General features: G+C 65.6%; 51 protein-coding genes (1 of these 51 only partly in view). 31 read left to right on the top strand and 20 right to left on the bottom strand.

Going from position 1 to position 56332, the window contains the following annotated elements; translation table 11 throughout:
• Together corA and ACREYQ_RS14280 are read right to left on the bottom strand one after the other, a co-directional pair.
• Positions 1-414, bottom strand: partial view of a magnesium/cobalt transporter CorA gene (gene corA / locus ACREYQ_RS14285; protein WP_078197850.1) — the start only. It extends 549 nt beyond the left edge of the window; 414 of the gene's 963 nt are visible here — the first part of the coding sequence; the start codon lies at positions 412-414; its stop codon lies off the left edge, out of view.
• 579 nt (positions 415-993) lie between these two features.
• A complete protein-coding gene (locus tag ACREYQ_RS14280) occupies positions 994-1893 on the bottom strand; it encodes a DMT family transporter (RefSeq protein WP_432258227.1) in 900 nt (299 codons plus the stop codon).
• A 187-nt stretch (positions 1894-2080) separates the two neighbouring features.
• On the opposite strand from ACREYQ_RS14280, the gene pyrF reads away from it, so the two are divergent.
• Positions 2081-2899, top strand: a complete 819-nt coding sequence (gene pyrF, locus ACREYQ_RS14275) for an orotidine-5'-phosphate decarboxylase (protein ID WP_432258226.1) — start codon at positions 2081-2083, stop codon at positions 2897-2899.
• Between the two features lie 178 nt (positions 2900-3077).
• A protein-coding gene (locus tag ACREYQ_RS14270; RefSeq protein ID WP_432258225.1) for an IS3 family transposase occupies positions 3078-4600 on the top strand; the annotation gives its coding sequence in 2 pieces (ribosomal slippage) (positions 3078-3564 and positions 3564-4600; 1524 coding nt in all).
• Positions 4601-5508: 908 nt separating this feature from the next.
• Here the strand turns inward: ACREYQ_RS14270 and ACREYQ_RS14265 are convergent.
• The 4 genes from ACREYQ_RS14265 to thiL form a co-directional block, all read right to left on the bottom strand.
• Positions 5509-6534, bottom strand: coding sequence for an IS110 family transposase (locus ACREYQ_RS14265; RefSeq protein WP_432257737.1), 1026 nt, complete (start codon positions 6532-6534; stop codon positions 5509-5511).
• A gap of 315 nt (positions 6535-6849) precedes the next feature.
• Entirely contained in the window at positions 6850-7347 is a 498-nt protein-coding gene (locus ACREYQ_RS14260; protein ID WP_432258224.1) for a CinA family protein, read from the bottom strand.
• Between the two features lie 65 nt (positions 7348-7412).
• Positions 7413-7979, bottom strand: a complete 567-nt coding sequence (locus ACREYQ_RS14255; RefSeq protein ID WP_432258223.1) for a phosphatidylglycerophosphatase A family protein — start codon at positions 7977-7979, stop codon at positions 7413-7415.
• A gap of 125 nt (positions 7980-8104) precedes the next feature.
• Entirely contained in the window at positions 8105-9085 is a 981-nt protein-coding gene (thiL, locus tag ACREYQ_RS14250; RefSeq protein WP_432258222.1) for a thiamine-phosphate kinase, read from the bottom strand.
• A gap of 397 nt (positions 9086-9482) precedes the next feature.
• On the opposite strand from thiL, the gene ACREYQ_RS14245 reads away from it, so the two are divergent.
• The 7 genes from ACREYQ_RS14245 to ACREYQ_RS14215 all read left to right on the top strand — a co-directional run bounded on the left by ACREYQ_RS14245 (position 9483) and on the right by ACREYQ_RS14215 (position 16007).
• Positions 9483-11807: an NADP-dependent malic enzyme gene (locus ACREYQ_RS14245; protein WP_432258221.1), complete on the top strand. Its 2325-nt coding sequence runs from the start codon at positions 9483-9485 to the stop codon at positions 11805-11807.
• Between the two features lie 377 nt (positions 11808-12184).
• A complete protein-coding gene (locus ACREYQ_RS14240) occupies positions 12185-12556 on the top strand; it encodes a ribonuclease domain-containing protein (RefSeq protein ID WP_432258220.1) in 372 nt (123 codons plus the stop codon).
• Positions 12553-13170, top strand: coding sequence for a barstar family protein (locus ACREYQ_RS14235; RefSeq protein WP_018006331.1), 618 nt, complete (start codon positions 12553-12555; stop codon positions 13168-13170). The genes ACREYQ_RS14240 and ACREYQ_RS14235 overlap by 4 nt, the downstream gene beginning before the upstream one ends.
• Before the next feature lie 356 nt (positions 13171-13526).
• Positions 13527-14489 carry a hypothetical protein gene (locus tag ACREYQ_RS14230; protein WP_432258219.1) on the top strand — a complete coding sequence of 321 codons (963 nt, stop codon included), beginning with the start codon at positions 13527-13529 and terminating at the stop codon, positions 14487-14489.
• A complete protein-coding gene (gene gmtX, locus ACREYQ_RS14225) occupies positions 14486-15145 on the top strand; it encodes a gamma-mobile-trio protein GmtX (protein ID WP_432258218.1) in 660 nt (219 codons plus the stop codon). The genes ACREYQ_RS14230 and gmtX overlap by 4 nt, the downstream gene beginning before the upstream one ends.
• Positions 15146-15156: 11 nt before the next feature.
• Positions 15157-15390 carry a hypothetical protein gene (locus tag ACREYQ_RS14220; RefSeq protein WP_432258217.1) on the top strand — a complete coding sequence of 78 codons (234 nt, stop codon included), beginning with the start codon at positions 15157-15159 and terminating at the stop codon, positions 15388-15390.
• A gap of 32 nt (positions 15391-15422) precedes the next feature.
• The gene (locus tag ACREYQ_RS14215) at positions 15423-16007 is read left to right on the top strand and encodes a hypothetical protein (RefSeq protein ID WP_432258216.1); all 585 of its coding nucleotides are present in this window, start codon (positions 15423-15425) and stop codon (positions 16005-16007) included.
• A 365-nt stretch (positions 16008-16372) separates the two neighbouring features.
• Here the strand turns inward: ACREYQ_RS14215 and ACREYQ_RS14210 are convergent, their stop codons facing one another.
• Genes ACREYQ_RS14210 through ACREYQ_RS14200 form a run of 3 tightly spaced genes read right to left on the bottom strand, consistent with a single transcriptional unit; the run spans position 16373 to position 18225 of the window.
• Positions 16373-16990: a YidB family protein gene (locus ACREYQ_RS14210; protein WP_432258215.1), complete on the bottom strand. Its 618-nt coding sequence runs from the start codon at positions 16988-16990 to the stop codon at positions 16373-16375.
• Between the two features lie 57 nt (positions 16991-17047).
• Complete coding sequence (locus tag ACREYQ_RS14205; protein ID WP_432258214.1) at positions 17048-17809, bottom strand: 16S rRNA (uracil(1498)-N(3))-methyltransferase; 762 nt, start codon at positions 17807-17809, stop codon at positions 17048-17050.
• Positions 17809-18225 carry a VOC family protein gene (locus ACREYQ_RS14200; RefSeq protein WP_432258213.1) on the bottom strand — a complete coding sequence of 139 codons (417 nt, stop codon included), beginning with the start codon at positions 18223-18225 and terminating at the stop codon, positions 17809-17811. Before ACREYQ_RS14200 ends, ACREYQ_RS14205 begins: the two co-directional genes overlap by 1 nt.
• A gap of 304 nt (positions 18226-18529) precedes the next feature.
• Here ACREYQ_RS14200 and tkt point away from each other — a divergent pair, with 304 nt between their 5' ends.
• The 3 genes from tkt to ACREYQ_RS14185 all read left to right on the top strand — a co-directional run bounded on the left by tkt (position 18530) and on the right by ACREYQ_RS14185 (position 23195).
• Complete coding sequence (gene tkt / locus ACREYQ_RS14195; protein WP_432258212.1) at positions 18530-20563, top strand: transketolase; 2034 nt, start codon at positions 18530-18532, stop codon at positions 20561-20563.
• Positions 20564-20647: 84 nt separating this feature from the next.
• Complete coding sequence (gene gap / locus ACREYQ_RS14190) at positions 20648-21646, top strand: type I glyceraldehyde-3-phosphate dehydrogenase (RefSeq protein WP_432258211.1); 999 nt, start codon at positions 20648-20650, stop codon at positions 21644-21646.
• Between the two features lie 553 nt (positions 21647-22199).
• A complete protein-coding gene (locus ACREYQ_RS14185; protein WP_432258210.1) occupies positions 22200-23195 on the top strand; it encodes a LysR family transcriptional regulator in 996 nt (331 codons plus the stop codon).
• A gap of 245 nt (positions 23196-23440) precedes the next feature.
• On the opposite strand, the gene fur is transcribed toward ACREYQ_RS14185, so the two are convergent.
• Positions 23441-23872, bottom strand: a complete 432-nt coding sequence (gene fur, locus ACREYQ_RS14180) for a ferric iron uptake transcriptional regulator (RefSeq protein ID WP_012353845.1) — start codon at positions 23870-23872, stop codon at positions 23441-23443.
• A 244-nt stretch (positions 23873-24116) separates the two neighbouring features.
• Between fur and ACREYQ_RS14175 the strand changes: the two genes are divergently transcribed.
• From ACREYQ_RS14175 to ACREYQ_RS14135, 9 genes are all read left to right on the top strand, one after another.
• Positions 24117-24755: an outer membrane protein assembly factor BamE gene (locus tag ACREYQ_RS14175; protein ID WP_432258209.1), complete on the top strand. Its 639-nt coding sequence runs from the start codon at positions 24117-24119 to the stop codon at positions 24753-24755.
• Between the two features lie 111 nt (positions 24756-24866).
• Positions 24867-25664, top strand: coding sequence for a 4-hydroxy-tetrahydrodipicolinate reductase (gene dapB / locus ACREYQ_RS14170; RefSeq protein ID WP_432258208.1), 798 nt, complete (start codon positions 24867-24869; stop codon positions 25662-25664).
• Between the two features lie 180 nt (positions 25665-25844).
• Positions 25845-28466: a leucine--tRNA ligase gene (leuS, locus tag ACREYQ_RS14165; RefSeq protein ID WP_432258207.1), complete on the top strand. Its 2622-nt coding sequence runs from the start codon at positions 25845-25847 to the stop codon at positions 28464-28466.
• A 34-nt stretch (positions 28467-28500) separates the two neighbouring features.
• On the top strand, positions 28501-29016 hold the full coding sequence (gene lptE, locus ACREYQ_RS14160) for an LPS assembly lipoprotein LptE (RefSeq protein ID WP_432258206.1): 516 nt from the start codon (positions 28501-28503) through the stop codon (positions 29014-29016).
• A 7-nt stretch (positions 29017-29023) separates the two neighbouring features.
• Positions 29024-30082 carry a DNA polymerase III subunit delta gene (gene holA / locus ACREYQ_RS14155; RefSeq protein ID WP_432258205.1) on the top strand — a complete coding sequence of 353 codons (1059 nt, stop codon included), beginning with the start codon at positions 29024-29026 and terminating at the stop codon, positions 30080-30082.
• 167 nt (positions 30083-30249) lie between these two features.
• Positions 30250-31530: a glutamate-5-semialdehyde dehydrogenase gene (locus tag ACREYQ_RS14150; RefSeq protein ID WP_432258204.1), complete on the top strand. Its 1281-nt coding sequence runs from the start codon at positions 30250-30252 to the stop codon at positions 31528-31530.
• Positions 31531-31667: 137 nt separating this feature from the next.
• Entirely contained in the window at positions 31668-32090 is a 423-nt protein-coding gene (locus ACREYQ_RS14145; protein WP_013957963.1) for a CopD family protein, read from the top strand.
• Positions 32091-32135: 45 nt separating this feature from the next.
• The gene (locus tag ACREYQ_RS14140; protein ID WP_432258203.1) at positions 32136-32741 is read left to right on the top strand and encodes a 2-hydroxychromene-2-carboxylate isomerase; all 606 of its coding nucleotides are present in this window, start codon (positions 32136-32138) and stop codon (positions 32739-32741) included.
• 65 nt (positions 32742-32806) lie between these two features.
• Positions 32807-34060 carry a THUMP domain-containing class I SAM-dependent RNA methyltransferase gene (locus ACREYQ_RS14135; RefSeq protein ID WP_432258202.1) on the top strand — a complete coding sequence of 418 codons (1254 nt, stop codon included), beginning with the start codon at positions 32807-32809 and terminating at the stop codon, positions 34058-34060.
• 18 nt (positions 34061-34078) lie between these two features.
• On the opposite strand, the gene ACREYQ_RS14130 is transcribed toward ACREYQ_RS14135, so the two are convergent.
• The 4 genes from ACREYQ_RS14130 to ACREYQ_RS14115 form a co-directional block, all read right to left on the bottom strand.
• Entirely contained in the window at positions 34079-35125 is a 1047-nt protein-coding gene (locus tag ACREYQ_RS14130; RefSeq protein ID WP_432258201.1) for a response regulator, read from the bottom strand.
• Positions 35126-35363: 238 nt separating this feature from the next.
• Positions 35364-36839, bottom strand: a complete 1476-nt coding sequence (locus tag ACREYQ_RS14125) for an NAD(P)(+) transhydrogenase (Re/Si-specific) subunit beta (protein ID WP_432258200.1) — start codon at positions 36837-36839, stop codon at positions 35364-35366.
• Complete coding sequence (locus ACREYQ_RS14120) at positions 36839-37180, bottom strand: NAD(P) transhydrogenase subunit alpha (protein WP_013957959.1); 342 nt, start codon at positions 37178-37180, stop codon at positions 36839-36841. Before ACREYQ_RS14120 ends, ACREYQ_RS14125 begins: the two co-directional genes overlap by 1 nt.
• A gap of 170 nt (positions 37181-37350) precedes the next feature.
• Complete coding sequence (locus ACREYQ_RS14115) at positions 37351-38472, bottom strand: Re/Si-specific NAD(P)(+) transhydrogenase subunit alpha (RefSeq protein WP_432258199.1); 1122 nt, start codon at positions 38470-38472, stop codon at positions 37351-37353.
• A gap of 259 nt (positions 38473-38731) precedes the next feature.
• Between ACREYQ_RS14115 and ACREYQ_RS14110 the strand changes: the two genes are divergently transcribed.
• Together ACREYQ_RS14110 and mnmA are read left to right on the top strand one after the other, a co-directional pair.
• Positions 38732-39223 (top strand): NUDIX hydrolase, encoded by a 492-nt coding sequence (locus ACREYQ_RS14110; RefSeq protein WP_432258198.1) that lies wholly within the window; start codon positions 38732-38734, stop codon positions 39221-39223.
• Positions 39220-40305: a tRNA 2-thiouridine(34) synthase MnmA gene (gene mnmA / locus ACREYQ_RS14105; protein WP_432258197.1), complete on the top strand. Its 1086-nt coding sequence runs from the start codon at positions 39220-39222 to the stop codon at positions 40303-40305. The genes ACREYQ_RS14110 and mnmA overlap by 4 nt, the downstream gene beginning before the upstream one ends.
• A gap of 215 nt (positions 40306-40520) precedes the next feature.
• Here the strand turns inward: mnmA and ACREYQ_RS14100 are convergent, their stop codons facing one another.
• Entirely contained in the window at positions 40521-41135 is a 615-nt protein-coding gene (locus ACREYQ_RS14100; protein WP_432258196.1) for a glutathione S-transferase N-terminal domain-containing protein, read from the bottom strand.
• Positions 41136-41517: 382 nt separating this feature from the next.
• On the opposite strand from ACREYQ_RS14100, the gene purB reads away from it, so the two are divergent.
• The 8 genes from purB to ACREYQ_RS14060 all read left to right on the top strand — a co-directional run bounded on the left by purB (position 41518) and on the right by ACREYQ_RS14060 (position 50301).
• The gene (gene purB, locus ACREYQ_RS14095) at positions 41518-42894 is read left to right on the top strand and encodes an adenylosuccinate lyase (protein WP_432258195.1); all 1377 of its coding nucleotides are present in this window, start codon (positions 41518-41520) and stop codon (positions 42892-42894) included.
• A gap of 315 nt (positions 42895-43209) precedes the next feature.
• Complete coding sequence (locus ACREYQ_RS14090) at positions 43210-43764, top strand: cytochrome b (protein ID WP_432258194.1); 555 nt, start codon at positions 43210-43212, stop codon at positions 43762-43764.
• Between the two features lie 68 nt (positions 43765-43832).
• A complete protein-coding gene (locus ACREYQ_RS14085) occupies positions 43833-44402 on the top strand; it encodes a YceI family protein (RefSeq protein ID WP_432258193.1) in 570 nt (189 codons plus the stop codon).
• Between the two features lie 72 nt (positions 44403-44474).
• Positions 44475-45065: a YceI family protein gene (locus ACREYQ_RS14080; RefSeq protein ID WP_078197818.1), complete on the top strand. Its 591-nt coding sequence runs from the start codon at positions 44475-44477 to the stop codon at positions 45063-45065.
• 346 nt (positions 45066-45411) lie between these two features.
• Positions 45412-46803: a class I SAM-dependent methyltransferase gene (locus tag ACREYQ_RS14075; RefSeq protein WP_432258192.1), complete on the top strand. Its 1392-nt coding sequence runs from the start codon at positions 45412-45414 to the stop codon at positions 46801-46803.
• A gap of 22 nt (positions 46804-46825) precedes the next feature.
• Positions 46826-48157: a sensor histidine kinase gene (locus tag ACREYQ_RS14070; protein WP_432258191.1), complete on the top strand. Its 1332-nt coding sequence runs from the start codon at positions 46826-46828 to the stop codon at positions 48155-48157.
• 6 nt (positions 48158-48163) lie between these two features.
• Entirely contained in the window at positions 48164-49297 is a 1134-nt protein-coding gene (locus ACREYQ_RS14065; RefSeq protein ID WP_432258190.1) for an ATP-binding protein, read from the top strand.
• A complete protein-coding gene (locus tag ACREYQ_RS14060; protein ID WP_432258189.1) occupies positions 49294-50301 on the top strand; it encodes a response regulator in 1008 nt (335 codons plus the stop codon). The genes ACREYQ_RS14065 and ACREYQ_RS14060 overlap by 4 nt, the downstream gene beginning before the upstream one ends.
• An 88-nt stretch (positions 50302-50389) precedes the next feature.
• On the opposite strand, the gene secF is transcribed toward ACREYQ_RS14060, so the two are convergent.
• From secF to queA, 5 genes are all read right to left on the bottom strand, one after another.
• Positions 50390-51361 carry a protein translocase subunit SecF gene (secF, locus tag ACREYQ_RS14055; RefSeq protein WP_432258188.1) on the bottom strand — a complete coding sequence of 324 codons (972 nt, stop codon included), beginning with the start codon at positions 51359-51361 and terminating at the stop codon, positions 50390-50392.
• Positions 51362-51402: 41 nt separating this feature from the next.
• On the bottom strand, positions 51403-53274 hold the full coding sequence (gene secD / locus ACREYQ_RS14050; RefSeq protein WP_432258187.1) for a protein translocase subunit SecD: 1872 nt from the start codon (positions 53272-53274) through the stop codon (positions 51403-51405).
• A 219-nt stretch (positions 53275-53493) separates the two neighbouring features.
• Entirely contained in the window at positions 53494-53820 is a 327-nt protein-coding gene (gene yajC / locus ACREYQ_RS14045) for a preprotein translocase subunit YajC (RefSeq protein ID WP_078197811.1), read from the bottom strand.
• A gap of 214 nt (positions 53821-54034) precedes the next feature.
• Positions 54035-55165, bottom strand: coding sequence for a tRNA guanosine(34) transglycosylase Tgt (tgt, locus tag ACREYQ_RS14040; protein WP_432258186.1), 1131 nt, complete (start codon positions 55163-55165; stop codon positions 54035-54037).
• A 16-nt stretch (positions 55166-55181) separates the two neighbouring features.
• Positions 55182-56252: a tRNA preQ1(34) S-adenosylmethionine ribosyltransferase-isomerase QueA gene (gene queA / locus ACREYQ_RS14035; RefSeq protein ID WP_432258185.1), complete on the bottom strand. Its 1071-nt coding sequence runs from the start codon at positions 56250-56252 to the stop codon at positions 55182-55184.
• Positions 56253-56332 lie beyond the last annotated feature (80 nt).

The following is a 56332-nucleotide window of genomic DNA, read 5'->3' as shown; positions in this document are numbered from 1 at the left end:
CAGGTCCATCAGCACGTCCTTGGCATTGCGCACCGAGCCCGGGCGCATGCGCGCGCGCAGCCGCACCAGCCGGAACACCGGCAGGTCTTCGTCGTGGATGGAGAACAGCACGTCGCGCGTCAGCACAAAGGCCACGCGCACGTTGCGCGACACCTCTTCCTCGTCGAGCAGGAAGTCGGTGCGGATATGGATATTCTCGTCCTCGCCCTCGAAATATCGCGCGGACGCTTCCAGGTCGCCCAGGTCTTCCAGTTCAGGAAGGGCGACGCCATAGGCTTCCTTGATCCAGTTCAGTTCCTCGTCGTCGGGATTGACGACATCGATCCAGATCGGCTTGTGCTGCAGCAGCTCATTGCGCTCGTCGACCTGCTCCTGGGCAAGCCGGCCTTTTTGCAGGACGAACAGGTTGATCATCCCCGGGATTCCTTATTGCTGATTGCGACGAATAACAAAGACAAGCGCGAAGACAAGCGCAGGCGGCTCGCCGCATTCCCAGGTAGTCCGTCATGCCCTGCATGGCCGAGCGGCACGCCGGCAGGCGATCCGCAATGGCCGGGCCACGGGCAAGCGTGATCGCGCTGTACCGCGGCTGCCGGCGCAACGGCGCGGCGGGCGGTACAAGACGATGGCGTTTGCCTGGGTTGGCTGGCTAGCCGGGAGAGGGAAGATCCGCAGCGGTGCGGCGCGCATGGATGGCGCCGCCGGTGGCACGGAAAGACACTCGCCCGCAGTTCTGCTGCGGGCGAGGCCGACGAGGCGCGGAGCCGGGTGCTCCGGGCGGGTCGTCGTTACGCAGCCCGCAGTGACATGGCATTCGCAGAGGTCGCAGTGCTGCTGCGGCAACTCGAACACCCAATGCTACTGCCCACGTAATTTCTCCGGGATTGTGATGGCCGCGAGTGTAGCCCAACGGAGGGTGGCTTGTTAAGTGAAATCTCCGCGCAAGCGGCCGTCTGTTGCCCGCTCACGACCGGGGCGTGCCCACCCCGGGGATCAGCCTGGCACGCCCCGCAGCCGGCGCCACAGCAGCGGCGCCAGCATTACCGACGACAGCGCCAGGAACATCAGCACGATGGCCGCGTAGTCCTGCCAGTGCGGCTGCTCGCCCAGCAGCCACATGCCCGAGAACACCCCGACCACCGGGATGAACATGATCGACAGACTCGACACCACCGGCGGCAGGCTGCGCGCCAGCCCGAACCAGACCAGGTGGCAGAAGGCGAAGACCACCACCGCGTTGTAGGCGATGGCGGCCCATTCGATCGCCGTGGGCATGCGCCAGCCGTTTTCCAGCAGCAGCGTGCCCACCGCCAGGAAGGGCAGCGTCACGGCCAGCATCCAGAAGGTCATTGCGCCGATGGGCACGTCGGTCTGGGTGCGCTTCATCAGCTGCGTGCCGAAGCCCCAGCCGGCCGCGGCCAGCAGCATCAGCAGCGTGCCGGCGGGGCTGCCGGTCAGCGCGGCGAGCTCGCCCGACAGCAGCAGCACGGTGCCGGCCAGCGCGCAGCCGATGCCGATCCAGGCCCAGGCACCGATGCGCTCGCGGAAGAACACCAGCCCCCAGACCACCGCCCAGATCGGCATGGTGTAGCCCAGGATGGCGGCGCGGCCCGAGGACAGCATCTTGACCGCGCAGATCGCGAACAGGTGCCAGATCACCATGTTGGGAATGGCCAGCCGGACCACCGTGCCCCATTCGCGCCGCGGCACGGCCAGCGAATCGCCGCGCAGCCGCAGCGCCAGCCCCAGCGCCACCAGCCCGCCGCCCATGCACAGCAGGCGGAAGCCCAGCGCCGGAAAGTGCGCTACGCCCACCTTCATGATGGGCCAGTTGATGCCCCAGGCGAGGGTGAGCACGACAAGCAGGAAGATACCGCGGCGATCGAGAGACATGACGGGACGCGGCTGTGCGCGATGCCGCGCTTTGTTTTTGAGAGGAAGCGCAAAACGATAGCACGCAGCGGGTAAAATTGCCGAAAGCGACATATGCTGCAGGCATGAGAGGTTTTCACGCCGCTGCGGCCAACCGCGCCGGCCGGTCCAGTGAGGCGCCGGCGCCACCAGGATATTCCGAGTACCCATGACTTTCACCGAGCAGCTTGCTGCCGCCTGGCAGCGCAACGATTCCCTCCTGTGCGTCGGGCTCGATCCTGACCCGCAGAAGCTGCCGCTGTCCCTGACCGGGACGGGCGGCGCCATCTTCTCGTTCTGCCGCGAGATCGTCGACGCCACCGCCGACCTGGTCTGCGCCTTCAAGCCGCAGATCGCCTACTTCCATTCGCAGCGCGCCGAAGACCAGCTCGAGCAGCTGATCCACTACATCCACGACGCCCACCCCGGCATCCCGGTGATCCTGGACGCCAAGCGCGGCGACATCGGCTCGACCGCCGAGCACTACGCGCTGGAAGCCTTCGAGCGCTACCACGCCGACGCGGTCACGGTCAGCCCGTACATGGGCTTCGATTCGATGCAGCCTTACCTGGCCTACCCGGACCGCGGCGTGATCGTGCTGTGCCGCACCTCCAACCCGGGCGGCTCGGACGTGCAGTTCCTGCAGGTCGACGGCAAGCCGCTGTACCAGCTGGTGGCCGAGGCCGCGCGCGAGCGCTGGAACACCACCGGGCAGATGGGGCTGGTGGTCGGCGCGACCTTCCCCAACGAGATCGCGCGGGTGCGCCAGATCGTCGGCGACATGCCGCTGCTGATCCCGGGCATCGGCGCCCAGGGTGGCGATATCGAAGCCACGGTCAAGGCGGGGCGCACCGCGGACGGCACCGGGATGATGATCAATTCGTCACGGGCTATTCTCTATGCCAGCCGGGAGAAGGATTTTGCTACAGCGGCGCGGAATGTTGCGTTGCAGACGCGGGAGACGATTAATCGGTATCGGCATGGGTGAGGGGGGGCTTCTGCTTGTTGGCTTGGTTATGTCGGTCGGGTTCGATGCTGTCGTAGGTTTTACCGCCTGGTTCCGCCCTGCTGGGCGGGTCACTTTTTGTCCGAGCCCTCCATGTCAGGATAGTTGTCGCCTCGCCGCCTTTCGATGAAGGACAATGGAGGGCGGTAACGGTTGGAAGATGAAGCGTTATCCGGCGGAGTACAAGGAATGGGTGGTTGAGCAGATGATGCCGCCCTTGAATCGGTCGGTTGTGGAGTTGGCCAAGGAGACGGGTGTCACGACGGTGAGCCTGCGTACGTGGCGCAACGAAGCCCGAGAGCAAGGACAGGTTGTGCCAGGCAACGGCAAGCAGAGTGACAAGTGGTCAAGTGCGGACAAGTTCCGGGTGGTGCTGGAGACAGCGCCCCTGAGCGAGGCGGAGCTGTCCGAATACTGCCGCAGGAAGGGCATTCAGCCGGAACAGATCCGGCAGTGGCGCGCCGCCTGTGAGCAGGCTAACGCGAAGACGCTGGCCAAGCCCGGCCTGGCGCAGCGCCGCGAGGAAGAGACTGCCCAGAAACGGATCCGCGATCTGGAGCGCGAACTCAAGCGCAAGAATGCGGCGCTGGCGGAGACAGCGGCGCTGCTGGTGCTGCGAAAAAAAGCCGAGGCGATCTGGGGAAGGGACGAGGAGGACTGATCAACGTCTCGGATCGCCGCGAAGCCATCATGTTGATCGATGAAGCGGTAAAGAGCGGTGCGCGTCAAGCCAGCGCCTGCAGGGAGTTGGGCCTGAACGAGCGCACCTTGCAGCGCTGGCGTCATGTGCCTGCGGATGGCCGCCCGGGCGCGCAGCGCCCAGTGCCGGCCAATAAGCTCAGCGAGGCGGAGCGGCAGGCCGTGCTGGCCGCGGCCAACCAGCGCGGCTACGAGAGCCTGACGCCGCACCAGATCGTGCCGAAGCTGGCCGACGAAGGCCGCTATGTGGCCTCGGAGTCGACGTTCTACCGCGTGCTCAAGGCCGAAGGCCAGGCGCGCCGGCGCGGGCGCAGCCACAATGCCAAGTCCTCGCGCCCGCTGACTACACACCGCGCCGACGGACCGAACCAGGTGTGGTGCTGGGACATCACGTGGATGCCCACGACGGTGAAAGGTCGCTTCTTTTACTGGTACATGATGCAGGACATCTACAGCCGCAAGCTGGTAGTCAACGAGGTGCACGAGAGCGAATCGGCTGAACATGCCAGCCAACTGCTGTCGCTAGGCTGCCTGCGCGAGCAGACCGCCGGGCGGCCGCTGGTGCTGCATTCGGACAATGGCAGCGTCATGAAAGGAGGGACGATGCTGGCGACGATGGGTTACCTGGGCGTGCAGCCCTCATACAGTCGCCCGCGCGTGAGCAATGACAACGCTTACGCAGAAGCGCTGTTCCGCACAGCCAAGTATTGCCCGCTGTGGCCGGATCGGCCATTCGATACGCTGCAGCAAGCGCGCGATTGGGTCCATCGGTTCGTGCACTGGTACAACGAGGAGCACCGCCACAGTGGCCTGAAGTACGTCACGCCGAACCAGCGGCACCGCGAGGAAGCGGTGCCCCTGCTGGCGCGACGCACGATGCTGTATCAGGCAGCCCGCACCCGACATCCGCAGCGCTGGTCGCGGGGAATCCGGAATTGGAAGCTGGAGCCAGTGGTCTACCTGAACCCCGAGCGAGCTGAATAGGAACCCAAGGAATACCGGAAAGCTGCATGACGGCGAACGCGACAACTACCTTGACACACACCGGAGCGCCAAAAAGTAACCAAAAAACGCGTCGCCTCAGGCGGCTGGCCACCCATTCCACGGTGTGGGTGGTTCGGGCGGTGGTGATTTCCGTTCGGTGGGGTTGGTGGTTCAACCCTGCTACGCTCCCGGGATGTGCCTTGCGTCCAGGGACTATTGGACGAACCCGACTTTAGGCTGTTGGCAGCCTTCTAACGACGTTATCGGTAGGACGCCTACGGCTGCGCTTCGCGCACTCAGTATCGTAGGTCGGGTGCTCGGGCACGGAGTGCGTCGCTGCGCTCGCACGGCGTTGTCGCGGATGATGCCGGGCCAAAGGAAAAAATCAGGATGTGGCCACTGGTTCTGCCCCCTTAGGGCGTGCGCGCAGCGCAGCCGAAGGCGTCCGACCGACGCCGTATTCAGCAGGCTGCCAATAGCCTAAAGTCGGGTTCGTCCAATAGTCCGTTGATGTGGGCACAGACAGGGTGCGTAGCAGGGTCGAACCACCAACCCCACCGAACGGAAATCACCGCCGCCCGAACCACCCGCACCGAGGAATTGGTGGCCAGCCGCCTGAGGCGACGCGTTTTTTGGTTACTTATATGAACGCGCCCCGGTTTGCAAGGTAAAGCCAACATCAGGCTTGGACAGGATTGGCTGCAGACTTATATCCGGCCTTGCGGTGCAGGCCTGGCCTGCAGGCCCTGATGGATTTCGCCGGGAGTGTCCCTATCTTTTGGCCGTGCTTTGAGCACCAGTAACCAATTGGGCTTGCACTCCCGCGGTCCAACCTGTTTTGCCATCACGTGGACATTACCCTCGCAACCTGTGGACGGGTTCCTTGCTTGCTAGCTCAGGCCTGCCCGCTAGGCAGGCCTGACCGAGACGTAGTCTCGGTCATAGGTGCGGTCGTGGACCAACAGGGCCCAGATGGTACGCACCGTCTTGTTAGCCAGGGCAACAGCCGCGACGTTTTTCGGCCGTCGCTGGGCGAGCATCAGGCTCCAGCCGGGCTGGTTCTTTCTGCGCAGATGACTCAGCACGACCCGAGCGCCGTGAATCAGCAAGGTGCGCAGATAGGGGTCGCCGCGTTTGCTGATGCCGCTCAGCCAGACCTTGCCGCCGGTGCCGGTCTGTTTGGGCACTAGGCCAAGATAAGCCGCCAGTTGGCGCCCGGACTTGAAGGTGTGCGCGTCGCCAATGGTGGCAACCATGGCCGTGGCGGTAAGCATGCCGATGCCGGGAATGGCCAAAATCGTTTTGCAGGCCTGACTTTGCCGACCCCAGGTATCAATGCGTTGATCCAGGCGAGCTATCTCTTGATCGAGCCGTTCGATGCTTTGCAATTGTTCGCGCACGAACTCGAACAGCAAGGGCGGCACGTCCTGTTCGATTTCGTCCATTCGTTGCACGATTTCCTGCAGGCCAATCCGTAGCCCGGGACGGATCCGGATTCCGAACTCAAACAACGTGCCGCGCAATTGGTTGACCAGCATGGTGCGCATCTTCACGCGCAGCTGGCGCATGGCGTGCAGGCTGAGCACGCACTGTTGCGGCTCGGTCTTCGGGGCCACGAACGGCATCCCGGGCTGCTGCGCCGCGGTCCAGATAGCCTTGGCATCGGCCGCATCGGTTTTGTTCGTCTGCACGAACGGTCGCACGTACCTGGCGTGCAGCAGCACTGGCTCATGACCCAAGGCTTGCAGTTGGCGGGCCCACCAGTGCGCGCTGCCACATGCTTCGAGCGCGATACGTCCGGGCTCGCGATTCGCGAGAAACTCCAGCAGCTTGGGCCGGCTGAAGCGGCGGTTGGAACACTTGCCGGAAGGCTCGACCCAATAGAGCTGGAAGACAGTCTTTGCAATATCCAGGCCGTAAGTCGTAGTATTCATCTCGGGTCCCTCCATCCTCGCGTGGTTGGTGACACTCCCACTCTGGCACATCGATGCCGTTTCGTGATGGGGGACCCGCCTATCCTGTCACGTTTCCCCGGATGCACAACTGAACTACCGGCGCCTTTGATCGGAGGGCCGGGGCGCGTTCATTCCATCTTTTGTCGCTCGGCCAAAAAGTGACCCGCCCAGCAGGGCGGAACCAGGCCGTCAATCCTACGACAACATCGAACCCGACCGACATAACCAAGCTAACGAGCAAGAAGCCCCACCGGCTACGCCGGCGAAACAGCCACGCCGGTCAAGCGCGACCCCCTACGCCTCATTCCGAACCAACTCCAACAACCCCCGCATCGCATGCTCTGCCGCCTGCCGCCGAATCTGCCCCCGGTCGCCGCGAAAGCGCTGGGTTTCCGTCAGGGTGGTGATGCGGTTGCTCCAGCCGAAGCAGACCATGCCCACCGGCTTTTCCGGGGTGCCGCCATTGGGGCCGGCCACGCCGGTGACCGACAGCGCCACCTGGGCGCGGCTGTTGAGCAGCGCCCCCTCGGCCATGGCGCGCGCCACTTCCTCGCTGACCGCGCCGTGGTCGCGGATCAGCTTGGCGGGCACGCCCAGCATGGTGGACTTGGCCTCGTTGGAATAGGTGACGAAGCCGCGCTCGAACCAGCCGGATGAGCCCGACACATCGGTAATGGCGGCGGCCACCAGCCCGCCGGTGCAGGATTCGGCGGTGGCGAGCATCAGGGATTTGTCGGCTAGGGCGACGCCGGCCTGGATGGCGAGCTGGTCGAGCAGTCGGCTGACGGACATGATGGATATGGGGTGGTGATTGGGAAATCCGCTTCAAACGGCCGGCATTGCGCGGCGATGGTGGCTCAGAACGAGCGCCACAGCGCGAACACCAGCAGCGTGTAAAACGCCGCGAAGATGTCGTCGAACATCACGCCGAAGCCGCCGCGCAGGCCCGGGCCCTTGAGCGTGCGGTCATAGTGGCCAATCGGTGCCGGCTTGGCGATATCGAACAGCCGGAACCACAGGAAGGCAGCGAACTGCCCCCAGAAGCCGGTCGGCATGACAAAGGCCAGCACCAGCCAGAAGGCGACGATCTCGTCCCAGACCATGCTGCCGTGGTCGTGCACGCCCATGTCGCGGGCGGTGCGGGCGCACGCCCACAGGCCCACCAGGAAGCCGCCGGCGATGATCCACAGCCAGGTGGCGGGTTCGATCCACCGCGAGAGCACCACGTACGACAGCCAGGCGAAGAGGGTGCCGGCCGTGCCCGGCCCGACCGGGGACAGGCCCGAGCCGAAGCCGAAGGCGATCAGGTGCGCCGGGTGGGCCAGCATGAAGCGCGCGCTCGGGTGCGTGACCTTGACGGTCTGGCCGGCTTCCAGGGTCAGGGCGGGGTCGCGCGGCGCGGCCCCGGGAGGGAAGGTGGACATCAAAGTTGGCTCGTGTGATGCAGTGGCTGCTTATGGTTATGGCCGGTTCGCGCTGCAATGCTCGCGGGACTCCCGTGCCCGCGCAGGCGCCGATGCCGGCATCATGACATGCCTGTGACCCGGTGTCAGGGGGCAGCAAAGTGGTCGAAGCTGGTGCCTTCGTAGTGGGTCGGATTGCCGGCACAGTCGACCAGCCGCAGGCCGGGCTCCGGCGTGATCGCCCCGATACGCGTCAGCGGCAGCTCCAGGCGCTCGCTGATCGCGGCAATGGCGTCGCGGTTGCCGGCGGGCGCGGTGAAACACAGTTCGTAGTCGTCGCCCCCGGCCAGCACGCATTCGCGCTGGATGGCGTCCGGCTGGCTGGCCAGCACCGCCGAGCGCGGCAGCGCATCGACGTCGACCAGTGCGCCCACCTGCGAGCGCTCCAGGATATGGCCAAGGTCGCCGACCAGGCCGTCGGAAATGTCAAGTGCGGCATGCGCCACGCCGCGCAGCGCCATGCCCAGGGCCACGCGCGGCGTGGGCGTGTCCATGCGGGGCCGGACCTGGCTGAACTCGGGTTCCGGCAGCAGCCATTCGCCGCGGCAGTCGCCCAGCGCCAGGCGGGCGTCGCCGAGGGTGCCGGAGATCCAGATGTCGTCGCCGGGGCGGGCGGCGTCGCGGCGCAGCGCGGCGCGTAGCGGCACGTCGCCGAACACCGTCAGCGACAGTGTCAGCGGACCGCGCGTGGTATCGCCGCCGATCAGTTCGCAGCCGTGGGCGTCGGCCAGCGCCAGCATGCCACCGGCAAGTTCGGCCAGCCAGGCGGGCTCGGCCTCGGGCAGCGCCAGCGCCAGCGTGAAGGCGCGCGGCTCGGCGCCCATGGCGGCCAGGTCGGACAGGTTCACGGCCAGCGCCTTGTGGCCGAGCGCGCGCGGCGCCACATCGGGGAAGAAATGCCGGCCGCTGACCAGCATGTCGGTGCTGATGGCCAGGTGGTGGCCGGGGCGGCCTTCGATCAGCGCGCAGTCATCACCCACGCCGAGCGCGGCCTTGCGCACCGGCCGCGTGAAATAGCGGCGGATCAGGTCGAACTCGGAAAGCTGGGCAGGCTGGGCGTGGGGCATCGTGGTAGGAGAGCTGCAGCGGAAGGGCGCGATCGAGATGGCTGCGCGTTGCGGGAAGATGCGTGGCGATTGCAGAACAATCCCGCGGCGTCCGCGCGGCGCATCAGGATGGGGCGCGCCCGGCATTTCAGCAAGATACTGCCGTGCACGACAGCCATGACCGCGCGGCGGTGCGCCGCTTCTGCCGGCAGGCGCTACGCTTGCTGGTGTTGCCCCGGGGGATGGGGCATATTGTACCGAATCGCAAAGGTGCCCCAAGCAAAACGCTTATTGTGAAATAGTATTTCACTATATAAAATGCTGGGTTCCAAAGGAAGAGAAGGGCGGACACGTGGAGCCGGTCCGCCGATCGTCCCCGCCTCGTCAATGACGGCTCCACCGATTGGAAGATGCGCCGATGACCAGCCCTCAGCAGCCCCCGTCCCAAGACGATCTGAAACAGCAGCAGCGTGAGGCGCTGCGCAAAGCGGCGCTCGAGTACCACGAGTTTCCCACCCCCGGCAAGATCTCGGTCACGCCGACCAAGCCGCTGTCGAACCAGCGCGACCTGGCCCTGGCCTATTCGCCGGGCGTGGCTGCCGCTTGTGAAGAGATCGTTTCCGATCCGGCCAATTCCTTCCGCTACACCGCCCGCGGCAACCTGGTCGCGGTGATCACCAATGGCACCGCCGTGCTGGGCCTGGGCGACATTGGCGCCGCGGCTTCCAAGCCGGTGATGGAAGGCAAGGCTGGCCTGTTCAAGAAGTTTGCCGGCATCGACGTGTTCGATATCGAGGTCGACGAGAAGGACCCGGAGAAGCTGGTCCAGATCATCGCCGCGCTCGAGCCCACCTTCGGCGGCATCAACCTGGAAGACATCAAGGCACCGGAGTGTTTCTACGTCGAGCGCAAGCTGCGCGAGAAGATGAAGATCCCGGTCTTCCACGATGACCAGCACGGCACCGCGATCGTGGTGGCCGCGGCCATCATCAATGGCCTGAAGGTGGTCGGCAAGGACATCAAGCAGGTCAAGCTGGTGGCCTCCGGCGCCGGCGCGGCCGCGCTGGCCTGCCTGGACCTGCTGGTCGACATCGGCCTGCCCATCGAAAACATCTGGGTGACCGACCTGGCCGGCGTGGTCTACGAGGGCCGTACCGAGCTGATGGACCCGGAAAAGGCGCGCTTCTGCCAGAAGACCGACAAGCGCAAGCTGGGCGAAGTCATCGACGGCGCCGACATTTTCCTGGGCCTGTCCGCCGCCGGCGTGCTCAAGCAGGACATGGTCCAGCGCATGGCCGACAAGCCGCTGGTGCTGGCCCTGGCCAACCCGAACCCGGAAATCGCGCCGGAGCTGGTCAAGGAAGTGCGCCCGGACGCCGTGATGGCCACCGGCCGTACCGACTACCCCAACCAGGTCAACAACGTCCTGTGTTTTCCGTTCATCTTCCGCGGTGCGCTGGACTGCGGCGCCACCACCATCACGCGTGAGATGGAAATCGCCGCGGCCAATGCCCTGGCCGAGCTGGCACGCCAGGAGCAGAGCGACATTGTCGCCACTGCCTATGGCATCCAGGACCTGTCGTTCGGTCCCGAATACCTGATCCCGAAGCCGTTCGACCCGCGCCTGATCGTCAAGGTGGCCCCGGCCGTGGCCGAAGCCGCGATGAAGTCCGGCGTGGCCGCCCGTCCGATCGAGGACATGGACGCCTACCGCCTGCAGCTGCAGCAATTCGTGTACCACTCGGGCACGGTGATGAAGCCGATCTACGCCGCTGCGCGCAAGGTCGAGATGGAGAAGAAGCGCATCGTCTTCGCCGAGGGCGAGGAAGAGCGCGTGCTGCGCGCGGTGCAGGTGATCGTCGATGAAAAGCTGGCCAACCCCATCCTGATCGGCCGTCCGGCCGTGCTGCAGCACCGCATCGAGCGCTTCGGCCTGCGCCTGCGCGCCGGCGTGGACTTCACCGTGGTCAACCCGGAACACGACGAGCGCTTCCGCGACTATTCCGACGCCTACTACCGCATGATGGCCCGCGAGGGCATCACGCCGCAGTACGCCAAGCTGGAAATGCGCCGCCGTACCACCCTGATCGGCGCCATGCTGGTGAAACGGGGCGAAGCTGACGGCATGATCTGCGGCACCGTCAGCAACACTGCCGCGCACCTGCGCTATATCGACCAGGTGCTGGGCGGGACCAGCAAGGTCTACGCGGCAATGAACGGCCTGGTGCTGCCGGGCCGCCAGATCTTCCTGGTGGACACGCACGTCAACGTCGACCCGACCGCCGACGAGCTGGCCCAGATCACGCTCATGGCAGCGGAAGAGCTGAAGCGCTTCGGCATCGAGCCCAAGGTCGCACTGCTGTCGCATTCGAACTTCGGCTCGTCCGAAGCGCCTTCGGCCCGCAAGATGCGCGAAACCCTCGCCATCCTGCGCGATCGTGCCCCGGAACTGGAGATCGACGGCGAAATGCACGGCGACAGCGCGCTCGACCAGAAGCTGCGCGACCAGCTGGTGCCGGACGGCTCGCTCAAGGGCGAAGCCAACCTGCTGGTGTGCCCGAACATCGATGCGGCCAATATCTCGTACAACCTGCTCAAGGTTGCCGCGGGCAACAACGTCGCGATCGGGCCGATCCTGCTGGGCGTGAAGGCGGCGGTGCATATCCTGACGCCGTCGGCCACGGTGCGCCGCATCGTCAACATGACTGCGCTGGTCGTGGCGGACGCCGCTGCCAAGCGTTAAGCCGCTTGCATGGCCGGCAGACAGGCCAATGTGATGAAAAGCCGGGTTCGCCCGGCTTTTTTTACGCCCGCATGTGCATGGTTAGTATGCGCACACATACGCTTAACATATTGAAACAATTGAAGAAATAGCGGTGCAACCGGGCTGGGATTGATTAATTGCGAGCATGCGCGTAACCTTACGCCTTTGATACAGGCGCTCGCCATGAGCGCCCCGGTGCGGCCGGCATCCATCGCGCTCCTCTACGGGTGGCGCAGGGCGCTGGCCAGGGTGGCCCGGACAGATCGTCTACCCAACCAGCGGCAGGCTCGATTTCCGGTTCAACCAAGACAAGCAACGTGGGTTTCCAAGTTCCTCTGATGCGGCACGCAACGCGCATGCTGGCCCGGTCCATGACCGGCGCGGCGCTGGTGCTGGCCCTGGCGCAGCCGGCGCTGGCACGCCAGGCGCAAACCGAAGAGGTGGGAACCATTGCAGTGCAGCAGTTGCCCAACGATGCACGGCAGACCCTGGAGCGCATCGAAGCCGGCGGCCCGTTCCCGTATGACAAGGACGGATCGAGATTCGGCAACTACGAACGCACCCTGCCGCAACGTGAACGCGGGTACTACCGCGAATACACGGTCAAGAGCGCCAGGAGCCGGAACCGGGGAGCCAGGCGGATCGTCTGCGGCGGGGAGCAACGCGCTGCCAACGATTGTTACTACACGGAAGATCACTACAACAGCTTCAAACGGATACTCAAATGATGACTGACATTTTCGGATTGGGCGACGCCCTTGCCGCCCGCGAAGAGCGCGGCGCCGGAGATGGCTGGCAGCGGGCTCAGCAGCAGGCCCAGAACCTATACGACAACGTGCTGATGATGCCGAGCCAGGAGCTCATGCAAAAACTCCCGCCCGCGACCGCACCCGTGGCCATGCCCGCCGGTCCTGGTTGGAATGACGGCACCAGCGAGGGGGCCATGAACCTGTTCAAGACGGTGCGTCCGAACATCGTCCAGTCGATCCGCGCTTTCCGCGTGCCTGAGCTGGCCCAGGCGGCCGCCGATCTCGGGCAGCATTTCCTCTATGCCAATTGCGCCCATTGCGCGAGCAAGGCGGAGATCCTGGAAACCATCGCCACGTCGTTCACCTTCCCGAAGCATTTCGGCAAGAATTTCGACGCACTGGCCGACTGCCTGACCGACATGATCTACAAGGCCGGCCCGCAGCCGGGCTTTGTGATCGTGCTGGAGGGCCTGCCGATCGCGCAGAAATTCGACAAGGAAGCGCGCGAGGTGCTGCTTGACGTGTTCCGCGACGCCGCCGAGTTCTGGGGCGAGCGCAAGGTGCAGTTCCGGGTGTTCTATTCGTTCGCCTGATCCGTTATAGACATTCGACGTGAAAAAGCCCGCATCTGTTATTCCTCCTAGCTGACATACATATTTGAGGGTCAGAAGGTGGCCTTACCTCAAAACACCCCTTGTCGAAGGGGTGTTTTTTTGTCTCTGCAGACAAGAAGCTATACCGTCTTCAAGCATCGTATGTATAATGCGCGGCTTTTCGATGTACGGTAGCAACAGCTTGCAGCACAGAACATTCGATGTGGTCCTCGCCGTGGACTTTCAGCACAGCCTCAGCTCCTTTGGAGCTTTTGGGACCACGGTGACAAGGGCTCTCCAGTGTTTGTGACTGTCAAGGCCCGCGTCTACACAGACGCTACGGGCGTTGCAACAGCGTGCCCAGCCTCGCCGCCGCCATTCCGCAGCATCCGGCCGCGCGCAACCCGGCGGGCTGGATGCCGATGCACCATGGCTTGTGTCTCGTTGGCGGCAACACCAGCGAGGTCGAGGGTAATGGTGCTGTGGGTGGTTGCTACAACGGAGGGCCGAACATAAGCTCACCCGCCACCCCCAGGTATGCGCCTGTTCCAGGCGGGAGTCGCAACTGCGTGCGCTGCCGCTGGTTCGTGACCGAGCCGCACCACCTGTCCGCTCTGGCCGCCCACTTCAACACGCTCGCCTATCACTTCGATGAGGCGCGCAACGCTTGTCTCATTCGGGAAAACGCGCTGCAGGACCTTAAGAAGCAAAAGGCGGATGCGGAAGACGCGGGGCAGCCTTTCGCACGCTTGGACGCCTACCGGCAGGCTGAGCGGGTGTGGGAGAGTGCCATGAAGCGTTTCAGCGACCTGGCCGAGGACCTAGTAGCCTGCTGGCGCCTCATCGAACGCTGCAAGGTGGCGCTCGAAGCCTCGCAAGGCGATGGCACGCAGTTGGTGGCTGCTGGCACGCTGGGCGACGTGCATATTGCCTTTGAAGAAACGGAGTCAGAATTGCTCCAGCTCGCCGGCGTGTGCGAAAACGTCGAGGTCTACCCCGACCTCGGACCGGGTAAGGCGGTGTTCCGACGCAGCCAGTTGCTCGACGCTGTGCTCTATCGCGACGACCTACCGCCTGTGTTCATGCTGTTGAGCGAACAGGAGCAACTGCTCGCAGGAAACGCCTTCATGCGTCGCCTGTCCCAGCAGATGAACTCGGCGAATCCCGCGCTCGGCCACCGCCAGGTGATTCGCCTTATGGATGCTGGATTGAGCCTCAGCCAGCACTTCGACATAGACCTTTCCTCACTGCTGCCCACGCCGAATCACGCCCGGCAGCCTCTTACCGAGCGCCCGGTCCTCGCGGGAGATGAAGCATGAATGGGAAAACGGACATCCATCCCGACGCGGTCCTGGAGTCGCTCCTCGCCAAGGGAGCACGCTCAAACCGGCGCGCAGGCTTGGCAAAGATGCAAGAGCTTTGCCGCCGGCAGCATGAGAATGGCTGGCGCGACTTCTCGCTGCCCGCCATCGGCCGCCTGGTCGAAGCCGAAGGCATCATGAAGGGCCGCGTGCTCTACAACGCCCAGTCCGCTGACTATCGAACACTCATCGAAGCCTGGGCGGCCTACGCCGGGCCGCCTGCGCCCAAGCCGAAGAAGACGCTAGCGAGCCACCAATACCTGATGCGCATTGAGGACCCGGCCATTCGCTCCATCATGCAGGCCATCATCGCCGAGCGTGACAAACTCAAGGCGCAACTCAACGTCCTGAAGGCCAACACCCAGGTGACCGTGGATCGGCGTCCACTGGGCGCAACCATCGCAGCCGCGCCTGGAACGCAGCCGGTGACTGTGCTCGCCCCGTCCGCGCAACTCACGCCGTCTGAGCGCGAAGCCTTACAGAATGCGGTGTCGGCCGAATATCTCGAAAACCAGGGCCTCCGCGAAGGCAGCCACGGTGAAATCGTCAACGAGCGTGGCCGGACAGTGTTTGAGGTGGGGTTCGCGCGGGCGATTCGAAAAGTGCTTGCGTAGGCGAAGCAAAAATGAAAAAACGAGAGGACAACATGAATGTGGCTTATTACCTTGCCTGCTTTGAATCCGGGCGCTATGTGTGGGTAGGGGCATTAGGTCCGGGCTGCCAAGCTATGTCCGAAGGCCAAGCCGGCGCAATATCGCGATTTGCGCTGGCCCATCGTGGCAAGCCGCTGGTTGTGGTGAGTGATACCCATCCGATCCTTGATGATGGAGAGGAGTGGGAGGCATCGCCCGAGGCGTAAGATTTAGAAAGTTGGACTTGGTCGGACAGACGATGTCAGATCGTCGGTCTCAGTTCGGCCAGAAGGAGACATTCGACAACCTGGGCAAAGTTGCTGACAATTGGACCAATTACGAGCGAGGGGTGCAGATGACGACGGAAATCGTGGTGCACAGGTCCAAATGGAGTGTGATCAAAGTGATCATAGGTGGCGCTGCGGTAGCGGCGATGTTGATCCTCGTGGCTTTCGTCATTCCCCTGCCTCCCGTCTTCCGAGTGTCGGCATGGATGTTCGGCACAATCCTTGGCCTCATGTCCTGCACACTAGTTCTCAATCTGACGAGTGAGCTTCCTGCCTGCATCATTCGTGACGAGGGGATTCTGGTGCGACCTTTTGGCATCTCGCGACAGTTATCTCTGATACCTTGGACCACAGTGCGAAATGCCGTTCTAGTCGATCTCGCTCCAGCGAGCGCGCCGATTGGCCACAAAGGCGCTTTCGGTAATCCAGCGATCAGGTTGACTTTGGCCGAGCGCTTCTTTCTCAGTCGCAATTACCTGCTGTTGGTCGGGGGAGCAAATCTCACTCCTGACGAAATCTACTCGTGCATTTTGGCAAGAAAGGCAGGCCACTCGTAGCATGACCGCAGTCGACCATTAAAGCCGTTCTGACAGGTCAAGTCGAACGGCAGAGATGGGTCGGCTGCGGTCCTTCCCTTACCCGTTTCGGTGAATAGAGCGCGCTGAAATGAAGAGGCCGGTGTTTCCACCGGCCTGCTGAGTTTGTATGTATTGCGATGTATCGATACATACATTGCCAGTGTACCTAAGTCCCTTTGCTGGCAAGGCGGCCAGCAGACCTTCCGCTTAACTATGCATGGTTAAGGTATAAGTCCCTCGGCGGGCTTTTTTGACTATAACTGGCCTCTTCAATGCTGGCGGTTTGCTCCCCTCCCGCTTGCGGGAGAGGGAGCAACCAGAGCGCCCATTCGGATGTCTGCGGCTTATTCCTGCGCCGGCAGGTGCCCATGCGGCGTAAGCCGGTCGATCAACTCCGGCAGGCCTTCGCTCAGGTGCGCGGCCACATCGTCCTGCGACATGCCCGTCGACTGTGCCAGCGATTCGAGCGCGCCGGTGTCGCCCAGTGCATTGCTCAGCGCCGACGGCGTGACCGGCTGGTTGGCGCCGCTGCCGATCCACGAATTCACCTGTTCGCCCAGGCCGGCCTGCGCCAGGATCTGCTGCAGCGCGCCGATGCCGCCCGCGGCCGCGCCCATTGCCTGGCTGTTGGCCGGTGCGCCGCCCTGGCCGCCCAGCAGGCCGCCGAGCAGCGAGCCCAGGTCGAGGCCGCCGGTGGCAGCGCCGGGCGCCGCGCCGGCACCGCCGCCGCCGAGCATGCCGCCCAGCAGCCCGCCGAGGCTGCCCAGCCCGCCCAGGCCATCATCGGCCTGCGCTGCTTCGCCCGCGGCGCCTGCCTGCCCGCGACCGCGCATGGCCAGCGTCGCCAGCAGGCCGAGCGCCATCATCAGCTTGGGGTCGAGCCCGCCGGCACCGCCGGTCTCGCCGCGCGCGCCGCCGAGTTGTCCGAGCACGCCGCCCAGCACGCTATCGAGTAGTCCCATGGTCGACTCCTTTCAGTCGAGGTTGCAAGATGAGGCGGGGCCGGGATGGCGCCGCTGTCAGAATCCGCCCAGCAAGGCGTTAAGGGTTGCCAGGCATGCCAGCCCGGCGGTTTCGGTACGCAGGATGCGCGGGCCAAGCGACACGCCGGTGAATCCCGCATGCCGCGCGGCCTGTTCTTCCTCGGGCGCCAGGCCGCCTTCCGGGCCGATCAGCAGCGTCACGCCATCGGCCAGCAAGGCCTCGCGCCGCTCGGCGACGAACCCTGGCAAAGACTGGTCGGCGCGCGGCGATACCAGCAGCCTGGTGCCGCCAGTGCCGGTCTGCGCGGACTGCGCCAGCCACGTCTCAAAGTTAGCGACCGGAGCGATCGCCGGCAAACGGTTTCGGCCACATTGCTCGCAGGCCGCCTGCACCAGCGCCTGCCAGTGCGCCTGGCGCTTCTGTGCACGCTCGCCTGACAGGCGCACCACCGAGCGGCTTGCCTGCAGCGGCTGGATCGCGGCGACGCCCAGCTCCACCGCCTTCTCGATCAGCCAGTCCATCTTGTCGCCGCCGGCCAGGCCCTGCGCCAGCGTGACGCGGAAGGGCGGCTCAGCCTCGGCCGCATCATGCGCGCCGATGCGCGCCAGCGCGTGGCGCTTGCCCAGCTCGACCAGCGTCGCGGCATGGCTGCCGCCGCGGCCGTCGAACAGGGTGATGGCGTCGCCCGGCGCCAGGCGCAGCACCTGCGCGTGGCGCACCACCGGTTCGGGCAACGGGAAATCGGACTCGGCGGCCAGCACGGTGTCTGCGCCGCCAACGAAGAAACGTGGTGCCATCAGCTTGCCTGCTCCAGCGGCTTGCCGAAACCCCAGCGGTAGCCGTCAGGGTCCTCGACCATGCAGTAGCGGTCGCCCCAGAACTGGTCGGCCGGCGCCATCAGGCTGACCGCGCCGGCGTCGACCGCGCGCTGGTGCATGGCGTCGACATCGTCGCAATAGACATAGAAGGTCTGCGGGCATTCCACGCCCAGCGAGCGCGGCGTGCGCGCGGTGCTGCCCCAGGCGCCTTCGGGCGCGAACATTACCACCAGCTGGCCCTGGTAGTGCATCTCGGCATGGGTCGGCACGCCGTTTTCGTCGACCACGTTGCCGGCGGCAAAGCCGAACGCGCGGCTGTAGAAGTCCAGCGCGGCACGCCCGTTGGCGACGGTCAGGTAGGGGGTGAGCCAAGGGGTGTTGGCCGGTCTGGTCATGATCGTCTCCTGATTGCGGGAAACCCGGCGCGGCTGGCGGGCCGCGCGGTGCGAGAGTGCATCTTACGCGTGCCGCGCTACGCTGTCGAAGTGCGGCGCGCCGGCGGCGGGGGTGTCGCCGGGGTGAAGCATCAGGCATGTCGAGGCCCGGATAGTTCCGATGCCGGGGGCGTGGACGCGCCAGGCGACCCGCAGTGATCGCCCGGACTCTGCCGCGGGGGCGGTCCGGGAGTCCGGAAAACCCCATAGCTTCTGCTAAAATTGCGGTTTTCCTGCCGCCAAGGCTCACGCCGAATCCGCCCGCATGTCCGCCCTTGCCCATCCCGCCACTAGTCCTTTTGCTTCCCAGCCCGCCAAGCTGATGGCCGACGCCATCCGCGTGCTTGCCATGGACGCCGTCCAGCAGGCCAATTCCGGCCACCCCGGTGCGCCGATGGGCATGGCAGACATCGCCGTGGCGCTGTGGGGCCGGCACCTGAAGCACAACCCGGGCAACCCGCAATGGGCCGACCGCGACCGCTTCGTGCTGTCCAACGGCCACGGCTCGATGCTGATCTATTCGCTCTTGCACCTGACCGGCTATGCGCTGCCGGTCGAAGAGCTGAAGAACTTCCGCCAGCTGCACAGCAAGACCGCCGGCCACCCGGAATACGGCATCACCCCGGGCGTGGAAACCACCACCGGCCCGCTCGGCCAGGGCATCACCAATGCCGTCGGCATGGCACTGGCCGAACGCCTGCTGGGCGAGGAATTCAACCGCCCCGGCTTTGACATCGTCAATCACCACACCTATGTCTTCCTGGGCGACGGCTGCCTGATGGAAGGCATCTCGCACGAGGCCTGCTCGCTGGCCGGCACGCTCAAGCTGAACAAGCTGATTGCGCTGTGGGATGACAACGGCATCTCGATCGACGGCGACGTGGTGCACTGGTTCAACGACGATACCCCGAAGCGTTTCGAAGCCTATGGCTGGAACGTGATCCGCGCCATCGACGGCCACGACGTGGTCGCGGTCGACAACGCCATCGCGCAGGCCAAGGCCAGCGACAGGCCGACCCTGATCTGCTGCCGCACCAAGATCGGCAAGGGCGCGCCCAACAAGGAAGGCGGTCACGACGTGCACGGCGCCCCGCTGGGCGGCGCCGAAGTGCTGGCCACGCGCGAGGCGCTGGGCTGGGTCCATGCCCCGTTCGAAGTGCCGGCCGAGGTCTACGATGCCTGGGACGCCAAGGCCAACGGCCACGCCCTGGAGCGCGCCTGGAACGCGCTGTTCGAATCGTACGCAGAGCGCCACCCGTATGAAGCCGGTGAATTCAGCCGCCGCATGAAGGGCGAGCTGCCGGGTTCGTTCGACGCCGCCGTCGATGCCTTTATCGCCAAGTGCGAAGAGAAGGCCGAGACCATCGCCACCCGCAAGGCCAGCCAGAACACCATCGAGGCCTTCGGCCCGGTGCTGCCCGAGTTCCTCGGCGGCTCGGCCGACCTGACCGGCTCGAACCTGACCAACTGGTCGGGCAGCCAGGCCGTGCGCGTGGATGCCTGGGGCAACCATATCAACTACGGCGTGCGCGAGTTCGGCATGAGCGCCGTCATGAACGGCATCACGCTGCATGGTGGCTACATCCCCTACGGCGCCACCTTCCTGACGTTCTCGGACTACAGCCGCAACGCGCTGCGCATGGCGGCGCTGATGAAGATCCGCACGCTGTTCGTGTTCACCCACGACTCCATCGGCCTGGGCGAAGACGGCCCGACCCACCAGTCGATCGAGCACGTCGCCAGCCTGCGCCTGATCCCGAACATGGATGTCTGGCGCACCGCCGACACCACCGAGACCGCCGTGGCCTGGGCCGAGTCGATCCGCCGCGAGAACGGCCCGAGCTGCCTGATCTTCAGCCGCCAGAACCTGCCGTTCCAGCGCCGCGACGACGCCACCCGCGCCAATATCGCGCGTGGCGGCTATGTGCTGCGCGACAGCGTCAACCCCAGGACCAGGCGCCCGGATGCCGTGATCCTGGCCACCGGCTCCGAAGTGGGCCTGGCCGTCGGCGCCGCTGACGCACTGGCTGCCGAAGGCGTGCATGTGCGCGTGGTCTCGGTGCCGGCCACCACCGTGTTCGACAAGCAGGACACCGCCTACAAGGCCAGCGTGCTGCCGGCCGGCGTGCCGCGCGTGGCGGTCGAGGCGGGCGTGACGGACTTCTGGTGGAAGTACCAGGTCCAGGCGGTGGTGGGCATCGACACCTTTGGTGAATCGGCCCCGGCCGGCGTGCTGTTCAAGCACTTCGGCTTTACCGTCGAGAACGTGGTCCGCACGGTGAAAGACACCCTTATCTAAGCATCCGGGCGCTGGAGCCGCGCGGTGCGCCGCGCGGCAGACGCGGCGCCCACCGGTTTCAATCGATCCTCAGGAGATACAGTCATGACCATCAAGATCGGCATCAACGGCTTCGGCCGCATCGGACGCATGGTGTTCCGCGCCGCCGTCGCCAACTTCAAGGACATCGAAGTCGTTGGCATCAACGACCTGCTGGAGCCCGACTACCTGGCGTACATGCTGAAGTACGACTCGGTGCATGGCCGCTTTGACGGCGAAGTCTCGGTCGACGGCAACACCCTGGTCGTCAACGGCAAGAAGATCCGCCTGACCGCGGTCAAGGATCCGGCCGAGCTGAAGTGGGGCGAGATCGGCGCCGACGTGGTGGTCGAGTCGACCGGCATCTTCCTGACCAAGGAAGGCGCGCAGAAACACCTCGACGCGGGCGCGAAGAAGGTGATCATGTCGGCCCCGTCCAAGGACGACACCCCGATGTTTGTGTACGGCGTGAACCACGAGTCGTACAAGGGCGAGGCGATCATCTCCAACGCCAGCTGCACCACCAACTGCCTGGCACCGGTGGCCAAGGTGCTGAACGACAAGTGGGGCATCAAGCGTGGCCTGATGACCACCGTGCACGCCGCCACCGCCACTCAGAAGACCGTTGACGGCCCGTCCAACAAGGACTGGCGCGGCGGCCGCGGCATCCTGGAAAACATCATCCCGTCGTCGACCGGCGCCGCCAAGGCCGTGGGCGTGGTGATTCCGCAGCTGAACAAGAAGCTGACCGGCATGTCGTTCCGCGTGCCGACCTCGGACGTGTCCGTGGTTGATCTGACCGTCGAGCTGGACAAGTCGGCGACGTATGAAGAAATCTGCGCCGAAATGAAGGCCCAGAGCCAGGGCGCGCTCAAGGGCGTGCTGGGCTACACCGAAGACAAGGTTGTCGCCACCGACTTCCGCGGCGATGCCCGCACCTCGATCTTCGACGCCGAGGCTGGCATCGCGCTGGACGGCACCTTCATCAAGGTCGTGAGCTGGTACGACAATGAATGGGGCTACTCGAACAAGGTGCTGGAAATGGTCCGCGTCGCGGCCAAGTGATCCGGCAGCTGCCGTAGTAAAGAAAAACGCGCCTTCGGGCGTAATGCTGTTCAGTTAGCGACTGTCGTTCCCGCGCAGGCGGGAACCCAGTGACTTCATCCCCGAAGGGGACGTGAAAGACGCTGGATTCCCGCCTGCGCGGGAATGACGGTAGGGCTTGAGACCTTAACTGAACGGCATTACGCCTTCGGGCGCGTTTTTCATTGTTCCGGCGCTGGCGGGCGCGTGTCGACCTCGGCGCCGTCCAGGAATTGGCCGCCGGAGCGGATTCTTCTCGTCAGAAAAGAGTGATAAAAATGGAAGCGGCGTGCCCGCTGAACCCGATGCCAAGGTGCATGCTGCAGCGCGGAAGACATACATATATGCCATCAATAGCGCGAAAATCGCCCAACTTTTCAGATTTATGTCCTGGACAACCGTTTCGGAAATGCCGAATTTGCTTTCCGAGCTTGTTTTTTCCTCTTACACTAATAAGACGCTGTTGAATTCTGATGTGCAGCCAGTGCAAGTGGTGGGGCCATCTAGCTAAGAATAATCTGACCGAGGCCTGATCATGGTGAACGTAGACACGAAGCTCTTGGTGATCTTCACCGAACTGCTGAGCAAGCGAAACGCCACCTATGTAGCGGAAAAGATGCATATGACCGCGCCGGCGGTCTCGCATTCGCTGGGCAGGCTGCGCGAAATCTTTGACGATCCGCTCTTTATCCGCGTCCCGCACGGCCTGACGCCGACGCCGCGCGCGCTGGAACTGGGCCCCAAGATCCGCGACATGCTGGATCTGTGGTCGTCCATCAACGAGGGCGACGCCGATAATTTCGATCCGGCCATCGCCACCGGCACGCTCAGCATTGGCTTTGCCGCGGAACTGGGCGACACGGTATTCAATCGTTTTGTGCTGCGCATCAAGCAACTGGCACCCGACCTGCATATCAAGCTGGTCGAGTCTCATTCGTGGGAAACCGATGTCGCCTCGATGCGCGCCAATGAACTCGACCTGGCATTTTCGCCATTCCCGACCCGCCACCCGGAAATCGTCGAGGAAATGGTGACGTCGCTGCATCTCTGGGTGTGCGCGCGCAAGAACCATCCGGTGCTGAAGAACCACTGCACGCTCGAGCAATACCTGGATTGCGGCCATATCTTCATGGCGCATTCCGGCGGCGCGGGCCGTCCGGCGCCGTCGCTGATCCCGCTCGACTACGCGCTGCAGCAGCGCGGCCTTAAGCGCAATGCGACGCTGACGGTGCATTCCTGGCGGGCCCAGGCCGAACTGGCGGCGCAGACCGACATGATCTTCACGGTCAATGCGCTGACCAAGGACATGGCCTGCGAGACCTATGGCCTGAAGGCCTTCCCGCTGCCGGCGGAGCTGAACACCACGCTCGGCCTGAACATGTTCTGGCACCGCAGCCGCAACACCCATCCGATGCTGGTGTGGGCGCGCAGCCTGTTCCGCCAGGTGGTGGGCGAGTTCGTCGGCCTGCCGCCGGGACGCCCGGCGCGGGTGGTGACCGAGCAGGACCTGCAGGATCTGCAGGCGCCCTGAGCGGCGCCCGAGCAGCAAGGAGCCAACAAAAAACCGGCGCCTGGCGCCTAATGCCGTTCAGTTAACCACCGTCGTTCCCGCGCAGGCGCGAACCCAGTGACTTCATCCCCAAAGGGACGTGAAAGACGCTGGATTCCCGCCTGCGCGGGAACGACAGTGGCGTTTGATACCTTAACTGAACAGCATTAGCGCCTGGCGCCGGTTTTTTGTTGCTCGTCTGCGCTCCGCTAGCGGAGCGTGCGGGCTCATCGTTTGGGTCTGTGGGGACAGTTTGTCTTGGTGCAGTTGCCGTAAAGCGACAGCGCGTGTTCCTGCAGGGTAAAGCCGCGCTCGCGCGCAATGCTTTGCTGGCGCTGTTCGATCTCGGAATCAAAAAACTCCTCGACCCGGCCGCAGTCGAGGCACACCAGGTGGTCATGGTGCTTGCCCTCGTTCAGCTCGAAGATCGCCTTGCCGGATTCGAAGTTGTTGCGAGACAGCAGCCCTGCCTGCTCGAACTGGGTGAGCACGCGGTAGACGGTGGCCAGGCCGATATCCATATGCTCGTTCAGCAGGATACGGTAGACGTCTTCCGCGCTCAGGTGCCGCTGTTCGCTGGTCTGAAAAATTTCAAGAATCTTCAGCCGGGGCACGGTCGCCTTCAGGCCGATATTCTTGAGGTCCGCCGGACTCGGCATGTGGGTGACTCCCTAGAGTACAATGTCTGGATAGTTGAATCATAAGGGTTTTGGCAGCAAAAGTCGCTCGCGGCAGCGATGCCCCATGTGGGCTTCGCGTCTCGGCAAGATTGCCGTCCCAAGTGGTTGCCGCGGCAGGCGAAATCCGCGCGTGTGGTGCAATCGGCGCATTTTGCGCCGTTTTTATGCCCGCGCAGCGGTCCTTTGCCGCAGTACTTTTCTTTCCCTCCCGGAAGCGAGATACATGCGTTCTATCCGTTCGTCCGCCATGCGCCCGACGCTGGTTGTCTCCCTGCTGGCCGCGGCCCTGCTGGCCGGGGCGTGCTCGGCCTACGATTCCACCTCGCGCAAGGTAGCCAACGCCATCACGCCGTACCGGATCAATATCGTGCAGGGCAACTTTGTCTCGCACGAAGCCGCCGCGCAGTTGCGCGAAGGCATGACCCGCGACCAGGTCAAGTTCCTGCTCGGCACGCCGCTGCTGACCGATGTGTTCCACGCCAACCGCTGGGACTACGTGTTCTCGTTCCGCCGCGGCAATACCCCGGTGGTGCAGCAGCGCCGCTACACAGTGTTCTTCGATGGCGACAAGCTGGTCAAGTTTGGCGGCGACGAGCTGCCGTCCGAGTACGAGCTGATTGCCGAAATCGACGGCATGAAGAAGGCGCTGAAGGACCAGACGCCGGGCAAGATTTCCGCCAGCGCCGCGGCCGCCCCGGCCGAGCCGCAGACCACGGTGGAGAACTTTGTGCCGCGGCAGTCGCAGGAACCGGCACCTGCCACGGGTGCGGCGCAGTCCACCGCCGTCGAGGCTGCGGCCCCGGCCGCCGCGCCGGCCCAGGCCCCCGCGCCCGCCGAGGCACCCAAGCCGGCCGCCAACTGATGCGCCGCACGGCGTGCCGGCTGCGGCGCGCCACCAGTTTTCCGGGCCGGTCAGGCATGGCCGGCTCGTTCATTTTCCGCGCATTGCGCACATTCCGCTGAGCCAGACACCATGAATATCGCCATCGCAGGCGCATCGGGCCGCATGGGCCGCATGCTGATCGAACACGTGCTGAACACCGAGGGCGTTATCCTGGCGGGCGCGCTCGACGTGCCGGGTTCGCCGGCGCTGGGCCAGGATGCGGGCCTGCTGCTGGGCCGCCAGACCGGCGTGGCGATCAGCGCCGATGTGGAAGCGGTCCTGGCGGGCGCGGATTGCCTGATCGACTTCACCCGCCCCGAAGGCACGCTGGCCCACGTGGCCGCGGCGACGAAGCTGGGCGTGAAGATGGTGATCGGCACCACCGGCTTTGACGACGCCGGCAAGGCCGCGCTGGCCGAGGCCGCAACGTCGATCGGCATCGTCTGCGCTGCGAACTTCAGCGTCGGCGTCAACGCCACCTTCAAGCTGCTGGAAGTGGCCGCGAAGCTGCTGTCAACCGGCTATGACATCGAAGTGATCGAGGCGCACCACCGCTTCAAGGTCGATGCCCCTTCCGGCACCGCGCTGAAGATGGGTGAAGTGATCGCCGATGCGCTTGGCCGTGACCTGAAGGCCTGCGCGGTCTATGCCCGCGAAGGCCACACCGGCGAGCGCGATCCCAACGCGATCGGCTTTGCCACCGTGCGCGGCGGCGACATCGTCGGCGATCACACCGTGATGTTCGCCGGCATCGGCGAGCGCATCGAGATCAGCCACAAGTCGTCGAGCCGCCAGTCGTATGCAGACGGCGCCGTGCGCGCCGCGCGTTTCCTGGCCGACAAGCCCAATGGCATGTTCGACATGCAGGACGTGCTGGGCCTGAAGTAAGGCCCTGGCGCCAGGCGCGGGGCCGCAAGCCGGCCCGGTGCCACGGTTATAATCGAACGCTTTCGCATTGCACGCCGGGCGGGCGCCGCGACCAGCGCCCGCCGCTTACCTTCCAACGATTCCCCCGGATGCCGGCAGGCCAGTTGCCGCGCAGACGTTGTCCTGACTGCTGTCCCGACCATGCAAGACAAATACCTTCCTTCCGCCGTTGAACAAGCCGCCCAGCAGCACTGGCAAGCCATCGACGCCTATCGCGTGTCGGAGCATGCGGCCGGGGCCGACGGCAAGGAAAAGCCCAAGTTCTACGCCTGCTCGATGCTGCCGTATCCGTCGGGCAAGCTGCACATGGGCCATGTGCGCAACTACACCATCAACGACGTCATGGCGCGCTACCTGCGCATGAACGGCAACAACGTGCTGATGCCGATGGGCTGGGACGCCTTCGGCATGCCGGCCGAGAACGCGGCGCTGAACAACGGCGTGGCGCCGGCGGCCTGGACCTACGACAACATCGCTTACATGAAGAAGCAGATGCAGTCGATGGGCCTGGCCATCGACTGGTCGCGCGAGGTCGCCACCTGCAGCCCGGACTACTACCGCTGGAACCAGTGGCTGTTCCTGAAGATGCTGGAAAAGGGCATCGCTTACCGCAAGACCGGCACCGTCAACTGGGACCCGGTGGACCAGACCGTGCTGGCCAACGAGCAGGTCATCGACGGCCGCGGCTGGCGCTCGGGCGCGGTGGTGGAAAAGCGCGAGATCCCCATGTACTACCTGCGCATCACCGAGTATGCGGAGGAACTGCTGGGCGACCTGGACCAGCTGGGCTGGCCCGAGCGCGTCAAGGTGATGCAGCAGAACTGGATCGGCAAGAGCGTGGGCGTGCGTTTTGCGTTCCCGCACGACATCCCGGGCGAGGACGGCAAGCCGATCAACGACGGCAAGCTGTACGTGTTCACCACGCGCGCCGACACCATCATGGGCGTGACCTTCTGCGCGGTCGCCGCCGAGCACCCGCTGGCCACGCACGCCGCGCTGAACAACCCCGAACTGGCTGCCTTCATCGACGAATGCAAGCACGGCTCGGTCATGGAAGCCGACATGGCGACCATGGAGAAGAAGGGCATGCCGACCGGCCTGCAGGTGGTGCACCCGCTGACCGGCGAGAAGGTCGACGTGTGGGTCGGCAACTACGTGCTGATGAGCTACGGCGACGGCGCCGTGATGGGCGTGCCCGCGCACGATGAGCGCGACTTCGCCTTCGCGCTCAAGTACAAGCTGCCGATCAGGCAAGTCATCGACGTGAAAGGCCAGGCCTACTCGACCGAAGCCTGGCAGGAATGGTACGGCGACAAGGAAAACGGCACCTGCATTCACAGCGGCAAGTACGACGGCCTTGGCTACCAGGCCGCGGTCGAAGCCATTGCCGCCGACCTCGGCGCCAAGGGCATCGGCGAGAAGAAGGTGACCTGGCGCCTGCGCGACTGGGGCATCTCGCGCCAGCGCTACTGGGGCACGCCGATCCCGCTGATCCACTGCGACAGCTGCGGCGTGGTGCCGGTGCCTGAGCAGGACCTGCCGGTGGTGCTGCCCGAAGACCTGGTGCCGGACGGCACCGGCAACCCGCTGGCCAAGGATGCGCGCTTCCTGCAGTGCACCTGCCCGTCGTGCGGCAAGCCGGCGCGCCGCGAGACCGACACGATGGATACCTTCATCGATTCGTGCTGGTACTACATGCGCTATACCTGCCCGGACGCGGCCGCCATGGTCGATGCGCGCAACGATTACTGGATGCCGATGGACCAGTACATCGGCGGCATCGAGCACGCGATCCTGCACCTGCTGTACGCGCGCTTCTGGACCAAGGTCATGCGCGACCTGGGCCTGGTCAAGTTCGACGAGCCCTTCACCAACCTGCTGACGCAGGGCATGGTGCTCAACGAGACCTACTACCGCGAAGACGCCTCGGGCAAGAAGCACTGGTACAACCCGGCCGAGGTCGACCTGCGCACCGACGAGCGCGGCCGCCCGGTGGGCGCCACGCTGATCGCCGACGGCCAGCCGGTGGTGATCGGCGGCGTCGAGAAGATGTCGAAGTCCAAGAACAACGGCATCGATCCGCAGGCGCTGATCGACCAGTACGGCGCCGACACCGCGCGCCTGTTCGTCATGTTCGCCGCGCCGCCGGAGCAGCAGCTTGAATGGAGCGGCTCGGGCGTGGAGGGTGCCTCGCGCTTCCTGCGCCGCGTGTGGAACCATGGCTTTGCCAACGCCGCGGCCATCCGCGACGGCGCCGCCGGCAATCCGGCTGCCGACGACGCCGGGCTGCGCCGCGAGATCCACGGCGTGCTCAAGCAGGCCAACTACGACTACCAGCGCATCCAGTACAACACCGTGGTGTCCGCCACGATGAAGATGCTGAACGCGCTGGACGATGCCAAGACCGCCTCGCCGGCCGCGCGCCGCGAGTGCTTCGGCATCCTGCTGCGCGTGCTGTATCCGGTGGTGCCGCACATCACCCACGGCCTGTGGGAGCAGCTGGGCTACGCCGCCGAAGCCGGCGACCTGCTCGACGCGCCGTGGCCGCAGGTCGATGAAGCCGCGCTGGTGCGCAGCGAGATCGAACTGGTGCTGCAGATCAACGGCAAGGTGCGCGGCAGCATCACCGTGCCCGCCGACGCCGACCGCGCCGCCGTCGAGGCAACCGCGGCCGCCAGCGAGACCGTGGCCAAGTTTGCCGAGGGCAAGGCGCCGAAGAAGATCGTGGTGGTGCCTGGCCGCCTGGTCAACGTGGTGTTGTAAGCTGGCCCCGGAACCTGACAAGGAATTGCCAAGAATGAAGCGACTGAACATGGGGCGCCGCAAGGTGATCGCGGCTATGCTGGCGGTGCCGGCAACGGGCCTGCTGGCCGGCTGCGGCTTCCACATGCGCGGCAACTCGGATTTCGTCTTCAAGCGGCTCTATATCGGGATTCCGGCCAATACGCTGATGGGCGCGGACCTGCGCCGCGCCATCCGCGGCGGCTCCGACACCCAGGTGGTGGCCGACCAGAAAGAGGCCGACGCCCTGCTGGACGTGCTGCAGGACACCCGCACCAAGACCATCCTGTCGATCACGACCGAAGGCGTGGTGCGTGAATACCGCCTGACGCAGCGTTTCACCTTCCGCCTGCGCGACCCCGCCGGCAAGGAACTGATTCCGCCGTCGCAGCTGATCCTGACGCGCGACCTGACCTACAACGAAGCCAATACGCTGGCCAAGACCTACGAAGAGGAGCAGCTGTACCGCGACATGCAGCGCGATGTCGTGCAGCAGCTGATGCGCCGGCTGGCCGCCGTCAAGGCCATCTGATCACGGCATGCAGCTCAAGCTCGACGGGCTCGACGCGCACCTGCGGCAGGCAAAGGCCAAGGGCCTGGCGCCGCTGTACGTGGTGCATGGCGACGAGCACCTGCTGGTGCTGGAAGCCGTCGACCGCCTGCGCGCGGCGGCGCGCGAAGCCGGTTTCTCCGAACGCGAGGTGCTGGTTGCCGAGCGCGGTTTCCACTGGGGCCAGCTGGTCGAGGCGCAGCAGTCCATGTCGCTCTTCGGCGACCGCAAGATCGTTGAGCTGCGCATCCCGTCGGGCAAGCCCGGCAAGGACGGCGGCGAGGCGCTGCGCGCCGTGGCCGCCCAGCCGTCGCCCGACGTGGTGTTGCTGGTGACGCTGCCGCGGCTGGATTTTGCCGCGTCCAAGTCGGCCTGGTTCCAGGCGCTGGAAGGCGCCGGCGTGTCGATCAAGGTCGACACCGTGGACCGCACCCGGCTGCCGGCCTGGGTCGGCGAGCGGCTGTCGCTGCAGCAGCAGCGCGTGGAGGGCGGCGAGCCGGGCCGGCGTGCGCTCCAGTTCATCGCCGACAAGGTCGAAGGCAACCTGCTGGCGGCGCACCAGGAAATCCAGAAGCTGGGGCTGCTGTACCCGCCCGGCGAACTGAGCTTCGACCAGGTGCACGATGCGGTGCTGAACGTGGCCCGCTACGATGTGTTCAAGCTGTCGGAATCGATGCTCTCGGGCGACGTGCCGCGGCTGGTGCGCATGCTCGAAGGGCTGCGCGGCGAGGGCGAGGCCACGGTGCTGGTGCTGTGGGCGCTGACCGAGGAAATTCGCGTATTATCCAAGGTCCGGCAAGGGCTGGCGGCCGGCAAGCCGGCGGGCGTGCTGATGCGCGAACTGCGCGTCTGGGGCCCGCGCGAGCGGCTGGTGCCACAGGCCGCGCAGCGCCTGGCGCTGCCAAGGCTGGAAGCGGCGCTGGCGCTGGCCGCGCGGCTGGACCGGCAGGTCAAGGGCCTGTCGGACCTGCCGCCGACGGGAGGCAGCCCGCTGCCGGCGGAACCATGGGACGGGCTGCAGCAGCTGGCGCTGATGATCGCACGCTGAAGGTTTACTCCCTTCTCCCGCTTGCGGGAGAGGGGCAGGGGGTGAGGGCAGGCGCTGGCACACCGACAGCTTGACTTCGTCGATACTCCCGCCCTCACCCCAACCCTCTCCCGCAAGCGGGAGAGGGAGAGAACACACACTGACGGCCACCACCCAGGGCCACTGACATGAACGAGCTCGATCTCAACCAATACATGGACCGCGTCGGCCGCCAGGCCCGCGCGGCGTCGCGCGCCATGGCGCGTGCCTCTACGGCCGACAAGAACCGCGCGCTGCTGACCATCGCCGCGGCCATCCGCCGCGATGCCGACAAGCTCAAGGCAGTCAATGCGCGCGATGTCGAGCGCGCCCGCGCCAACGGCCAGGACGCCGCCTTTATCGACCGCCTGACGCTGTCGGACAAGGCCATCGGCACCATGGCCGCGGGCCTGGAGCAGATCGCCGCGCTGGCCGACCCGATCGGCGAGATCTCGAACATGAAGTTCCGTCCGACCGGCATCCAGGTCGGGCAGATGCGCGTGCCGCTGGGCGTGATCGGCATCATCTACGAGTCGCGCCCGAACGTGACCATCGACGCCGCGGCGCTGTGCCTGAAGTCGGGCAACGCCACCATCCTGCGCGGCGGTTCCGAGGCGATCGAATCCAATACCGCGCTGGCGGCGCTGGTGGCCGAGGGCCTGTCCGCCGCCGGCCTGCCGTCCGAGGCGGTGCAGGTGATCGAGACCACCGACCGCGCCGCGGTGGGCCGGCTGATCACCATGACCGAGTACGTCGATGTGATCGTGCCGCGCGGCGGCAAGAGCCTGATCGCGCGGCTGATGGAAGACGCCCGCGTGCCGATGATCAAGCACCTGGACGGCATCTGCCACGTCTATATCGACGCCGATGCCGACCTGGACAAGGCCGTGCGCGTCTGCGACAACGCCAAGACCCAGCGCTATGCGCCGTGCAACACCATGGAGACGCTGCTGGTGTCGCGGGACGTCGCCGCCGCCGCGTTGCCGCCGCTGTGCCGCATCTACCAGGAGAAGGGCGTCGAGCTGCGCGTGTGCCCGGCCACCCGCGCCACGCTGGAAGCGGCTGGCTTCACCGGCCTGGTCGATGCCGCCGAGGAAGACTGGCGCCTGGAATACCTGGCCCCGATCCTGGCCATCAAGACCGTCGCCGGCCTGGACGAGGCCGTTGCCCATATCAACGAATACGGCTCGCACCATACCGATTCGATCATCACCGAGAACTACTCGGCGGGCATGCGCTTTATCCGCGAGGTCGATTCGGCCAGCGTGATGATCAATGCCTCGACCCGCTTCGCCGATGGCTTCGAGTACGGCCTGGGCGCCGAGATCGGCATCTCCAACGACAAGCTGCACGCACGCGGGCCGGTCGGGCTGGAAGGGCTGACCTCGCTCAAGTACGTGGTGTTCGGGCACGGCGAGATCCGGACGTAAGCCCGGCCTAAGTCCACTTGTTCGTCGTCCCTGCGCAGGCGGGGACCCAGCGACGTCAAAGACGCTGGATTCCCGCCCGCGCGGGAATGACGGTAGTAATTGGAAGTTGTTGGATACAAGAAAGTCATCAAGCACCGATGCTCTGGGTCAAAGCGCTGCATATCGTCTTCGTGGTCTCGTGGTTCGCCGGCCTGTTCTACCTGCCGCGCATCTTCGTCAACCTGGCGATGGAGACCGATGCCGCCAGCACGCAGCGCCTGTTGCTGATGGCGCGCAAGCTGTTCCGCTTCATGACCATGCTGGCGGTGCCGGCGGTGGTGTTCGGGCTGTGGCTGTACCTGGGCTACGGCATCGGCCGGGGCGCGGGGCAGGGCTGGATGCATGCCAAGCTGGCGCTGGTGCTGGTGCTGATCGGCTACCACCATGGCTGCGGCGTGCTGCTGCGCAAGTTCGAGGCGGGCCGCAATACGCGCTCGCACAAGTTTTATCGCTGGTTTAACGAGCTGCCGGTGCTGGTGCTGCTGGCAGTGGTGATCCTGGTGGTCGTCAAGCCGTTCTGAGCCTGGCGCCCGGTCTGTTGTTGCCTATCCTGTTGCGGAACCGAAATGAGCAAGCTGGTTGACTATTACCTGACGCCGCAGTCGCCGTTCGTCTACCTGGGGCATGCGCGCTTTGCCGCCATCGCCGAGCGCCACGGCGCGCAGGTGAACCTGAAGCCATGCGACCTGGGCAAGGTGTTCTCCGTCTCGGGCGGACTGCCGCTGTCGCAGCGCCCGCCGCAGCGCCAGGCCTATCGCCTGGTGGAACTGGCGCGCTGGAGCGAATTCCTGGGCATGCCGCTGAATCCGCAGCCGACGTTCTTCCCGGTGTCGGGCGACGCGGCCAGCAAGCTGATCATCGCCGCGCAGCTGGCGCACGGCACCGCGCGCGCCATGCAGCTGACCGGCGCGATCGGCGCGGCGGTGTGGGCGCAGCAGCGCAATATCGCCGATGCCGCCACGCTGGCGCAGATCGCCGACGAGACCGGCCTCGACGGCGGCGGCCTGCTCAAGGCCAGCGAGGCGCAGTCGGTGCAGGCGGCCTACGCGCAGAACACCCAGGATGCGATCTCGGCGGGCGTGTTCGGCGCGCCGTGGTACGTGCATGACGGCCAGCCCTTCTGGGGCCAGGACCGGCTCGACTTCCTCGACCGCGCATTGGCGGCAGGTTGATCTAAGCTATCTGACATATCCCCGTCCGCCACGGCGGACGTTTTTGTTTGCAGGAATCCCATCTCATGATCCAAGCCTTCTTTGCCCCTTGCCCGCGCGGCCTGGAGAGCGCGCTCGCCGAAGAACTGCGCGAGATCGCCGCGCTGCCGGGCATGGCCGCGCTGGCGCCGTTCGCGGTGCACCAGGAGGTGCCGGGCGGCGTCAATTTCTCGGGCGAGATGGCCGCCGCCTATGCGGTCAACCTGCATTCGCGCATTGCCAGCCGGGTGCTGATGCGCGTGGCCGCGCGCGGCTATCGGCATGAGGACGACATCTATACGCTGGCGCGCGGCGTGCGCTGGGAGCAATGGTTTTCGCCCGATGAATCGCTGCGCGTGGACATCACCTCGCACAAATCGCCGCTGCGCAGCCTGAATTTCACCGCGCTGCGCGTCAAGGACGGCGTCTGCGATGCCATGCGCGAGCGCCTGGGCGCGCGCCCCAGCGTCGATACCGTCAGCCCGGATGTGCGTATCTATGCTCACCTGACCGAGCGCGACTGCACGCTGTACCTGGACACCACCGGCGAGCCGCTGTTCAAGCGCGGCTGGCGCACCGAGAAGGGCGAGGCGCCGCTGAAGGAAAACCTGGCCGCCGGCATCCTGCGCCTGGCGGGCTGGGTGCCGGGCCAGACCTTCCGGCCCTTCTACGACCCGATGTGCGGCAGCGGCACCTTCCTGATCGAGGCCGCGCAGGTGGCGCTGGGCATGGCCCCGGGCGGCAGCCGCAGCTTTGCCTTCGAATGGCTCAAGGGCATGGATACCAAGGCCTGGCAGAAGCTGAAGTCGGACGCGCAGCGCACCCGCATGCTGGCTTCGGCCGATGCGCTGCAGGTGGTCGGCTCGGACATCTCCACCGACATGCTGGCGATCACGCGCGCCAACTGGGAACGCGCCGGCCTGCCGGGCGAGGCCCGCACCAAGCAGGTGGACGCGCGCTTCGTGCAGCCGCCTTATGAGGAACCGGGTTTGCTGTTGATGAATCCCCCATACGGTGAGCGAATCGCGGTGCGCGGGCAGCGCCGCGCGCCCGAGGAGGAGATGCCGCGCGACGAGGTGGAAGAGGCCGCGGCCAACCAGTTTGCCAGCGCCTTTGCCACCACCCTGAAGCAGCATTTCTCGGGCTGGCAGGCGTGGGTATTTACCGGCGACCTGGGCTTCCCGCGCCGGCTGCGGCTGAAGGAGTCGCGCCGCACGCCGCTCTATAACGGCAATATCGAGTGCCGGCTGTTCCGCTTTGACATGGTGCGCGGCGCCAACCGGGCGCCGCAGGCGGACTGACCGCGCCCGGGCGGGCGCTCAGGGGCGCTTGCGCCCCGTCAGCGCGTCCGGAATGCGGCTGAAGTCCGCCAGGAAGGCCTGCAGGCTGACCACCGGCTCCTGCAGCAGGTGGCGCGGCAGGTCGAACAGCGCGTAGCAGAACTCTTCATTGCCTTCGCAGCGCTCGGCCGGCAGGCAGTATTGCTCCCAGTCCACGCAGGCCGGCGTGTACATGCCGTTGCCGGGCCAGAAGAACGGCACCAGCCGGCCTTCGCGCAGGCCTTCGATCAGCGCCGCGGGGGCGTCGTAGGCTTCGGCCGACTCAACCTGCGTCATCAGCCCGGCGCGGGTCTCGATCACCATCAGCGTGGCATGGCCCTGCGCGGTCAGCAGCAGGATGCCGGCCGGGTTGGGGTACAGGTAGTACTCGACAAAGCCATAGCGCGCGATGAGCTGGCGCACGCGCTCGGTGATGGCCGGATCGGACAGGAACGAGAACGAATGCCGCGTCAGCAGCTCGCGCAGCGTGCGCGACAGCGTGGCGAAGTACGCCTGCTGCATCGCGTCGATTTCCTGGTCCAGCCGCTCCACCATATTGCTGTCGTGCTTCTTCACGTAGCGGTCGATCAGCCCGTGGTTGAAGCCCTGCACGGCAATGCTCTCGTCGGCGGTGCCGGTCAGCAGAATGGTCTTGCAGGGCAGGTCCTGCAGCGCCTGGCAGAACTCCAGCCCGTCCATCTGCGGCATCGAATAGTCGACCACCACCACGCCAGGCTGCAGGAAGCGCTTGAAGTCGTGGATCTGGCGGTAGATGCGGTCGATGTCGAGCTGCACGGTGCGCCGCTCGGTCAGGAAGGTCAGGTCGTCGTGCGTGACGCGCACCGGCAGGAAGCCCGGGAAGCGGGTGGCATAGGCTTCGCGGATCCATTGCAGCGCTTCCCGCGGGTCGGTGAAGGTGATGACCGCGCGCGAGGCATCCATCTGGAACGCCAGGCTGTCGATGAAGGACTTACTGTCATCCACAAGGACAGTCAGGACCGGGTGATGGAAGACCGACAGGTTCCTGTCGTGAGGATTGAAGGTCATGGAGCGGCGGGCAGGGGTTTGGCGCAAGCGTGGCGCAAGCTGCAAGCCAGCTTGCGCATTCGCAGGCCAGTATAGCGCGCCACGGCTGCCTTGCAAGGCACGCCTTGCTGCCATGGCGGCTTGCGGCAGGGCAGCAAAAAGGGGGGCGGCGGAGGTCCGGGGGGAGCGGGGCGGCCGGAACGGCCCGCGCCAGGGCCGGGAAGGCCCCGGCCTGCGCGGGCATGGCGGGTTTGCGGCCTTAGTCGACCGCCTTGAACATGTCCTCGACCACCTTCTTGGCGTCGCCGAACACCATCATGGTCTTGTCCATATAGAACAGCTCGTTGTCCAGCCCGGCGTAGCCGGCGGCCATCGAACGCTTGTTGACGATGATGGTCTTGGCCTTGTAGGCCTCCAGGATCGGCATGCCGGCGATCGGCGACTTGGGATCGTTCTTGGCCGCCGGGTTGACCACGTCGTTGGCGCCCAGCACCAGCACCACGTCCGCCTGGCCGAACTCGCTGTTGATGTCTTCCATCTCGAAGACCTGGTCGTAGGGCACTTCGGCCTCGGCCAGCAGCACGTTCATATGGCCGGGCATGCGGCCCGCCACGGGGTGGATCGCGTACTTCACGGTCACGCCCTTTTCCGCCAGCTTCTCGGTCAGTTCCTTGAGCGCGTGTTGGGCGCGCGCAACGGCCAGGCCGTAGCCCGGCACGATGATGACCGTCTCGGCATTGCCCATCAGGAAGGCGGCATCATCGGCGGAGCCCGACTTCACGTTCCGTTGCTGGCCATCGCCCGACGCGCTGGCCGCCGCGGCGTCGCCGCCGAAGCCGCCCAGGATCACGTTGAAGAACGAGCGGTTCATCGCTTTGCACATGATGTACGAGAGGATGGCACCGGACGAACCCACCAGCGAGCCCGCGATGATCAGCATCGGGTTGTTCAGCGAGAAGCCGATGCCCGCCGCGGCCCAGCCCGAGTACGAGTTCAGCATCGACACCACCACCGGCATGTCGGCCCCGCCGATCGGGATGATGATCAGCACGCCCAGCACGAAGGCGAGCGCCAGCATGATCAGGAACGGCAGCCAGGCCTGCGACAGGAAGAAGATGACGCCGAAGCCCACCATCGCCACCGCCAGCAGCAGGTTCAGCCAGTGCTGGCCGGCAAACACCACCGGTGCGCCCTGGAACAGGCGGAACTTGTAGCGCCCGGCCAGTTTGCCGAAGGCGATCACCGAGCCCGAGAAGGTGATGGCACCGACGAAGCAGCCGATAAAGAGCTCGATGCGGTTGCCCAGCGGGATCAGGTGCGAGCCTGCCGGGCTGATGCCGAACGCTGCCGGCTCGGCCACCGCGGCCACCGCGATGAACACTGCCGCGAGACCGATCAGCGAGTGCATTGCCGCGACCAACTCGGGCATCTTGGTCATCTGCACCTGCTTCGCCACATAGGCGCCGATGCCGCCGCCGACCACGAGCGCGCCGAAGATCAGCGCCAGGCCCGTGCCCACCGACGACTGGGCCGTGCCCGCGGCAAGGAACTCGTTCTTCAGCTTGATGATCAGGACCAGCGTGGTCACCACGGCAAGCGCCATGCCGATCATGCCGAAGGCATTGCCCTTGCGCGCCGAGGCCGGGTGCGACAGGCCCTTGAGCGCCTGGATAAAGCACACCGAGGCCACCAGGTAGAGCAGGGTGACGAGGTTCATGCTGACGAGACTAGTCATCACGCACCCTCCCTGGCCAGTGCCGGCTTGGCCTCAGGCGCCTTGGCCTTCGGTTCCTTCTTCTTGAACATCTCCAGCATGCGCTGGGTGACCAGGAAACCGCCGAACACATTGACTGCCGCCAGCGCCACCGCCAGCGTGCCCATCACGCGCCCGACGCCGCCTTCGGTCAGGCCCGCGGCGAGCATCGCGCCAACGATGATGATGGCCGATATCGCGTTGGTCACCGCCATCAGGGGCGTATGCAGGGCCGGCGTGACCGTCCAGACCACGTGGTAACCCACGTAGATCGCCAGCACGAAGATGATCAGGTTGATCACCGTGTGGTTCACCATCTCCATCGACTTCTCCTCCGTTGCTTTGAATCCGGGATGCGCGTTTTGCTGTGTTTTTTCTTTGCTGCATTACGGCGTGCCAAGGGTCAGTGGCTCTGGCTGACCGACGGCGCGCTCCCTCTTCCGCTTGCGGGAGAGGGGGGCAAAAGCAGCGGGCGCACGGCGCCCTTGGAAATTTACGCCGCCTCGCGCACGACCTGGCCGTCCCTGCACATCAGGCAGGCCGCGACGATGTCATCTTCAAGGTTCAGCGTGAACTGGGCGTCCTTGTCCACGACCAGCTTGAGGAAATCCAGCACGTTGCGGGCATAGAGCGCCGAGGCGTCGGCCGCGACCATGCTGGCCAGGTTGGTATGCCCGATGATGATGACGCCGTTGTGGTTGACTACCTCGTCGGCCACCGTCAGCGGGCAGTTGCCGCCCTGCGCTGCGGCCAGGTCCACCACCACCGAGCCCGGCTTCATCTGCGCCACGGTCGCTTCCTGCAGCAGCACCGGCGCCTTGCGGCCCGGGATCAGCGCGGTCGTGATGACGATGTCGGCCTGGATCGCGCGCTGGTGCACCAGCTCGGCCTGGCGCTTCATCCAGTCCGGCGGCATCGGGCGCGCATAGCCGCCCACGCCCTGGGCGATCTCGCGCTCTTCATCGGTCAGGAACGGCACGTCGAGGAACTTGCCGCCCAGCGATTCGATCTGCTCCTTGACCGCGGGGCGCACGTCGGAGGCCTCGATCACCGCGCCCAGCCGCTTGGCCGTGGCGATGGCCTGCAGGCCTGCCACGCCCGCGCCCAGGATCAGCACGCGCGCGGCCTTGACGGTGCCGGCGGCGGTCATCAGCATCGGCATGAAGCGCTGGTAGTGGTGCGCGGCCACCAGCACGGCCTTGTAGCCGGCGATGTTGGCCTGCGACGACAGCACGTCCATGCTCTGCGCGCGCGTGGTCCGCGGCGCGGCTTCGAGGGCAAAGGCGGTGATGTTCGCGGCGGACATGCGCGCGTTGTTCTCGGCATCGAAGGGATTGAGCATGCCGACCAGTACGGTGCCTGGCTTCATCTGCGCCAGTTCGGCGGGCTCCGGTGCGCGCACCTTGAGCACCAGTTGCGCACCGAATGCCTCGGCGGCGCTGCCGATGGTGGCGCCGACCGCTTCATACGCGCTGTCGGGCTGGCTGGCGCTCAGGCCGGCACCGGCCTGCACGACCACCTTGTGGCCCTGGGCGACGTATTTCTTGACGGTCTCCGGGGTGGCGGCGACGCGAGTCTCGCCGGCCCGCGTCTCCTGCGGGATACCGATGTACATCGTCAATTTCTCCTTTAGCTGGCGTCTTGTCTGGTTGGGCGGACCGACGTCTGATCCGAGGGCGCGAGGTTTAAGCCGCACCGCACAATTTTTTCGCAGCTTACAGGAAACTGACGCTGAATGGTGACCCGCTGGTCGGCTTTTGGCCGGACCGCCGGACGGACGCTGCAGCGCCAGCCGGGCGTCCCGGCCGGGCCTGCGGCGCTGCACGATAGGCCCGCAACCGGTAGAATGCGGGATTGCCTAAAAATTGAGCATCATGTCAAGTGATTGGAATGCCAGCGTGACCGTTGCCGCCGTGATCGAACGCGGCGGCCGCTTCCTGCTGGTCGAAGAGGAAACCGCCGAGGGGCTGCGCCTGAACCAGCCTGCCGGGCATCTGGACCCGGGCGAAAGCCTGGTCCGCGCCGTGATCCGCGAAACCCTGGAAGAGACCGCGCACACCTTCGAGCCGCGCGCGCTGCTGGGTTGCTACATGGGCCGCTCGCTGTCGTCGCGCACCGGCACCGACGTGACCTATGTGCGCTTTGCCTTTACCGGCGACCTGGGCTCGCTCGATGCGGGCCGCCAGCTCGACACCGGCATCGTGCGCACGGTCTGGATGAGCGCGGAAGAGCTGCGCGCCTGCCCGGAACGCCACCGTTCCCCGCTGGTGATGGCCTGCGTGGACGACTACCTGGCCGGCAAGCGTTTTGCGCTGGATGCGCTGTATACGCATCCCTCGGTGCTGCAAACGGGGGCGCAGCCGTGAGCAGTGCCGGAAAACGTGTTGTGGTGGGCATGTCGGGCGGAGTCGATTCGTCGGTCACCGCGTGGCTGCTCAAGCAGCAGGGCTACGAGGTCATCGGTCTGTTCATGAAGAACTGGGAAGACGATGACGACAGCGAATACTGCTCCACGCGCCAGGACTGGCTGGACGTGGTGTCGGTGGCCGACCTGATCGGCGTCGACGTGGAGGCGGTCAATTTCGCCGCCGAGTACAAGGACCGCGTCTTTGCCGATTTCCTGCGCGAGTATTCGGCCGGCCGCACGCCCAACCCGGATGTGCTGTGCAATGCCGAGATCAAGTTCAAGGCCTTTCTCGACCACGCCATGTCGCTGGGCGCGCAGACCATCGCCACCGGCCACTATGCGCGCGTGCGCCAGAACGCGGCCGGCCGCTTCGAGCTGCTCAAGGCGCTGGACCATACCAAGGACCAGAGCTACTTCCTGCACCGGCTGAACCAGGCGCAGCTGTCGCGCACGCTGTTCCCGCTGGGCGAGATCCCCAAGACGCGCGTGCGCGAGATTGCGGCCGAGATCGGGCTGCCGAACGCGAAGAAGAAGGATTCGACCGGCATCTGCTTTATCGGCGAGCGCCCGTTCCGCGATTTCCTGAACCGCTACCTGCCGACCAGGCCGGGCCCGATGAAAACGCCCGAGGGCAAGGTGGTGGGCGAGCATATCGGCCTGGCGTTCTACACGCTGGGCCAGCGCAAGGGCATCGGCCTGGGCGGCAGCCGCGACGGCAACGGCGATGCCTGGTATGTGGCGCGCAAGGATATGGCGAACAATACGCTTTACGTGGTGCAGGGCCACGATCACCCGTGGCTGCTGACGCCGGTGCTGAGCGCGTCGGACCTGTCCTGGGTGACGGGCGAACCGCCTGCCGCGGGCGCGGCGATGGCGGCCAAGACGCGCTACCGCCAGAGCGATGCGGCGTGCACGGTGCAGGCGGTGGACGGCGACGCGCTGACGCTCGGCTTTGCCGAGGCGCAGTGGGCGGTCACGCCCGGCCAGTCGGCGGTGCTGTACGACGGCGATGTTTGCCTGGGTGGCGGCATCATCAGGTAAGGCCTGGCGCGCCATAAAAACCCCCGCTTGATGCGTAATGCCGTTCAGTTAGCGACTGTCGTTCCCGCGCAGGCGGGAACCCAGTGACTTCATTCCCGAAGGGGACGTGAAAGACGCTGGATTCCCGCCTGCGCGGGAATGACGGTAGGGCTTGAGACCTCAACTGAACGGCATTACCCCTTGATGCGGGTGTTTTTCCTTGAGCGGCAAGGGCTTCAGCCGCGCGGCGGCTCGGTATCAATGAACGACTGCCGCTTCGACAGCTTTTCCTCCAGCGCCGCCAGGTTGTGATGGCGCTCGCGCCAGGCGATATCGGGGAAGCGGAAGTCCAGGTAGGACAGCGCGCAGCCCACCGCCACGTCGGCCAGCGAATAGTGGATGCCCGTGCAGAAGGGGCGGTCGGCCAGGCCGTGCGCCATGGCTGCCAGCGCCGCGTCGATCTTGCCGCGCTGGCGCTGCACCCAGCGCTCGCTGCGCTCGTGCGGCTCGCGCTGGGTTGCCTCCAGGCGCACCAGCAGCGCGGCGTCGAGCAGGCCGTCGGCCAGCGCTTCCCAGCAGCGGACTTCCAGGCGTTCGCGCCCGCCCTGCGGGATCATCCGGCTGACCGGCGTCAGGGTGTCGACATATTCGACGATCACGCGCGAATCAAAGATCGCGCCGCCGTCTTCCATGACCAGGCAAGGCACCTTGCCAAGCGGGTTGTACTGGCCGATCTTCGTCTCGGGCGACCAGACATCCTCTTCGATGAGCTGGCACTCGATCTTTTTCTCCGCCATCACCACGCGCACCTTGCGCGCGTAGGGACTGGTCCGGGATGCATACAGCTTCATGTTCTCCCCTTGAGCTTGTTATGAAGTGCATCGTTGCTCGGTGGCAGCGGCAGCGCCGGGGAGGGCGGGGGCGGGCCCGATGCACTTCATAACAGGCTACTGGAACGGCGTGCGCGAGTATACCCGTGGCGCCTGGCGAATGCGGGTTCGCGCACCGATGCCCCGCGGCCGTGCTTGACCGCTGCCCCTGAGCGGGGGCAGGGGTGGTAAAATCCCGCGTTGCGCAGCGCCGACACCGGTGCCGCGTGCGCGGGCGGGCCTGCCGGTGCGGCGCTTTGGACGCATCAGGCCATCGTTCCCGCCCCCCAACGCTGACAGCGCCTGCCCCCGCGGCGCTTCTGGCACGTCGCCTTCTTTACTCCTCCCTTTCCCGGTTTCCAGCATGACCTCCTCTTCGCTTTCGCCGCTCACCGCCCTGTCCCCGATCGATGGCCGTTATGCCGCCAAGGCCGATGCGCTGCGCGAATGGCTGTCCGAGGCGGCCTTCATGCGCAACCGCGTCAAGGTCGAGGTGCACTGGCTGATCGCGCTGTCGCAGGCCGGCCTGCCCGACATGCCCAAATTTTCGGCCGCGTCCGAGGCCGCGCTGCTGGCGCTGGTGGACAAGTTCAGCGAGGCCGACGCCGCCCGCATCAAGGAAATCGAAGCCGTCACCAACCATGACGTGAAGGCGGTCGAGTACTGGCTCAAGGAGCAGGTCAAGGGCAACGCCGAGCTGGAAGCCGCCAGCGAGTTCATCCACTTCGCCTGCACCTCGGAAGACATCAACAACACCTCGCACGGCATGATGCTCAAGGGCGCCCGCGAAGGCGTGGTGGTGCCGGCGCTCGAGCGCGTGCATGCCCGCCTGGTGGAGCTGGCCAAACTGAATGCGGCCCAGCCGATGCTGTCGCGCACCCACGGCCAGCCGGCCAGCCCGACCACGCTGGGCAAGGAAATGGCCAACGTGGCCGCGCGCCTGGCGCGCGCGATCCAGCGCATCGAGCAGGTCGAGCTGCTGGGCAAGATGAACGGCGCCGTGGGCAACTACAACGCCCACCTGTCGGCCTACCCGACCTTCGACTGGGAAGCCTTCTCGAAGCAGGTCATCGAGACCCGCCTGGGCCTGAGCTTCAATCCCTACACCATCCAGATCGAGCCGCACGACTACATGGCCGAGCTGTTCGACGCGATCGCCCGCGCCAACACCATCCTGCTCGACCTGAACCGCGACGTCTGGGGATATATCTCGCTGGGCTACTTCAAACAGAAGACCAAGGCCGGCGAAATCGGCTCGTCGACCATGCCGCACAAGGTCAACCCGATCGATTTCGAGAACTCCGAAGGCAACCTGGGCCTGGCCAACGCCGTGCTGCGCCACCTGTCCGAGAAATTGCCGCTGTCGCGCTGGCAGCGCGACCTGACCGACTCGACCGTGCTGCGCAATATCGGCGTGGCCTTCGGCTACAGCCTGCTGGCCTACGAGGCCTGCCTGCGCGGCCTGGGCAAGCTGGAGACCAACCCCGAGCGCCTCAACGAAGACCTGGACAACTGCTGGGAAGTGCTGGCCGAGCCGGTGCAGACCGTGATGCGCCGCTTCGGCGTGCCCAACCCGTACGAGCAGCTCAAGGAGCTGACCCGCGGCAAGGGCATCTCGCGCGAGGCGCTGCAGACCTTCATCAACGCCCTGGCAATCCCGGACGACGCCAGGAAGCTGCTGCTGGAGATGACCCCCGGCAGCTACATCGGCAAGGCCGTGGTGCTGGCCGAGCGCATCTGACGCGACGGGAAGTCCCCCGCAAACCGGCCCGTCATCCCCGCGAAAGCGGGGATGACGATGAGCAATATGCCATCCGTAAGGATGGCTTTTTGCTTTTCCGGCTCAGCGCAGCAGAAGGCAGGACCGCCGCGTCCTTGTGCCGCTTGCGACAGAATGTCGCTTCAACTTATTTGAATAACTTAATGAAGGACTGTCCTGCATCGGCGCACGTCCACCCGCAATAATGCGAGAATCTTAAGCGCACGAGCGGGCTTGCACCTGCCCGTAGCTTCCCCAAAATTGTGAAACGCCCGTGACGCGGGCGAGAGGAATCCGATGCGTTCTACCGCCAATGCCCCGCCTGGCTATGGCGCTACTGCGATTGCCCTGCATTGGGTCATCGCGCTGGCGATCTTTGCCGCGTTCGGGCTGGGCCTGTACATGACCGGCATTCCCGGGCTGACGCCGACCAAGCTCAAGCTCTACTCCTGGCACAAGTGGCTGGGCGTGACGATCTTCGCCATCGCCGTGCTGCGCATGCTGTGGCGCGCGACCCATGCGGCCCCGCCGGTGGCGCCCGGCACCCCGGCCTGGCAGGCCAGGGCCGCGGCCGGCGCCCACCACCTGCTGTACCTGCTGATCGTGATCGTCCCGATCACCGGCTACCTGTACAGCTCGGCCGCGGGCGTGCCGGTGGTGTACCTGGGCCTGTGGGAGATGCCGGCGCTGCTGGAAAAGAACGACGCACTGAAGGAAGTGCTGAAGTTCGCGCATATCTGGCTGAATTACCTGATGGCGGCCGTGGTCGTTGTCCATGCGGCCGCCGCGGTGAAACACCAGTTTGTCGACCGCGACGGCACGCTGGGCCGGATGCTGCCATTCCTGCGCTGAGCCTGGCAACCGCCCAACCTTTTCGCACCGCGGCGCCGCGGCGCCGACCCTGACAGGAGTCTTCTGAGATGAAACGCAATTCCCGCCGCGGCTCGCTGGTCATGGCCGCCGTCCTGGCCGCCACCGGCATTGCCGCCAACCTGGCCTGGGCTCAGGTAGACGCCGCCAAGAGCTCGGTGACCGCGGTCGCGCGCCAGATCGGCGTGCCGATGGAAGGCAAGTTCAAGAAATTCGATGCCGCCGTCAGCTTCGATCCGGCCAAGCTGGCGAGCTCGACGGCCAAGGTCGAGATCGATGTGTCCAGCTTCGAGATCGGCGATGCCGAGACCACCAAGGAAGTGAAGGGCAAGGACTGGTTCGACGCGGCCAGGTACCCCAAGGCGGTGTTCCAGTCCACCAGCATCAAGAACGGCACGCCGGGCAAGTACGACGTGGCCGGCAAGCTGACCATCAAGGGCAAGACCGTGGACGTGGTGGTGCCCGCCACCTACCGCCAGGAAGGCGCCGTGCAGGTGTTCGAGGGCGCGCTGCCGATCAAGCGCACCGCGTTCAATATCGGCGACGGCGAATGGAAGGACACTTCCGTGGTGGCCGACGACGTCCAGATCAAATTCCGTATCGTGCTGGCCAGGAAGTAAGGCCGGCATTCCGCTGACGTACCCAGGACGAACCTGAAACGTGCGTCCCAACCTGATTTGTCGGGAGATTCCATGAAACTGCGTTCCCTCGTTGCCGCCGTCGCGGCCATTTCCGCAACCGCCGCCTTTGGCGTGGCTTCGGCCAATACCGTGACGTACAACCTCGATCCGACCCATACCTATCCGAGCTTCGAGGCCGACCACCTGGGCGGCCTGTCGACCTGGCGCGGCAAGTTCGAAAAGTCCAGCGGCGTGGTCACGCTGGACCGCGCCGCCAAGGCGGGCTCGGTCGAGGTCAAGATCGATGCGGCCTCGATCGATTTCGGCAACGCCAAGCTGAACCAGCACGCCAAGAGCGCGGACATGTTCGACGTGGAAGCCTTCCCCGAGGCCACCTACAAGGGCAAGTTCTCCAAGTTCAAGGGCGACGTGCCGACCGAGGTCGACGGCATGCTGACCCTGCGCGGCGTGTCCAAGCCGGTCAAGCTGGAAATCCGCGACTTCAAGTGCATCCAGCACCCGATGCTCAAGCGCGAAGCCTGCGGCGCCGACGCCGTGGGCCAGTTCAACCGTGCCGATTTCGGTCTGGACTATGGCGTCAAGATGGGCTTCAAGCCCGAAGTCAAGCTCGCCATCCAGGTGGAAGGCGTGCGCGCGGACTGAGCGCGCGGCCCGCTGCGGCGGGCTCCCAGCCAGTGAAGGCCGGCCACGCCGGCCTTTTTTGTTGTCCTGCACCATCCGGGGGGCCGACAGGGCACTTTGTTGTGCGACTTGCGACCGGCACAGTACAATGGCCCGCGGCAATCCACCTTGATCGGGGTATTGCTACTCCTGCCAAGGCGGGGGCAGCCATGCCCGCAACCGGCTAAAGCGCATCACTATGAGCATTCGCTGCATGTCCCGATACCGGTAGCCATCCTGCGACCACCTCGCCTCCCATGCTGTACCCGGCCGTTCTGCCCTGGCTGTATGGCCTGCAGCGTTTCCCGGTTTTCCCTGGCGCAATACCGTGTATTCCAAAACGCAAATCGATCCGGTAGTTAGTTTCCGCAACTCGCAGGGCGAGCAGGTGCGGGGCACGATTGTCAATCTCCAGAGAAAGTCTCTGGTGATGGAAATCTACAACCCGTATTCGATCGTGCAGGTCAGCGAGGTGCTGAGCGAACTCAGCGTCCGTATGGGCGCCAAGAATGCCTACCTCGGCAAGGCCGTGGTCATGAGTCTCGTGAACACGGGTCTGACCGCCGTGGTGTCGCTGACGCTGATCGACGAGTGGCGCGAACTGACGGACCTGACCAACGAGCCCAAGTCGGTCGCGCGCGAAGCCGAGCTTTTCGTGCAGGACTGGGACGCGCGCTTCCATATCCGGCGCGACTACCAGATCGTGGTCAATGAAATGCGCGCGTTCCTCTCCGAGGTTTCGCGCTGGGTCGAGCAGGTCGACTTGACCGAATCGCTGCCCAAGATCGAAGGCAAGCTCCGTGCGGACGTCTTCTACGAACTGGCCACGCCGATCATGGTCAAGACCAAGACCTACCTCGACTGGCTCGAGGCCGAAGCCCAGCACGTGGATCCGGAGCTCGCGCCAATGCACCGCACTTACGCGCAGGCGGCGCTGCACCCGCTCTTGATGCGGGCGCCGTTCGTGCACCGCACCTTCACCAAGCCGCTCGGCTATGCCGGCGACTACGAGATGGTGAACCAGATCCTGAACGACCCGCAGCAGGGCCCCACCACCTATTTCCAGATTGTCAACACCGCCTTCCTCAAGGCGGCGGTGGCGACCGCGCACCGCAACCGCATCGAATTGCTGATAGATTTCCTGACTCGCCAGGCTGATCGCGCCTGCGCCGCTGGCCGGCCGTTCCGGGTGCTCAACGTGGGCTGCGGCCCTGCCTTCGAAATCCAGCGCTTCGTGCGCGAATACCCCAATCCGGAACTGCTGTCGTTCCAGTTGGTCGATTTCAGCGAAGAGACGCTGGAGTTCACGCGTAGCACGATCGACCAGTCTGCCACCAGCGCCGGGCGCAAGGTTGCCGTCGAGATGGTGCACCAGTCGGTGCATGAATTGCTCAAGCGGCGCATCTCGCCGGAGGATACCAGTGCAAGGGAGTTCGACGCGGTCTATTGCGCGGGCCTGTTCGACTACCTGTCCGACAAGGTGTGTACGCGGCTGCTGTCGTATTTCGCCTCCCGTTCGCGGCCCGGCGGACAGATTCTGGTGACTAACGTCCATGCCGACAATCCCGAGAAATTCGGCATGGAACACCTGCTGGAGTGGTACCTGATCTACCGCGACAACGCGGGCATGGCGCAGCTGCTGCCTGAGAATTCGCACTCGCACCGCATTTACGTCGATGTCACCGGCGTCAACGTGTTTGCTGAAGCCACCATTTACTGAGGCAGTCCTTGCGGGGCACGCCATGAGCACCAACCAACTCTACGCCGGCTACCAGTCCGAACTGGCTGATTTTCGCCTGGCATTCAGCCGTGGCGGCGCCTATACCGCGATCGTGCTGGTCCTGCTCGGGGTAGGACTCGATTACGGCCAGTATCCGCAGCAGCAGCTTGCCTTCGGGGTGGCGCGCGTGCTGGTGTCGATGCTGATCGCGGGTGTGGTGGTGGTGCTGTACAGCGCCGCCGGGCGCCGCTTCGCGCCATGGCTGACGCTGACGTGGCTGCTGCTGCCGCAAATCATGATCGCATGGATGATCTGGCAGACTGAAGGGGTGCAGTCGCCGTACTACGTCGGGCTTAACCTGGCGATCTTCGCCTCGGGCATCGCGCTGCCGTTCGGGTTGTGGCAGAACCTGGTGTTCGGCTTGCTCTCATACCTGCTGTACATGCTGGCATGCCTGTTCCACCCCGGCGGCATCGAGCCGGGGGGCACCTTTATCGCCAATTCACTGTTCCTGCTGTTCGCCGCGGCGGCGAGCGGGGTCTACACGTTTTTCAACGAGCGGGCGCGCTTCATGCTGTTCCGCCTGAAGGCCGAGGTCGCAGAGAAGAACGCGGAACTCGAGGTGATCAACCGCCGGCTGGCCGACATCAAGGGCCAGATGCTGCAGCAGGAGAAAATGGCCGCCATCGGTACCCTGGCGGCCGGCCTGCTGCACGAGGTGAACAACCCGGTCAACTTCTGCCTGATGGCGATCGAAGTCGCGCTGGAAGAGCCGCAGGCCAAGGAAAACCCTTCGCTGGAAGAGTGCCTGGTCGACGCCAAGCAGGGCATGCAGCGCATCCAGCATATCGTTTCCGACCTGAAGACCTTCGCCTACCGCAAGCCCGGCGCCGAGGTCGAGGGCACGCCGTTCTTGTTCGAGAAGGCACTCGATTCGTCGATCCGCCTGACCGCGCATGAACTGCGCGGCGTCACCCTGACGCGCGAGCTGGTCACCGACACCCTGGTGCTGGGCGACGAAGCGGCCGTCATCGGCGTGCTGATCAACCTGTTCTCGAATGCCGCGCTGGCCATGCGCAAGGCGGGAACGGCGGCGCCGGCCATCCATACCACGGCCAGGTGGGACAACCACCGCCTGCATGTCACGGTGCGCGACAACGGCCCTGGCATTCCCCAGGAAAACCTGGCGCGCGTGTTCGAGCCGTTCTTCACCACGCGCGAGGTGGGGCAGGGGCTTGGCCTGGGCCTGTCGATCAGCTACGCGGTGATCGAGCGCCATGGCGGCCAGCTGTTTGCCGAGAGCGAGCTCGGCCAGTGGACCGCCTTCAGCTTCGACCTGCCGCGTGCGGAGTAACCAGCCATGAGCGAAGTCATGCAGGCACGGCCTGCCGTTCTCTACGTCGACGACGAAGACATGGCGCGCAAGTACTTCGCCCGCGCGGTCGGCAGCGACTATGAGGTGCTGCTGGCCAGCAGCGCCGACGAAGCCATGTCCGCGCTGCGCTCGGACCCCGCCCGCGTGGCGATCCTGGTGACCGACTTCCGCATGCCCGGGCGCGATGGCGGCGTGCTGCTGCGCCAGGTGGCGCAGGCGTATCCGCAGATCGTGCGCATCCTGGTGACCGCCTATGCCGACAAGGATGTGCTGCTGCAAACGGTCAACAGCGGCGAGATCTTCCAGATCCTGGAAAAGCCGCTGAGCGTGGGCAACCTGCGCGACGTGCTGACGCGGGCCGCCGAGCGCCACCGCGAGCGCACCCTGCGCCAGCACCGGCTGATGGCGATCGACGAGACCCTGGCCTTTCTGGCGCATGAGCTGAACACGCCGCTGGCGGCCATTGCCAACTTTGCGCGCGGCATCGGCGCGCGCGCGGCCGGCGAATACAGCGCGCAGCGCCAGGGCGAGATCGGCCAGGCCGCCAGCGCCATGCACGACAACGCCCAGTATTGCCTGGCGGTGCTGTCGTCGTTCCTGCAGTCGGTGCGCAACAGCGCCGGCAGCGGGCCGGTGCGGCGCGGGACCGGCAGCGAGGTCAGCGCCGGCGCGCTGGTCTCTTCGCTGCTGGACAGCTATCCCTTCGCGGGGGAGCAGCGCAGCTGGGTCGAGGTCGATATGCAGGGGGACTTCCCCGTGCAGACCCTGCCCAACTGCGTGGCGCTGGTGCTGTCCTCGGTGATGAGCAATGCGCTGCGCGCGCTGGCCGATATCGGCGCGCCGTCGCTGCGCTTTGTGGTGGCGGCGCAGCCGCGCGCCGAGATCCGCATCTGCGACAACGGGCCGGGCATTCCGCCCGAGGTGATGGACCGGCTGCTGGTCGATCCCGTCACCACCCACGCCAGCGCCGGCGGCAGCGGCCTGGGCATGATTTTCTGCAACCGCGTCATGCAGTCCTTTGGCGGCGGGATCCGGATCGAATCCGCGTCCGGCGCCGGCACGACGGTGACGCTGGACTTTCCAAGTTTCAAGAGTCGAAAGCATAGGAGTGACCGATGACCGAACCGAATGCCACCCAGGCACCACCCCCGGCGATTCTGTTCGTCGATGACGAAGCTACGGCAGTCAAGTATTTCCAGCGTGCCATCGGGGCGCTGGCACCGGTGGTCACCGGCGGCTCCGTCGAGGAGGGCAAGGCATTGCTGGACGCCCACGCCGGCAGCCTGGCGGTACTGGTGTCAGACCAGCGCATGCCGGGCGAGTATGGCAACGAACTGCTGCGCTACGCCCGTGAACGCTACCCGTATATCGTGCGCATCCTGACCACCGCGTATTCAGAGCTCGACCAGACCGTCGAGGCGGTGAACCAGGGGCAGATCCACCGCTACATCAAGAAGCCGTGGGACATCACCGCGCTGCGCATGGAGCTCAAGCAGGCGCTGGAAATGTCGGGCCTGCGCAAGGAACGCGACCAGCTGCTGCGCGAGAAGCTGTCGGTGCTGCAGACCCAGACCGTGGCTTCGCGCATCGGCATGGTGCATGCGTTGTGCGCCAGCCTGATCGGGCCGGGCCGCTTCCAGCCGGTTGAGACCTACCTCGCGGCGGTCGACCTGGCTGGCGCGGCAAGTGTCGATCCGGACTGGCAGCGCATGGACTACGCCGACCTGGTGCGCGCCGAAGCCGAGCGCAGCGGCAGCTTCGGCCATGCCGTCGGCACGTGCCTGGCGCAGCTGCGCAGCACCCATGCGGGCAAGGGCGCGGCCGATGCCGCCGCGGTGATCGCCGACGCGCTCGGCAGCGAAGTGGCGCGCCGCGACGGCGATACCGTAGTGTGGGCCGCACCGGCGGCGCTGGCCGAGTTCCTGGCGCAGCCGGTGGGTTCGCCGGTGTCGGCGTCGCACGCCGGCTGGCTGGCGAGCCTGCTGTGGCTGGAAGAGGCTGGCGGCGCGGTGAAATTCGCGCGTGACGGCGAGACCGTGGTGTGCCGCGCGGTCCCGCGCAGCGAGACCTTTGCGGCCGACCGGCTGGCAGCCTGGATCGAGCGGTTCTCGATGCCCGCCTGAATCTCCCGGCTGGGTTTTCCCCTGGCTTTGCAGCCATGAAAAACGGCGCCCCGCGGGGCGCCGTTCTGTTTTTCCGGCAGGGCGGGGCTTATGCCTGCGCGCCGTAGTTGGGGTCGTTGCGGTCGGTCGACTCGGGCTTCTTCTCGCCCTTGACCAGGTCCTCGCGCTTGACGCCCAGCCACATCGCCAGCGCCGCGGCCACGAATACCGACGAGTAGATGCCGAACAGAATACCGACCGTCAGTGCCAGCGCGAAATAGTGCAGGGTGGGGCCGCCGAAGAAGAACATCGACAGCACCATCATCTGGGTCGAACCGTGGGTGATGATGGTCCGCGAGATGGTGCTGGTGATCGCGTTGTCGATGATCTCGTGCGTGGTCATCTTGCGGTACTTGCGGAAGTTCTCGCGGATCCGGTCGAAGATCACCACCGATTCGTTGACCGAGTAGCCCAGCACCGCCAGGATCGCCGCCAGCACCGACAGCGAGAATTCCCACTGGAAGTAGGCGAAGAAGCCCAGGATGATGACCACGTCGTGCAGGTTGGCGATGATGCCCGCCACCGCGAACTTCCATTCGAAACGGAACGACAGGTAGATCACGATGCCGGCCACCACGCACAGCAGCGCCAGCAGGCCGTCGGTGGCCAGCTCCTTGCCCACCTGCGGGCCGACGAACTCCACCCGTTGCAGCTTGACGTCAGGCGAGGCCGCCTGCAGCGCGGTCATCACCTGCTCGCTCTGCTGGGCCGAGGTGACGGGCTTGCCGTCCGGGCCCTTCTGCAGCGGCAGGCGGATCATGACGTCGCGCGAGGTGCCGAAGTTCTGCACCTGCACGTCGCTGTAGCCCAGCTTGCCCACCTGGCCACGGATCTTTTCCAGGTCGGCCGCCTGCTGGTAGTTGACCTCCATCACCGTGCCGCCGGTGAATTCGATCGACAGGTGCAGGCCCTTGTGCCAGAGGAAGAACACGGCCGCGGCAAACGTCAGGAAGGAGATCACGTTGAAGACCAACGCGCGCTTCATGAACGGAATGTCGCGCCGGATGCGGAAGAATTCCATGTTGAATCCTGTTACGTACTGCTAGTTGTCCCGCTGGCCGCTTACTTGGCGACCGGCGTATCGGTGGTGTTGCCCGGCTTCCAGATCTGGCCGATGGCCACGCTCTGCAGCTTCTTCTTGCGCCCGTACCAGAGGTTGACCAGGCCGCGGTTGAAGAACACCGCCGAGAACATCGAGGTCAGGATGCCCAGGCAGTGCACCACGGCAAAGCCGCGCACCGGGCCCGAACCGAAGGCCAGCAGCGCCAGGCCGGCGATCAGCGTGGTCACGTTGGAGTCCAGGATGGTGGCCCAGGCGCGGTCGAAACCGACCGCAATCGCCATCTGCGGCGACGCGCCCCCGCGCAGTTCTTCGCGGATGCGCTCGTTGATCAGCACGTTGGCGTCGATGGCCATGCCCAGCACCAGCGCGATAGCGGCGATGCCCGGCAGCGTCAGCGTGGCCTGCAGCATCGACAGCACCGCGATCAGCAGCAGCAGGTTCACGCCCAGCGCAAACACCGAGAACATGCCGAACAGCATGTAGTACAGGATCATGAACACGGCGATGGCGGCGAAGCCGTAGGCGACCGAGTCAAAGCCCTTCTTGATGTTGTCCGCGCCCAGCGACGGGCCGATGGTGCGCTCTTCGATGATCTCCATCGGCGCGGCCAGCGAGCCGGCGCGCAGCAGCAGCGCCAGGTCATTGGCGGCTTCGGTGGAGTAGGAGCCGGTGATCTGGAAGCTCGAGCCCAGTTCGGACTGGATCGTCGCCACCGTCAGCACCTCGCCCTTGCCCTTTTCGAACAGCACGATCGCCATCGGCTTTTTCAGGTTCTCGCGCGAGACGTCGCGCAGCACGCGGCCGCCCTGGGCGTCGAGCTTGATGTTGACCGAAGGATGCTGGTTCTGGTCGAAGCCGGCCGAGGCGCTTTCAATGCGGTCGCCGGTGAAGATGACCTGCTTCTTCAGCACCACCGGGGCGCCGTTGCCCTGGGTGAAGAGCTCGCTGCCGAACGGGATCGGGTCGCCCGGGCGCGGCATGCGCGGGGCGTCGTTGTCGACCAGGCGCGCTTCCAGCGTGGCGGTGCGGCCGATGATGTCCTTGGCCTTGGCGGTGTCCTGCACGCCCGGCAGCTGCACCACGATGCGGTCGGCGCCTTGCTGCTGGATCACCGGCTCGGCCACGCCGAGCTCGTTCACGCGGTTGTGCAGCGTGGTGATGTTCTGCTTGACCGCCGCGTCCTGCACCGCCTTGCGGGCAGCGTCGGTGAAGGTGCCGACGATGTTGTTGCCGTCCATGGCGAACGCCACTTCACGCAGGTTGTCGGCCAGCACGGCGCGCGCGCGGCCGGCGTCGTCGGCGTTATTGAAGCGCACCGTCAGGCGCTCGCCGTCGCGGTCGATGCCGCCGTGGCGGATGTTCTTGTCGCGCAGCAGGGTGCGCGCGTCGCCGGCCAGGCTGTCGAGCTTCTTGTCGACGGCGCCCTTCATGTCGACCTGCAGCAGGAAGTGCACGCCGCCGCGCAGGTCCAGGCCCAGGTACATCGGCAGCGCGTGCATGGCGGTCAGCCAGCGCGGCGAGCCCGACAGCAGGTTCAGCGCCACCACGTAGGTGGCGTCGGCCGCGTCCGGATTCAGCGTACGCGACAGCACGTCCTTGGCCTTGAGCTGCTCGTCGGTGGTGCGAAAGCGCGCCTTGACCGAGCCCGACTGGCCGGAAATATCGAAGAAGACGCCGTCAGGCTGGAGCTGGTTCTGCGCCAGGATCTGTTCGACCTGCTTCTGCATCGACAGGTCGACCTTGACCGTGGCCTTGCCCGAGGACACCTGCACGGCGGGCGCCTCGCCGAAGAAGTTCGGCAAGGTATAGGTGATGCCGATGGCCAGGGCCACCAGGATCACGAGGTATTTCCAAAGCGGATAACGATTCATCTCTGGCCAGTCATTCAGCGGTTGGCGGGGCCGGCGCTGGCGTGGCGCACCACGTCGGCGGGGCCGAACCGGTTTGGCAAACAGCCGCCTGGCAGCCACGCATCGAAGCCGCCGGGGCTTCGTCGGGCTGGATCAGGCGGCTGCCGTGGCATGCGCGAACGGGCATGCCGGAAAAGACAAAGGCGGCGAAGGCGCGAGGTGCGCGCGCGATCCGGGGGATCAGAGCGCCTTCAGCGAGCCCTTGGGCAGCACCGTGGTCACGGCATTCTTCTGCACGGTGATTTCGGTGCCTGCGGCGATTTCCAGGCCGACGTACTGGTCGGTGACCTTGGTCACGCGGCCCAGGATGCCGCCGGCGGTGACGACTTCATCGTTCTTGGCCAGCGCTTCGAGCATTGCCTTGGATTCCTTCTGGCGCTTCATCTGGGGGCGGATCATGATGAACCACAGCACACCAAACATCAGGATGATGGGCAGGAAGCTCATCAGGCCGCCAGCCGCGCCGCCGGCACCGGCGGTCTGGGCAAATGCGTTAGAAATCAGCACGTTGATTCTCCGTCACAAAGTCAGTCAATTAATCGAACATTCTACCATTCGCACTCCGTCCCCCTTTCGCATTCTAGGGCGCCATACGGGTTTGTTCGGGTGCGTTCGGGGCAACTTGCGGCAGCGCCGGCATGGCCGGCCGCGCCCGCCCGCCCGGGGCATGACCCGGCTATTCGACCGCCGGCGGCGCAAAAGTTCGCGCCGCCCGGCGTGGTCACTGCGTGCCGCGGGCGCGGTCGGCGGCGAACTGGCGGCGGAAATCGGCAAAGCGATGGTGCTCGATCGACTCGCGCACCTCGCGCATCAGCTGCAGGTAGTAGTGCAGGTTGTGGATGGTGTTCAGGCGCGCACCCAGGATCTCGCCCACGCGGTGCAGGTGGTGCAGGTAGGCGCGCGAGAAGTTGCGGCAGGTGTAGCAGGCGCAGCTCTCGTCAAGCGGGCGCGGGTCGTTGCGGTGCACGGCGTTCTTGATCTTGACATCGCCGTAGCGGGTGAAGAGCCAGCCGTTGCGCGCGTTGCGGGTCGGCATCACGCAGTCGAACATATCGACCCCGGCGGCCACGCCGGCGACCAGGTCCTCGGGCGTGCCCACGCCCATCAGGTAGTGCGGCTTGTCGGCCGGCAGGCGCGGCGCCACGTGTTCCAGCACGCGCATCATGTCTTCCTTGGGCTCGCCCACCGACAGCCCGCCGATGGCAAAGCCGTGGAAGTCCAGCTCGTACAGGCCCGCCAGCGACTCATCGCGCAGGTCTTCGTACATGCCGCCCTGGACAATGCCGAACAGCGCATTGGGGTTGGCCAGGCGCCCGAATTCATCGCGCGAGCGCTTGGCCCAGCGCAGGCTCATGCGCATGGACTTGGCGGCTTCCTCATGCGTGGCGGGGCGGCCGTCGATCTCGTACGGCGTGCATTCGTCGAACTGCATGACGATGTCCGAGTTCAGCGTGCGCTGGATCTGCATCGAGATCTCGGGCGACAGGAACAGCTTGTCGCCGTTGACCGGCGACGCGAAGGTGACGCCATCCTCGGTGATCTTGCGCAGGTCACCCAGCGAAAACACCTGGAAACCGCCGGAATCGGTCAGGATCGGCTTGTCCCAGCCGATAAAGCGGTGCAGGCCCTCGTGGGCGTTGACCACGTCCAGCCCCGGGCGCAGCCACAGATGGAAGGTGTTGCCCAGGATGATCTGCGCGTCGATCTCGTTCAGTTCCAGCGGCGACATCGCCTTGACCGAGCCATAGGTGCCCACCGGCATGAAGATCGGCGTCTCGACCACGCCGTGGTTCAGCGTGACGCGGCCGCGGCGGGCGTTGCCGTCGGTGGTGATGAGTTCGAAGTTGAGCATGGCGAATAGTCGGAAATCAGGCCTTGGTGCCGGCACCAGGCTGGCGGGTCAGCAGCATGGCATCCCCGTAGCTGAAGAAACGGTAGCGCTGCTCGACCGCATGGCGGTAGGCGGCGCGGATGGCTTCCACCCCGGCCAGCGCCGACACCAGCATCAGCAGCGTCGACTTGGGCAGGTGGAAGTTGGTGATCAGGGCATCGATCAGGCGGAAGCGGTAGCCGGGGGTGATGAAGATATCGGTGTCGCCGCTGCCGGCGGCGAGCGTGCCGTCGGCCTGCGCGGCCGATTCCAGCGCGCGCAGCGAGGTGGTGCCGACCGCGATCACGCGGCCGCCGCGCGCGCGGGTGTCGCGCACGGCCTGGGCCAGTTCCTCGGAAATGGCGTACCACTCCGAGTGCATCTTGTGCTCGGCCAGGTTCTCGGTGCGCACCGGCTGGAAGGTGCCGGCGCCCACGTGCAGCGTCAGGAAGGCGCGGCGCACGCCCGCGGCATCGAGCCGGGCGAACAGCGCATCATCGAAATGCAGACCCGCGGTGGGCGCGGCGACCGCGCCGGGGCTGCGCGCGTAGACGGTCTGGTAGCGGGTCTCGTCGTAGGCGTCCGGATCATGCGTGATATACGGCGGCAGCGGCAGGCGGCCGTAGCGCTCGATCAGGTCCAGCGCCGGCTCGGGGAAGCGCAGCGTAAAGAACTGGTCCACGCGCGGGCCCACGGTGACGGCGAAGGCATCGTCGGCCAGGTGCAGCGTACTGCCCTCGGCGGGCGTCTTGGAGGCGCGCACCTGGGCCAGCACGGTATGGGTGTCGACCACGCGCTCGACCAGCACCTCGACCTTGCCGCCGCTGGGCTTGTGGCCGAAGAAGCGTGCCTTGATCACGCGGGTGTCGTTGAAGACCAGCAGGTCGTCGGGGCGCAGGTAGTCGACGATATCGCTGAAGGCACGGTCGACCATGCGCACCGCATCGGCGGTGTCGGCGGGGGCCAGCCGTTCGACCACCAGCAGCCGGCTCGCGCTGCGGTCCGGCAGCGCGCTCTGGGCAATCAGTTCTGGTGGCAGCGGAAAATCGAAATCGGAAAGCGTCAACATCGTGGGAGCGGGGGGCTGCGCGATCCCCATGCAGGCCGGAGCGGGGCACAAAACGGCACTCCGCTGCCCGTGGTGGCAGC

Origin of the sequence: Cupriavidus sp. TMH.W2, from assembly GCF_050847365.1 — a bacterium.
Classification (GTDB): Bacteria; Pseudomonadota; Gammaproteobacteria; order Burkholderiales; family Burkholderiaceae; genus Cupriavidus.
This window is presented reverse-complemented; position numbering and strand designations above follow the sequence as displayed.

Coding starts and splice junctions, on each gene's coding strand:
- tkt (WP_432258212.1), top strand. CDS start 18,530: ATGTCCGCCCTTGCCCATCCCGCCACTAGTCCTTTTGCTTCCCAGCCC.
- fur (WP_012353845.1), bottom strand. CDS start 23,872: ATGCCGAGTCCGGCGGACCTCAAGAATATCGGCCTGAAGGCGACCGTG.
- ACREYQ_RS14135 (WP_432258202.1), top strand. CDS start 32,807: ATGATCCAAGCCTTCTTTGCCCCTTGCCCGCGCGGCCTGGAGAGCGCG.
- thiL (WP_432258222.1), bottom strand. CDS start 9,085: ATGCCCCACGCCCAGCCTGCCCAGCTTTCCGAGTTCGACCTGATCCGC.
- ACREYQ_RS14205 (WP_432258214.1), bottom strand. CDS start 17,809: ATGGCACCACGTTTCTTCGTTGGCGGCGCAGACACCGTGCTGGCCGCC.
- ACREYQ_RS14220 (WP_432258217.1), top strand. CDS start 15,157: ATGAAAAAACGAGAGGACAACATGAATGTGGCTTATTACCTTGCCTGC.
- ACREYQ_RS14200 (WP_432258213.1), bottom strand. CDS start 18,225: ATGACCAGACCGGCCAACACCCCTTGGCTCACCCCCTACCTGACCGTC.
- ACREYQ_RS14280 (WP_432258227.1), bottom strand. CDS start 1,893: ATGTCTCTCGATCGCCGCGGTATCTTCCTGCTTGTCGTGCTCACCCTC.
- ACREYQ_RS14090 (WP_432258194.1), top strand. CDS start 43,210: ATGCGTTCTACCGCCAATGCCCCGCCTGGCTATGGCGCTACTGCGATT.
- ACREYQ_RS14140 (WP_432258203.1), top strand. CDS start 32,136: ATGAGCAAGCTGGTTGACTATTACCTGACGCCGCAGTCGCCGTTCGTC.
- secF (WP_432258188.1), bottom strand. CDS start 51,361: ATGGAATTCTTCCGCATCCGGCGCGACATTCCGTTCATGAAGCGCGCG.
- ACREYQ_RS14255 (WP_432258223.1), bottom strand. CDS start 7,979: ATGTCCACCTTCCCTCCCGGGGCCGCGCCGCGCGACCCCGCCCTGACC.
- ACREYQ_RS14260 (WP_432258224.1), bottom strand. CDS start 7,347: ATGTCCGTCAGCCGACTGCTCGACCAGCTCGCCATCCAGGCCGGCGTC.
- pyrF (WP_432258226.1), top strand. CDS start 2,081: ATGACTTTCACCGAGCAGCTTGCTGCCGCCTGGCAGCGCAACGATTCC.
- ACREYQ_RS14265 (WP_432257737.1), bottom strand. CDS start 6,534: ATGAATACTACGACTTACGGCCTGGATATTGCAAAGACTGTCTTCCAG.
- secD (WP_432258187.1), bottom strand. CDS start 53,274: ATGAATCGTTATCCGCTTTGGAAATACCTCGTGATCCTGGTGGCCCTG.
- ACREYQ_RS14110 (WP_432258198.1), top strand. CDS start 38,732: ATGTCAAGTGATTGGAATGCCAGCGTGACCGTTGCCGCCGTGATCGAA.
- ACREYQ_RS14120 (WP_013957959.1), bottom strand. CDS start 37,180: ATGGAGATGGTGAACCACACGGTGATCAACCTGATCATCTTCGTGCTG.
- dapB (WP_432258208.1), top strand. CDS start 24,867: ATGAATATCGCCATCGCAGGCGCATCGGGCCGCATGGGCCGCATGCTG.
- purB (WP_432258195.1), top strand. CDS start 41,518: ATGACCTCCTCTTCGCTTTCGCCGCTCACCGCCCTGTCCCCGATCGAT.
- ACREYQ_RS14125 (WP_432258200.1), bottom strand. CDS start 36,839: ATGACTAGTCTCGTCAGCATGAACCTCGTCACCCTGCTCTACCTGGTG.
- ACREYQ_RS14210 (WP_432258215.1), bottom strand. CDS start 16,990: ATGGGACTACTCGATAGCGTGCTGGGCGGCGTGCTCGGACAACTCGGC.
- lptE (WP_432258206.1), top strand. CDS start 28,501: ATGAAGCGACTGAACATGGGGCGCCGCAAGGTGATCGCGGCTATGCTG.
- ACREYQ_RS14070 (WP_432258191.1), top strand. CDS start 46,826: ATGAGCACCAACCAACTCTACGCCGGCTACCAGTCCGAACTGGCTGAT.
- ACREYQ_RS14175 (WP_432258209.1), top strand. CDS start 24,117: ATGCGTTCTATCCGTTCGTCCGCCATGCGCCCGACGCTGGTTGTCTCC.
- ACREYQ_RS14100 (WP_432258196.1), bottom strand. CDS start 41,135: ATGAAGCTGTATGCATCCCGGACCAGTCCCTACGCGCGCAAGGTGCGC.
- ACREYQ_RS14060 (WP_432258189.1), top strand. CDS start 49,294: ATGACCGAACCGAATGCCACCCAGGCACCACCCCCGGCGATTCTGTTC.
- ACREYQ_RS14245 (WP_432258221.1), top strand. CDS start 9,483: ATGACCAGCCCTCAGCAGCCCCCGTCCCAAGACGATCTGAAACAGCAG.
- ACREYQ_RS14130 (WP_432258201.1), bottom strand. CDS start 35,125: ATGACCTTCAATCCTCACGACAGGAACCTGTCGGTCTTCCATCACCCG.
- queA (WP_432258185.1), bottom strand. CDS start 56,252: ATGTTGACGCTTTCCGATTTCGATTTTCCGCTGCCACCAGAACTGATT.
- gap (WP_432258211.1), top strand. CDS start 20,648: ATGACCATCAAGATCGGCATCAACGGCTTCGGCCGCATCGGACGCATG.
- ACREYQ_RS14115 (WP_432258199.1), bottom strand. CDS start 38,472: ATGTACATCGGTATCCCGCAGGAGACGCGGGCCGGCGAGACTCGCGTC.
- ACREYQ_RS14085 (WP_432258193.1), top strand. CDS start 43,833: ATGAAACGCAATTCCCGCCGCGGCTCGCTGGTCATGGCCGCCGTCCTG.
- ACREYQ_RS14080 (WP_078197818.1), top strand. CDS start 44,475: ATGAAACTGCGTTCCCTCGTTGCCGCCGTCGCGGCCATTTCCGCAACC.
- ACREYQ_RS14215 (WP_432258216.1), top strand. CDS start 15,423: ATGTCAGATCGTCGGTCTCAGTTCGGCCAGAAGGAGACATTCGACAAC.
- tgt (WP_432258186.1), bottom strand. CDS start 55,165: ATGCTCAACTTCGAACTCATCACCACCGACGGCAACGCCCGCCGCGGC.
- ACREYQ_RS14235 (WP_018006331.1), top strand. CDS start 12,553: ATGATGACTGACATTTTCGGATTGGGCGACGCCCTTGCCGCCCGCGAA.
- holA (WP_432258205.1), top strand. CDS start 29,024: ATGCAGCTCAAGCTCGACGGGCTCGACGCGCACCTGCGGCAGGCAAAG.
- ACREYQ_RS14240 (WP_432258220.1), top strand. CDS start 12,185: ATGCTGGCCCGGTCCATGACCGGCGCGGCGCTGGTGCTGGCCCTGGCG.
- ACREYQ_RS14145 (WP_013957963.1), top strand. CDS start 31,668: ATGCTCTGGGTCAAAGCGCTGCATATCGTCTTCGTGGTCTCGTGGTTC.
- gmtX (WP_432258218.1), top strand. CDS start 14,486: ATGAATGGGAAAACGGACATCCATCCCGACGCGGTCCTGGAGTCGCTC.
- ACREYQ_RS14185 (WP_432258210.1), top strand. CDS start 22,200: ATGGTGAACGTAGACACGAAGCTCTTGGTGATCTTCACCGAACTGCTG.
- leuS (WP_432258207.1), top strand. CDS start 25,845: ATGCAAGACAAATACCTTCCTTCCGCCGTTGAACAAGCCGCCCAGCAG.
- ACREYQ_RS14150 (WP_432258204.1), top strand. CDS start 30,250: ATGAACGAGCTCGATCTCAACCAATACATGGACCGCGTCGGCCGCCAG.
- ACREYQ_RS14065 (WP_432258190.1), top strand. CDS start 48,164: ATGAGCGAAGTCATGCAGGCACGGCCTGCCGTTCTCTACGTCGACGAC.